Source organism: Acinetobacter sp. AND/436 (assembly GCF_049546925.1).
Taxonomy (GTDB): Bacteria; Pseudomonadota; Gammaproteobacteria; order Pseudomonadales; family Moraxellaceae; genus Acinetobacter; species Acinetobacter indicus.
Map to the genome: position 1 here is coordinate 230,687 of NZ_JBMXBO010000001.1, position 57,135 is coordinate 287,821.

60 protein-coding genes and 1 pseudogene (2 of these 61 only partly in view) are annotated in these 57,135 nt (G+C 44.4%); 31 read left to right on the plus strand and 30 right to left on the minus strand.

The genetic code is table 11. The annotated features are described in order from the left end of the window. Window positions 1-647 carry the start of a 1-deoxy-D-xylulose-5-phosphate synthase gene (gene dxs, locus ACPEPR_RS01125; RefSeq protein WP_005180334.1) on the minus strand. The gene continues 1,264 nt to the left of window position 1, outside the view, so 647 of the gene's 1,911 nt are visible here — the first part of the coding sequence; it begins with the start codon at window positions 645-647; the stop codon falls past the left edge of the window. A 310-nt stretch (window positions 648-957) separates the two neighbouring features. Here dxs and ribA point away from each other — a divergent pair, with 310 nt between their 5' ends. Beyond that, window positions 958-1,560, plus strand: a complete 603-nt coding sequence (gene ribA / locus ACPEPR_RS01130; protein WP_034598236.1) for a GTP cyclohydrolase II — start codon at window positions 958-960, stop codon at window positions 1,558-1,560. A 320-nt stretch (window positions 1,561-1,880) separates the two neighbouring features. On the opposite strand, the gene hemN is transcribed toward ribA, so the two are convergent. Beyond that, on the minus strand, window positions 1,881-3,254 hold the full coding sequence (hemN, locus tag ACPEPR_RS01135) for an oxygen-independent coproporphyrinogen III oxidase (protein ID WP_168382145.1): 1,374 nt from the start codon (window positions 3,252-3,254) through the stop codon (window positions 1,881-1,883). A 235-nt stretch (window positions 3,255-3,489) separates the two neighbouring features. Between hemN and hemF the strand changes: the two genes are divergently transcribed. The 4 genes from hemF to ACPEPR_RS01155 all read left to right on the plus strand — a co-directional run bounded on the left by hemF (window position 3,490) and on the right by ACPEPR_RS01155 (window position 8,082). Then, window positions 3,490-4,431: an oxygen-dependent coproporphyrinogen oxidase gene (hemF, locus tag ACPEPR_RS01140; protein ID WP_180182055.1), complete on the plus strand. Its 942-nt coding sequence runs from the start codon at window positions 3,490-3,492 to the stop codon at window positions 4,429-4,431. A 204-nt stretch (window positions 4,432-4,635) separates the two neighbouring features. Beyond that, window positions 4,636-4,845, plus strand: a complete 210-nt coding sequence (locus tag ACPEPR_RS01145) for a hypothetical protein (protein ID WP_104473167.1) — start codon at window positions 4,636-4,638, stop codon at window positions 4,843-4,845. A gap of 216 nt (window positions 4,846-5,061) precedes the next feature. Then, complete coding sequence (gene aroE, locus ACPEPR_RS01150) at window positions 5,062-5,850, plus strand: shikimate dehydrogenase (protein ID WP_104513552.1); 789 nt, start codon at window positions 5,062-5,064, stop codon at window positions 5,848-5,850. A gap of 408 nt (window positions 5,851-6,258) precedes the next feature. Beyond that, window positions 6,259-8,082, plus strand: coding sequence for an acyl-CoA dehydrogenase C-terminal domain-containing protein (locus ACPEPR_RS01155; RefSeq protein WP_423561815.1), 1,824 nt, complete (start codon window positions 6,259-6,261; stop codon window positions 8,080-8,082). A gap of 91 nt (window positions 8,083-8,173) precedes the next feature. On the opposite strand, the gene hemW is transcribed toward ACPEPR_RS01155, so the two are convergent. Then, the gene (gene hemW, locus ACPEPR_RS01160) at window positions 8,174-9,328 is read right to left on the minus strand and encodes a radical SAM family heme chaperone HemW (RefSeq protein WP_168416610.1); all 1,155 of its coding nucleotides are present in this window, start codon (window positions 9,326-9,328) and stop codon (window positions 8,174-8,176) included. Window positions 9,329-9,455: 127 nt separating this feature from the next. Between hemW and ACPEPR_RS01165 the strand changes: the two genes are divergently transcribed. The 4 genes from ACPEPR_RS01165 (at window position 9,456) to ACPEPR_RS01180 (ending at window position 13,125) form a co-directional block, all read left to right on the plus strand. Next, window positions 9,456-9,914, plus strand: coding sequence for a DMT family transporter (locus ACPEPR_RS01165; protein WP_016658510.1), 459 nt, complete (start codon window positions 9,456-9,458; stop codon window positions 9,912-9,914). Between the two features lie 91 nt (window positions 9,915-10,005). Next, the gene (locus ACPEPR_RS01170) at window positions 10,006-11,304 is read left to right on the plus strand and encodes an MATE family efflux transporter (RefSeq protein WP_075168245.1); all 1,299 of its coding nucleotides are present in this window, start codon (window positions 10,006-10,008) and stop codon (window positions 11,302-11,304) included. A gap of 156 nt (window positions 11,305-11,460) precedes the next feature. Further along, entirely contained in the window at window positions 11,461-12,759 is a 1,299-nt protein-coding gene (locus ACPEPR_RS01175; protein ID WP_016658508.1) for an ABC1 kinase family protein, read from the plus strand. A 108-nt stretch (window positions 12,760-12,867) separates the two neighbouring features. Next, the gene (locus tag ACPEPR_RS01180; protein ID WP_016658507.1) at window positions 12,868-13,125 is read left to right on the plus strand and encodes a type B 50S ribosomal protein L31; all 258 of its coding nucleotides are present in this window, start codon (window positions 12,868-12,870) and stop codon (window positions 13,123-13,125) included. A 106-nt stretch (window positions 13,126-13,231) separates the two neighbouring features. Here ACPEPR_RS01180 and crcB read toward each other — a convergent pair whose 3' ends face one another. Continuing rightward, window positions 13,232-13,612, minus strand: a complete 381-nt coding sequence (gene crcB, locus ACPEPR_RS01185; protein ID WP_423561816.1) for a fluoride efflux transporter CrcB — start codon at window positions 13,610-13,612, stop codon at window positions 13,232-13,234. A 173-nt stretch (window positions 13,613-13,785) separates the two neighbouring features. Here crcB and ACPEPR_RS01190 point away from each other — a divergent pair, with 173 nt between their 5' ends. Beyond that, complete coding sequence (locus tag ACPEPR_RS01190) at window positions 13,786-14,118, plus strand: HopJ type III effector protein (RefSeq protein WP_035363454.1); 333 nt, start codon at window positions 13,786-13,788, stop codon at window positions 14,116-14,118. Between the two features lie 57 nt (window positions 14,119-14,175). Here the strand turns inward: ACPEPR_RS01190 and ACPEPR_RS01195 are convergent, their stop codons facing one another. Together ACPEPR_RS01195 and ACPEPR_RS01200 are read right to left on the minus strand one after the other, a co-directional pair. Next, window positions 14,176-14,595 (minus strand): protease inhibitor I42 family protein, encoded by a 420-nt coding sequence (locus tag ACPEPR_RS01195; RefSeq protein ID WP_423561817.1) that lies wholly within the window; start codon window positions 14,593-14,595, stop codon window positions 14,176-14,178. Window positions 14,596-14,650: 55 nt separating this feature from the next. Beyond that, window positions 14,651-15,184 (minus strand): hypothetical protein, encoded by a 534-nt coding sequence (locus ACPEPR_RS01200; protein WP_370459245.1) that lies wholly within the window; start codon window positions 15,182-15,184, stop codon window positions 14,651-14,653. A 200-nt stretch (window positions 15,185-15,384) separates the two neighbouring features. On the opposite strand from ACPEPR_RS01200, the gene ACPEPR_RS01205 reads away from it, so the two are divergent. Continuing rightward, window positions 15,385-16,011, plus strand: coding sequence for a class I SAM-dependent methyltransferase (locus ACPEPR_RS01205; protein WP_168384184.1), 627 nt, complete (start codon window positions 15,385-15,387; stop codon window positions 16,009-16,011). Between the two features lie 6 nt (window positions 16,012-16,017). Here the strand turns inward: ACPEPR_RS01205 and ACPEPR_RS01210 are convergent, their stop codons facing one another. Further along, entirely contained in the window at window positions 16,018-16,608 is a 591-nt protein-coding gene (locus tag ACPEPR_RS01210) for a hypothetical protein (RefSeq protein ID WP_323126853.1), read from the minus strand. Between the two features lie 25 nt (window positions 16,609-16,633). Beyond that, the gene (locus tag ACPEPR_RS01215; RefSeq protein WP_005180383.1) at window positions 16,634-17,101 is read right to left on the minus strand and encodes a Holliday junction resolvase-like protein; all 468 of its coding nucleotides are present in this window, start codon (window positions 17,099-17,101) and stop codon (window positions 16,634-16,636) included. A gap of 119 nt (window positions 17,102-17,220) precedes the next feature. Here ACPEPR_RS01215 and ACPEPR_RS01220 point away from each other — a divergent pair, with 119 nt between their 5' ends. The 4 genes from ACPEPR_RS01220 to ACPEPR_RS01235 all read left to right on the plus strand — a co-directional run bounded on the left by ACPEPR_RS01220 (window position 17,221) and on the right by ACPEPR_RS01235 (window position 20,366). After that, a complete protein-coding gene (locus ACPEPR_RS01220) occupies window positions 17,221-17,865 on the plus strand; it encodes a ParA family protein (RefSeq protein ID WP_005180385.1) in 645 nt (214 codons plus the stop codon). A gap of 136 nt (window positions 17,866-18,001) precedes the next feature. Further along, window positions 18,002-19,129, plus strand: coding sequence for an AI-2E family transporter (locus tag ACPEPR_RS01225; protein WP_162182848.1), 1,128 nt, complete (start codon window positions 18,002-18,004; stop codon window positions 19,127-19,129). Between the two features lie 105 nt (window positions 19,130-19,234). After that, entirely contained in the window at window positions 19,235-19,780 is a 546-nt protein-coding gene (sodC, locus tag ACPEPR_RS01230) for a superoxide dismutase family protein (protein WP_104471529.1), read from the plus strand. A gap of 286 nt (window positions 19,781-20,066) precedes the next feature. Then, window positions 20,067-20,366 (plus strand): DUF3817 domain-containing protein, encoded by a 300-nt coding sequence (locus tag ACPEPR_RS01235; RefSeq protein ID WP_045795347.1) that lies wholly within the window; start codon window positions 20,067-20,069, stop codon window positions 20,364-20,366. Between the two features lie 114 nt (window positions 20,367-20,480). On the opposite strand, the gene ACPEPR_RS01240 is transcribed toward ACPEPR_RS01235, so the two are convergent. From ACPEPR_RS01240 to ACPEPR_RS01250, 3 genes are all read right to left on the minus strand, one after another. Then, window positions 20,481-21,710, minus strand: coding sequence for an MFS transporter (locus tag ACPEPR_RS01240; protein ID WP_104500020.1), 1,230 nt, complete (start codon window positions 21,708-21,710; stop codon window positions 20,481-20,483). A 232-nt stretch (window positions 21,711-21,942) separates the two neighbouring features. Continuing rightward, window positions 21,943-22,314 carry a hypothetical protein gene (locus tag ACPEPR_RS01245; RefSeq protein ID WP_016658494.1) on the minus strand — a complete coding sequence of 124 codons (372 nt, stop codon included), beginning with the start codon at window positions 22,312-22,314 and terminating at the stop codon, window positions 21,943-21,945. Window positions 22,315-22,466: 152 nt separating this feature from the next. Next, window positions 22,467-23,876 (minus strand): FAD-binding oxidoreductase, encoded by a 1,410-nt coding sequence (locus ACPEPR_RS01250; protein WP_045795292.1) that lies wholly within the window; start codon window positions 23,874-23,876, stop codon window positions 22,467-22,469. A 354-nt stretch (window positions 23,877-24,230) separates the two neighbouring features. Between ACPEPR_RS01250 and serA the strand changes: the two genes are divergently transcribed. The 3 genes from serA to ACPEPR_RS01265 all read left to right on the plus strand — a co-directional run bounded on the left by serA (window position 24,231) and on the right by ACPEPR_RS01265 (window position 27,594). After that, window positions 24,231-25,463, plus strand: a complete 1,233-nt coding sequence (gene serA, locus ACPEPR_RS01255) for a phosphoglycerate dehydrogenase (protein ID WP_005180397.1) — start codon at window positions 24,231-24,233, stop codon at window positions 25,461-25,463. A 236-nt stretch (window positions 25,464-25,699) separates the two neighbouring features. Further along, window positions 25,700-26,575 (plus strand): EamA family transporter, encoded by an 876-nt coding sequence (locus tag ACPEPR_RS01260; protein ID WP_005180400.1) that lies wholly within the window; start codon window positions 25,700-25,702, stop codon window positions 26,573-26,575. 146 nt (window positions 26,576-26,721) lie between these two features. Continuing rightward, window positions 26,722-27,594: an EamA family transporter gene (locus ACPEPR_RS01265; RefSeq protein WP_423561818.1), complete on the plus strand. Its 873-nt coding sequence runs from the start codon at window positions 26,722-26,724 to the stop codon at window positions 27,592-27,594. A 69-nt stretch (window positions 27,595-27,663) separates the two neighbouring features. Here the strand turns inward: ACPEPR_RS01265 and ACPEPR_RS01270 are convergent, their stop codons facing one another. From ACPEPR_RS01270 to truB, 3 genes are all read right to left on the minus strand, one after another. Further along, complete coding sequence (locus ACPEPR_RS01270) at window positions 27,664-28,122, minus strand: hemerythrin domain-containing protein (protein WP_075168265.1); 459 nt, start codon at window positions 28,120-28,122, stop codon at window positions 27,664-27,666. 159 nt (window positions 28,123-28,281) lie between these two features. After that, window positions 28,282-29,049: a sulfite exporter TauE/SafE family protein gene (locus tag ACPEPR_RS01275; RefSeq protein WP_423561819.1), complete on the minus strand. Its 768-nt coding sequence runs from the start codon at window positions 29,047-29,049 to the stop codon at window positions 28,282-28,284. A 36-nt stretch (window positions 29,050-29,085) separates the two neighbouring features. Continuing rightward, window positions 29,086-29,991 carry a tRNA pseudouridine(55) synthase TruB gene (gene truB / locus ACPEPR_RS01280; RefSeq protein ID WP_104473448.1) on the minus strand — a complete coding sequence of 302 codons (906 nt, stop codon included), beginning with the start codon at window positions 29,989-29,991 and terminating at the stop codon, window positions 29,086-29,088. Window positions 29,992-30,278: 287 nt separating this feature from the next. On the opposite strand from truB, the gene ACPEPR_RS01285 reads away from it, so the two are divergent. The 5 genes and pseudogenes from ACPEPR_RS01285 to ACPEPR_RS01305 all read left to right on the plus strand — a co-directional run bounded on the left by ACPEPR_RS01285 (window position 30,279) and on the right by ACPEPR_RS01305 (window position 35,400). Beyond that, entirely contained in the window at window positions 30,279-31,304 is a 1,026-nt protein-coding gene (locus ACPEPR_RS01285; RefSeq protein ID WP_104505666.1) for a lipase secretion chaperone, read from the plus strand. Window positions 31,305-31,617: 313 nt separating this feature from the next. Then, complete coding sequence (locus ACPEPR_RS01290; protein ID WP_160240921.1) at window positions 31,618-32,619, plus strand: esterase/lipase family protein; 1,002 nt, start codon at window positions 31,618-31,620, stop codon at window positions 32,617-32,619. A 68-nt stretch (window positions 32,620-32,687) separates the two neighbouring features. Beyond that, window positions 32,688-33,296, plus strand: a complete 609-nt coding sequence (locus ACPEPR_RS01295; protein WP_227554602.1) for a hypothetical protein — start codon at window positions 32,688-32,690, stop codon at window positions 33,294-33,296. A gap of 92 nt (window positions 33,297-33,388) precedes the next feature. Beyond that, window positions 33,389-34,360, plus strand: a complete 972-nt coding sequence (locus ACPEPR_RS01300) for an esterase/lipase family protein (protein ID WP_160240920.1) — start codon at window positions 33,389-33,391, stop codon at window positions 34,358-34,360. A 63-nt stretch (window positions 34,361-34,423) separates the two neighbouring features. Further along, window positions 34,424-35,400: pseudogene (locus ACPEPR_RS01305) on the plus strand (esterase/lipase family protein). A 60-nt stretch (window positions 35,401-35,460) separates the two neighbouring features. Here ACPEPR_RS01305 and rplS read toward each other — a convergent pair. From rplS to ispH, 12 genes are all read right to left on the minus strand, one after another. Continuing rightward, on the minus strand, window positions 35,461-35,829 hold the full coding sequence (gene rplS / locus ACPEPR_RS01310; RefSeq protein WP_104500703.1) for a 50S ribosomal protein L19: 369 nt from the start codon (window positions 35,827-35,829) through the stop codon (window positions 35,461-35,463). A gap of 173 nt (window positions 35,830-36,002) precedes the next feature. Beyond that, window positions 36,003-36,752 carry a tRNA (guanosine(37)-N1)-methyltransferase TrmD gene (gene trmD / locus ACPEPR_RS01315; protein WP_180057383.1) on the minus strand — a complete coding sequence of 250 codons (750 nt, stop codon included), beginning with the start codon at window positions 36,750-36,752 and terminating at the stop codon, window positions 36,003-36,005. A gap of 26 nt (window positions 36,753-36,778) precedes the next feature. Further along, window positions 36,779-37,327 (minus strand): ribosome maturation factor RimM, encoded by a 549-nt coding sequence (gene rimM / locus ACPEPR_RS01320; RefSeq protein ID WP_075167879.1) that lies wholly within the window; start codon window positions 37,325-37,327, stop codon window positions 36,779-36,781. Window positions 37,328-37,355: 28 nt separating this feature from the next. Beyond that, a complete protein-coding gene (gene rpsP / locus ACPEPR_RS01325; RefSeq protein ID WP_004809941.1) occupies window positions 37,356-37,613 on the minus strand; it encodes a 30S ribosomal protein S16 in 258 nt (85 codons plus the stop codon). A 138-nt stretch (window positions 37,614-37,751) separates the two neighbouring features. Further along, window positions 37,752-38,222 (minus strand): type IV pilin protein, encoded by a 471-nt coding sequence (locus tag ACPEPR_RS01330; RefSeq protein ID WP_180036921.1) that lies wholly within the window; start codon window positions 38,220-38,222, stop codon window positions 37,752-37,754. Next, complete coding sequence (locus ACPEPR_RS01335; RefSeq protein WP_423561820.1) at window positions 38,213-38,683, minus strand: type IV pilin protein; 471 nt, start codon at window positions 38,681-38,683, stop codon at window positions 38,213-38,215. Before ACPEPR_RS01335 ends, ACPEPR_RS01330 begins: the two co-directional genes overlap by 10 nt. A 15-nt stretch (window positions 38,684-38,698) precedes the next feature. After that, on the minus strand, window positions 38,699-42,331 hold the full coding sequence (locus ACPEPR_RS01340; protein ID WP_423561821.1) for a PilC/PilY family type IV pilus protein: 3,633 nt from the start codon (window positions 42,329-42,331) through the stop codon (window positions 38,699-38,701). A gap of 22 nt (window positions 42,332-42,353) precedes the next feature. Further along, the gene (locus ACPEPR_RS01345) at window positions 42,354-43,184 is read right to left on the minus strand and encodes a pilus assembly PilX family protein (RefSeq protein ID WP_423561822.1); all 831 of its coding nucleotides are present in this window, start codon (window positions 43,182-43,184) and stop codon (window positions 42,354-42,356) included. After that, entirely contained in the window at window positions 43,181-44,140 is a 960-nt protein-coding gene (locus tag ACPEPR_RS01350; RefSeq protein ID WP_423561823.1) for a PilW family protein, read from the minus strand. The genes ACPEPR_RS01345 and ACPEPR_RS01350 overlap by 4 nt, the downstream gene beginning before the upstream one ends. After that, on the minus strand, window positions 44,141-44,662 hold the full coding sequence (pilV, locus tag ACPEPR_RS01355) for a type IV pilus modification protein PilV (protein WP_423561824.1): 522 nt from the start codon (window positions 44,660-44,662) through the stop codon (window positions 44,141-44,143). Beyond that, window positions 44,659-45,090 carry a GspH/FimT family pseudopilin gene (locus ACPEPR_RS01360; RefSeq protein WP_423561825.1) on the minus strand — a complete coding sequence of 144 codons (432 nt, stop codon included), beginning with the start codon at window positions 45,088-45,090 and terminating at the stop codon, window positions 44,659-44,661. The genes pilV and ACPEPR_RS01360 overlap by 4 nt, the downstream gene beginning before the upstream one ends. A gap of 163 nt (window positions 45,091-45,253) precedes the next feature. Continuing rightward, window positions 45,254-46,204 (minus strand): 4-hydroxy-3-methylbut-2-enyl diphosphate reductase, encoded by a 951-nt coding sequence (ispH, locus tag ACPEPR_RS01365; protein WP_104500732.1) that lies wholly within the window; start codon window positions 46,202-46,204, stop codon window positions 45,254-45,256. Window positions 46,205-46,339: 135 nt separating this feature from the next. Here ispH and gmk point away from each other — a divergent pair, with 135 nt between their 5' ends. The 6 genes from gmk (at window position 46,340) to bfr (ending at window position 51,139) form a co-directional block, all read left to right on the plus strand. Next, window positions 46,340-46,963, plus strand: a complete 624-nt coding sequence (gmk, locus tag ACPEPR_RS01370; RefSeq protein ID WP_045795273.1) for a guanylate kinase — start codon at window positions 46,340-46,342, stop codon at window positions 46,961-46,963. Between the two features lie 76 nt (window positions 46,964-47,039). Further along, a complete protein-coding gene (rpoZ, locus tag ACPEPR_RS01375; RefSeq protein WP_005013174.1) occupies window positions 47,040-47,321 on the plus strand; it encodes a DNA-directed RNA polymerase subunit omega in 282 nt (93 codons plus the stop codon). A 223-nt stretch (window positions 47,322-47,544) separates the two neighbouring features. Beyond that, entirely contained in the window at window positions 47,545-49,644 is a 2,100-nt protein-coding gene (locus ACPEPR_RS01380; protein WP_423561826.1) for a RelA/SpoT family protein, read from the plus strand. 71 nt (window positions 49,645-49,715) lie between these two features. Continuing rightward, complete coding sequence (locus tag ACPEPR_RS01385) at window positions 49,716-50,099, plus strand: RidA family protein (RefSeq protein WP_423561827.1); 384 nt, start codon at window positions 49,716-49,718, stop codon at window positions 50,097-50,099. Between the two features lie 154 nt (window positions 50,100-50,253). After that, window positions 50,254-50,448 carry a bacterioferritin-associated ferredoxin gene (locus ACPEPR_RS01390; RefSeq protein WP_034597991.1) on the plus strand — a complete coding sequence of 65 codons (195 nt, stop codon included), beginning with the start codon at window positions 50,254-50,256 and terminating at the stop codon, window positions 50,446-50,448. 226 nt (window positions 50,449-50,674) lie between these two features. Next, entirely contained in the window at window positions 50,675-51,139 is a 465-nt protein-coding gene (gene bfr / locus ACPEPR_RS01395) for a heteropolymeric bacterioferritin subunit Bfr (protein ID WP_005180468.1), read from the plus strand. Between the two features lie 111 nt (window positions 51,140-51,250). Here the strand turns inward: bfr and ACPEPR_RS01400 are convergent, their stop codons facing one another. Further along, a complete protein-coding gene (locus ACPEPR_RS01400) occupies window positions 51,251-52,891 on the minus strand; it encodes a Wzy polymerase domain-containing protein (RefSeq protein ID WP_423561828.1) in 1,641 nt (546 codons plus the stop codon). A gap of 190 nt (window positions 52,892-53,081) precedes the next feature. Between ACPEPR_RS01400 and ACPEPR_RS01405 the strand changes: the two genes are divergently transcribed. Next, entirely contained in the window at window positions 53,082-54,170 is a 1,089-nt protein-coding gene (locus ACPEPR_RS01405; protein WP_423561829.1) for a glycosyltransferase family 4 protein, read from the plus strand. Next, entirely contained in the window at window positions 54,167-55,234 is a 1,068-nt protein-coding gene (locus ACPEPR_RS01410) for a glycosyltransferase (RefSeq protein WP_423561830.1), read from the plus strand. Before ACPEPR_RS01405 ends, ACPEPR_RS01410 begins: the two co-directional genes overlap by 4 nt. Here ACPEPR_RS01410 and ACPEPR_RS01415 read toward each other — a convergent pair. The 3 genes in view from ACPEPR_RS01415 to ACPEPR_RS01425 are tightly spaced (at most 25 nt apart) and all read right to left on the minus strand, a layout consistent with a single transcriptional unit that may run on beyond the window. Continuing rightward, window positions 55,214-55,966, minus strand: coding sequence for a glycosyltransferase family 25 protein (locus tag ACPEPR_RS01415; protein ID WP_423561831.1), 753 nt, complete (start codon window positions 55,964-55,966; stop codon window positions 55,214-55,216). The two genes, ACPEPR_RS01410 and ACPEPR_RS01415, sit on opposite strands and share 21 nt — an antisense overlap. Next, entirely contained in the window at window positions 55,966-56,754 is a 789-nt protein-coding gene (locus ACPEPR_RS01420; protein WP_423561832.1) for a GT-D fold domain-containing glycosyltransferase, read from the minus strand. Before ACPEPR_RS01420 ends, ACPEPR_RS01415 begins: the two co-directional genes overlap by 1 nt. A 25-nt stretch (window positions 56,755-56,779) precedes the next feature. Next, a protein-coding gene (locus ACPEPR_RS01425; RefSeq protein ID WP_423561833.1) for a polysaccharide pyruvyl transferase family protein crosses the window boundary here: on the minus strand, window positions 56,780-57,135 show its 3' portion. It continues 538 nt past the right edge of the window; the window shows 356 of its 894 coding nt (coding positions 539-894); its start codon lies beyond the right edge, outside the window — the gene reads right to left on this strand; its stop codon occupies window positions 56,780-56,782.

The window sequence follows — 57,135 nt, forward strand, 5'->3', positions numbered from 1 at the left end:
GCAGCATCAATATGCACGCTTTCGCCGCGCTGCCACAGCGCCGCCAGATGTTTGGCAAAACCACCGGTGCTGCAGGAAATTGACATATCATTGTCGTTTAAAATGACCATTAAATCGGCCTGATGCGCCACCGCATCATTCATGGCTTCAAAGGCCATGCCGGCGGTCATGGCGCCGTCACCAATAATTGCCACCACTTCACGCTGCTGCTGCTGATAACGGCTAGCCAGCGCCATGCCCAAACCGGCAGAAATCGCGGTGGAGGAATGTCCGACGCCAAAGGTATCAAATTCAGATTCTTCACGGGCCGGAAACGCGGCCAGACCATCTTTGGCTCGAATGGTGGTCAGCTGTTCACGGCGTCCAGTTAAGGCTTTATGCGGATAAGCCTGATGACCGACATCCCAGATCAGACGGTCATGTGGCGTATTAAACGCATAATGCAAGGCCACAGTCAGTTCGATGACCCCTAAATTGGCACCGAAATGCCCGCCACTTTGCCCTGCTGCATACAAAATGAATTGACGTAACTCATCTGCCACTTGTGCTAACTGGCTTTGCGCGAGTAAACGTAATTGTTGTGGATGATCTATGCTATCCAGCAACGGTGTTACAGGGCGTTGAGTCGGTATTTCTGTATACAACATATGTGGCAAAGCCTTCTAAAGCCTGGCAAAACCTAAGCTAGGTCAAGGGGGAGTTACTCGATCATATAGTCGAATTGTACCATCTTCAATCAGCCACATTTCTAGCGATGTAGTTTTGAGCAATGATTTCAGTCGGGCAGTGTTTAGGTGGCGTAGATTATCCTGAATAACCTTGCTATTTATCAACTATTATCGTTCGCTTTCTACAAAAAAGAAAATCTTCTGCAGAAATTCAGCAATCCTATTCTACTAATGTCTGAGCATTAGGCTATACTTTAACGCATTCATGAACAATTTAACGGGTAAAACTGTGCCTATAGAATTTGTCGCAACGTCAAGACTACCAACCGCTTTTGGTGAATTTAAAATTACTGTATTTCAAGATCCGAAAACTGGCGAAGAGCATGTTGCACTGTCTAAAGGTCTGGAACAGGCCCCGACCGAACCGGTACTGGTTCGTGTCCATTCCGAGTGCTTAACCGGGGATGCCTTTGCTTCATTAAAATGTGATTGCGGCCCGCAATTACAGGCCACCCAGCGTCTGATTAATGAAGCCGGACAAGGGGTGATTTTATATTTGCGTCAGGAAGGACGCGGCATTGGCCTGACCAACAAGATTCGCGCCTATGCCCTGCAAGATCAGGGACATGACACGGTAGATGCCAATTTAATGCTGAATCTGCCAGCCGATGCCCGTCAATATGATATGTGCAGCATTATGCTGGATCATCTGCAAGTCAAAGCGGTGCGGTTAATTACCAATAACCCGCTAAAGATTGAAGCGCTCCGTGAGCAAGGGATTAATGTGGTGGATCGCGTGCCGTTAACGGTGGGTTTAAACCCGTTTAATGAGCAGTATTTAAAGACCAAACATGAGCGTATGGCACATATGTACCAAAAAGATGACTTCTAAGTCATCTTTTTAGTTTTAAAACAATTCTTCTCAGATCTAAGGAATCCCATACCCGATATTGATTTAGATGACCGGCGACAGGGAGGTCGCCTTTCCGCTTATCTCGATTAAATGGCTTCTTTTTAAACTATTTCAAATTGGCAGACTACCTGTATCAATAACATTTCATTCTGCATGAAGGCTTTTTCTTTGTTACTTTGACGGGGCAAAGTAACCAAACCCCTTTACTTCACTGATATGGCATCCCTGCCATACAGTGAAATGGCGACCTCCCTGTCGCCGGGTCATGTGATTGAATGCTGAATTGGATAAGATAAAAATTAAATCGTCATTGAGAAAATACGGGTACTCGGTACTTTACGTTTTAAACGCAAATCAAACGCCATACAGATATTACGTACAAACGGTTTGCCCTGCTCCGTAACCTGTAAATGATCCTCAAACAGCGTTAACAAGCCATCTTCCTGCATTTCTTCCAGCTGCTTGAGCACCTCAGGCAATTCCGGGAACTGCATCTCTGGTTCGGCCCAAGAGGTCTGGAAACTGCACATCAAATTCAGGATATGCCGGCGAATCATCAGGTCCTCAGCGGTCAATACATGCCCGCGAAATACCGGAATTTCATTCTGTTCCAGTCGCGCATAATAATCTTCCAGGGTCTTTTCATTTTGCGCAAAGCTGTACCAGCTATCACTGATGGAAGATAACCCAAGCCCAATCATCAGCTGGGTTTTGGAAGCGGTATAGCCCATAAAGTTACGGTGCAGACTGCCCTGCTGAAAAGCCTGATACATGGCATCGCTTTTCAGGGCAAAATGATCCATGCCAATTTCATGATAACCATGCGCCAGCAGTTTTTTCTTGCCCTCTTCATACAGGGTACGTTTCAGTTCATCTTTTGGCACATCATCATCTTTAAAACCGCGCTGGCCATTGCCTTTAATCCACGGCACATGCGCATAACTATAAAAGGCCAGACGGTCCGGATTTAACTGGGTGGTCTGCTGAATGGTATTTAGAACATCGTCCAGATTCTGAAAAGGCAGACCAAAAACCAGATCATGCGAAATTGACGTATAGCCAATGTCACGCGCCCATTCGGTCACACGCTGCACATGTTCATAAGGCTGAATCCGGTGGATGGCTTTCTGGACCTTTTCATTATAGTCCTGCACGCCATAGCTGACCCGGCGAAAGCCCAGATCATACAGCGCTTGCAAATGTTCACGAGTGGTATTGTTCGGATGGCCTTCAAAACTGAATTCATGCTCGGGCGCCACTGTGGCTTTGCCCAGAATGCCCTGAATCAGCTGCTGTAAATGGGCTACAGAAAAGAAAGTCGGCGTGCCGCCACCCAAATGGATTTCTTTAATCATCGGCCGGTCTGGCAGCAACTGGCAATATAAATCCCACTCTTTCAGCACCGCCTGAATATACGGTTGCTCCACTTCATGGCGTTTGGTCACGCGCTTATGGCAACCGCAAAAGGTACATAAACTTTCGCAGAAGGGCAGATGGATATACAGGCTGATGCCTTCGCTGGCATTGGATTCAGCAAACGCGCGTTGCAGACTTTGCTGCCAGGCCTCGCGAGAAAAACTGGCCTCTTCCCAATACGGTACGGTCGGATAACTGGTATAGCGGGGTCCTGGAACATTGTATTTTTGTACGAGAGAACTGGCCGGTTTCAACATCTACATTGCTCCACTGCAATTGACCCTATGAGGTGGGCACAAGGCCCGTATTCACTATTGTGCGGAGCTTAAAACAGGAATTCAACCTAGCCTTTTGGTCGGGAATCGGGAAGCTCATGCTGTTGCCTCTTCACTTAGATCAGCCATGCGCAGCGCACAGCAGCCCTTCCCCTCTTAATTTTTTTACCAATCTGTGCTTTGATGTGCTTATTGTTTTTTATTCATGAGTGTCATCATGCAGCATCCTACCTCCGCTGATATTCAACGCGTACGTGAATTTCTTCTCGATTTACAGGCGCGCATCTGTGCCGCGTTAGAACAACAGGAACAGGCCGGCGGCGGTACGGCTGAATTTGTGATTGATGACTGGCAGCGCCCTGAAGGGGGCGGTGGCCGTTCCCGGGTCTTACAAAATGGCAGCGTGATTGAAAAAGGCGGGGTGATGTTCTCGCATATCAATATTTCCAAACTACCTGCCTCAGCAACCGAACGCCATCCTGGCATTGCCGGTGCCAAAGCGCAGGCGATGGGCGTATCTCTGGTGATTCACCCGAAAAATCCAAATGTTCCAACCTCACATGCCAATGTGCGTTTATTTGTGGCCGAACCGGAAGGTCAGGACCCGATCTGGTGGTTTGGCGGCGGTTTTGACCTGACCCCGTTTTATCCGAATGATGAAGATGTCCTGTCCTGGCACCAGATTGCACATGACTTATGTGCGCCCTTTGGCGAGCAGGTCTATGCCGAACACAAACAGTGGTGTGATGACTATTTCTATCTGAAACATCGCGATGAACAGCGTGGAGTGGGCGGCCTGTTTTTTGATGATTTAAACCAGTGGGATTTTGACACCTGTTTTGAATATATTCAGGCGGTGGGCAATGGCTATCTGGAAGCGATTTTGCCGATTTTTAAACGCAATCAGGATAAACCTTATACCGAAGCGCAGCGTGAATTCCAGCTCTATCGTCGTGGTCGCTATGTGGAATATAACCTGGTCTATGACCGTGGTACGCTGTTCGGCCTGCAAACTGGCGGCCGGATTGAATCCATTTTGGTCAGCTTGCCCAATCTGGCCGGCTGGAGTTATCGCCCGGAATGGGATGCCGATTCCGCAGAGAAAAAACTCACCGACTATTATTTAAAGCCGCATGACTGGCTACGCGAACTACAATAAATGTCTAAAAAGCTACCGCAAATAGTGGTAGCTTTTTTCTTGCAACACACGCTTGCAAGGTGCATACATTTAAATATATTTGCATACACTTTTTCGCCAACTCTTCATAAGACTTTCATTTAAAGCGAGTAGACTCTATAGTCTTGGTTTAATGCGTCTGGCGAAAGATGGAATTAAGCCAGTATCGATTTAAGGAACGCTCCCATGCTGCAAAATTTCATTGCTCAACACAAAGGCCTGCTGTTCTGGCTGATTCTCAGTATTCTAGTCTGCTCTCTCAGCATTACCTTTATTTTCGAACATCCTTTAAGTGACAGTCTGTCGATTGTGGCCAGTGTTTTTGCCCTGATTGCTCTGGTTTTTACTTCGGTCTTGCTGGTTTTAGATACCATCTTGGATATCTGTAATCCTTAAGCCGTCACAGGTTTACAGATCAGACTGTTTTTCATCTTTTTATTTTTCTCTATTCGATTTTCTCTCCTTTTACCTTATCCCTCTCTTCCCTGCCCGACACCCGATTGTGTCGTTTTGCTTATTGGATTTATTCCAATTGTTCATCATTTGTAGACTTTAGCCCCTGCCCGATTTGGCGTATATTGATGGGCATTTCAGCACATGGATCATGTGAAAATGCGCAAACAATTTGCCGTTGTGGGCAACCCGATTGAACAGTCCCGCTCTCCAGAACTGCATCATGCCTTTGCCGAAAAAACCGGGGTTGATCTGGTCTATCGCAAACGCCTGGCACCGCTGGATGGTTTTGAAGCCAATATTCGTGAATTCTTTGCCGAAGGTGGGGTGGGCATGAATGTCACCGTGCCGTTTAAAGAACAGGCCTTTGCCTTGTGTGATGTACTCAGCGAACGGGCCAAAACCGCCAAAGCTGTAAATACCTTGTGGATGCAAGATGGCCAGCTGCATGGGGACAATACCGATGGTCAAGGGCTGGTCGATGCCATTCGTGCGCTGAACTGGAATTTGGACAATACCGAAATTCTGATTATTGGTGCCGGCGGCGCCACCCGTGGCGTGATTTATCCGCTGGTTCAGGCCGGCGTCAAAAAAGTGGTGATTGCCAACCGTACTCTGGCGCGCGCCGAACAGCTGGTGGCTGATTTGCAGCAAGCCATACCACAGGCCGAACTGTCTGCCATTGGTCTGGATGCCCTGGCTGGCGAGTTTGACATTGTCATTAACGCGACATCGGCCAGCTTGAGTGGTGATGCCTTAATCCTGCCGGACGCGCTGCAATTTCAACATGCCTATGAAATGGCTTATGGCAAGCCCTCCAGTTTTCTGGAACAGGCCAAGGCCCGTCAGATTCCAACCTCGGAAGGCTTTGGCATGCTGGTCGGACAGGCAATTGAATCGTTTTCAATCTGGAATGGGGTCAAACCCGATTTAAAAGATTTTCTTTAAAATCTGCGATTTTTCCCGGAAAAAGAACCGATCTTGCACGGTTCTTTTTTATGGCTGAGATTTAGGCTGCACAATTAACCCGCATTATGATTGGATTTAATGACACAAATATGGCAACCGTTTTGCCCAGATTTAAACACCTTGCCGGCCATTAGGCTTTGGTCCTAGATCATGCTCACTTATGTTTTATTTTGTTATAATTTAAATAAATAGAATACAAAAAACAGTGGTGACAAGGGCAGGATTTTCTCCTAAATTAGAACTGATCCCACGTCTATAAGATTCTATTGATTCGCTTTTCTGACATTTTTAACTGAATTCAACATCAATGTATTTTGATGCGCAGTGTGAATAATCAAACTATCCGATCAGATAATCCAAAACTATTTTTAAATCAGGATTAATGTTATGCCAGCATATAAAGCGCCTTTACACGACATTCGTTTCTTAATGAATGAAGTGTTTGACTATCCAGCACATTATCAAACTTTGTCTAACGGTGAAGCAGCAGATCCAGAAACAGTCGACATGATTCTCGAAGGGGCGGCTGATTTTTGTGAAAATGTCCTCTCTCCTTTGAACCAGACCGGCGACCAGGAAGGCTGTCATTTTGAAAATGGCGAAGTGAAAACGCCAAAAGGCTTTAAAGAAGCCTATGACCAATTTGTGCAAAGCGGCTGGCAAGGTCTGTCTTATCCAGAACAGTACGGCGGTCAAAACCTGCCAATGTCGTTAAACCTGATCAAATCTGAAATGATGGGCACAGCCAACTGGTCATTCCAGATGTATCCGGGTTTAAGTGTGGGCTGTATCAACACCATTATCCAGTACGGCACAGAGGAACAAAAAGATACTTATCTGCCGCATTTGGTGGCAGGCACCTGGTCAGGAACCATGTGTTTGACCGAGCCACAATGTGGTACTGACTTAGGTCAGGTGAAAACCAAAGCAGAACCGCAAGCCGACGGCACTTATGCCATTTCAGGCACCAAAATCTTTATTTCTGCCGGTGAACATGACCTGACCGAAAATATTGTACATATTGTACTGGCACGTTTACCGGATGCTCCGGCTGGCACCAAAGGCATTTCCCTGTTTATCGTACCGAAATTCCTGCCATCTGTAGACGGTGGCGTGGGTGAGCGTAACCCGGTGACCTGTGGTTCAATTGAACACAAAATGGGGATTCGCGCGTCAGCAACCGCAGTGCTGAACTTTGACAATGCGGTGGGTTATTTAATTGGCGAGCCGAACAAAGGCCTGCATGCCATGTTTACCTTTATGAATACTGCCCGTATTGGTACCGCGATTCAGGGGATCTGTCATGCGGAACTGGCCTTCCAGGGCGCTTTACCGTATGCCAAAGAACGGATGTCAATGCGTGCCCTGTCTGGTAAAAAAGATCCGGAAAAAGTGGCCGATGCCATTATTCACCATGCCGATGTGCGCCGTATGCTGCTGACGCAAAAAGCTATTGCTGAAGGTGGTCGTGCCATGATTTATCATGCCGCACAAATTGCCGACAAAATGACCGATGCACTGGAGCGTGGCGATACCGCTGCCTTTGAACAGCATGATGATCACCTCGGTTTCTATACTCCAATTCTAAAAGGCTTCCTGACTGAAATGGGCTATGAAGCCGCCAACCATGGCATGCAGGTTTATGGCGGTCATGGCTATATCAAAGAATGGGGCATGGAACAGATTGTACGTGACTCGCGTATCTCGACCCTGTATGAAGGCACCACCGGTGTACAGGCGCTTGACCTGATTGGCCGTAAAGTACTGCTGACCTCAAAAGGTAAAGTGATTCGTGACTATACCGCAGAAATTCTGAAATTCTGTGGTCAGCATGCCCGCAATAAATACATGCGCCGTTTTGCCTGGGACTTAACCAAGCTATGCGCGCAGTGGAATGCCCTGACGGTACGCATCATGCTGGCGGCACGTAAAGACCGCGATATCGTCTCAAGTGCCTCTGTCGACTTCCTGATGTTCTCGGGTTATGTGATGATGGCTTACTTCTGGGCACAGCAGGCGGCCGTTGCATCGGCCAAACTGGCATCGAATGATGGCGCAGAAACCCCAGAATTCTACAAAGCGAAAATCAAAGTGGCAGATTTCTACTTTGAACGCTTATTGCCACGTACCCAAGGTCATGCCGAAGCGATGGTCAATCCATCTAAAACCATGACTGCATTAGCACCAGAACATTTTAGCTTCGACTACTAAGTCAAAGCCCCAAAAAGAAAAGACCGCGCAAGCGGTCTTTTTTATGGATGCTGTAAAAACAGTGAATATCCTAAGCGAAGGTTTTGGATTGTTATAAAAACTCTTCCAGTACTGAATTTAAAAACACATGCCCCTGTTCAGTACAGGCCAGCCGGCTGGCATCTTCCACCAGCAACTTGCGCTGACGTAGTGAGGTTAATACCGGTGCCAAATCATCCAGACTTAAACCTGTACGTGCTGTATAAAGATGAGCATCCACACCTTTATTTAAACGTAGTGCATTCATCATAAACTCAAACGGCATCTCCTCAGCGGTAATCCGTTTGAACTGTCCATGCTCGGCCGGCACCTTGGCCAGATAATCTTTTGGCAGGCGGGTTTTCTGGAAACGGTATACCCCATCTGGTCGGGTGACTTTGCCATGCGCACCAGCGCCAATCGCCAGATAATCGCCAAATTGCCAGTAATTCAAATTATGTGCCGAAGGTCGCTCCTTCCGCCACGCTGACACTTCATAATTGATAAAACCATTGGCCTTTAAATAGGCCTCACCCTGTTCCTGAATCGCTTCCAGCACCTCATCGACCGGTAACACCGGCTGGGTGCGGAAAAACACGGTATTCGGTTCAATGGTCAGCTGATACCAGGAAATATGGGTTGCGCCCTGCTCGACCGCCAGTTTTAAATCATTTAAGGCCTGTTCTAAAGTCTGCTCCGGCAAACCATGCATCAAATCGACGTTAATGCGCTGAAAGCCGGCCTCACGCGCCAAGTGAATCGCTGAAAGCGCATCGCTCTGACTATGAATCCGGCCCAGTTTTTGCAGATGATCGCTATTAAAACTTTGCACGCCAATTGACAGGCGGTTAATTCCCGCCGCCAGATAACCGGCAAAAGGATCATGTTCAATGGTGCCCGGATTGGCCTCTAAGGTAATTTCGCACTCGTCTTGAAACGGCAACAGCGCTTTAAGCTGTGTAAACAGCCATTGATAACCGACTGCTGAAATCAGCGATGGGGTCCCACCGCCAATAAACACACTGTGAATTTCACGGCCCTGGGCAAATTCCAGCTGCGTATTAAAATCGGCGACCAAAGCCTGTAAATATTGCTGCTCCAAATCTAGTGACAGTTTGCCATCCGGGACGGCATGCGAGTTAAAGTCGCAATACGGACACTTGCGCACACACCACGGCATGTGAATATAGAGGGACAAGGGAACAGACGCAGGATTCAATTCAGCCAAGGAACAAGCTCAAAAACAGCAAAGGAAGATGCATATTTTAACATGACTGCATCAGGACACCGATAAAATCTCACAGCGAATACCGCTACACTAGAAAAAATTACAGAAGAATTAGCGTGTTAGAATGATGAAAATATCTTCGCAATTACTGCTTTTAATGCCACTGGCCATGGGGATCGGGATTGCCATGACCCTGCAAACCGCCATCAATACCCAGCTACGCGAATATTTATATTCTCCTTTGCAGGCTGCCCTTTTCTCGTTTTTGGTTGGTACAATAGTGCTGGCTATTTTGGTGTTTTTTCAACAGGTTCCCAAACCCAATCTGCACGAGATCGTCCATTTGCCCTGGTATATGTGGCTGGGCGGCGTGTTAGGGGTTTATGCCATCAGCTTAAGTATTTATGCAGCACCGAAACTCGGCTATCTCACCCTGACCGGTTTAATCCTGTTTGGCCAGATTGCCATGTCGATGCTGGTCGATCATTTTGGTGTCCTGGGCACAGAAAAAGCACCCATCAACTGGCAACGTCTTCTGGGTGGCGTGGTGATTTTTATAGGTGTGCTTCTCACTTTACAACGCTAATCGCTCTGTTCTAAGCACATGATGAATATGGGTAATAACTGTGGCTACGCTTGGCAGCACACGTTTTGAATTAAAACAACTGTTCCGTTTAATGATTCCGATTCTGGTGACGCAATTTGCCCAGGCCGGTCTGGGGCTAATTGATACCATTATGGCCGGTCAGTTTTCACCGACCGATTTAGCCGCAATTGCAGTCGGTGTGGGGCTGTGGCTTCCGGTGATGCTGCTGTTTAGCGGCATCATGATTGCCACCACGCCGCTGGTGGCCGAGGCTAATGGTGCGCGTACACCGGAAAAAATTGCCACCATTGCCCGGCAATCGTTATGGGTGGCGTTTATTTTGGGCTGGATTGCCTGCCTGATTTTACAGCTGGCACCGCTGTTATTGCCGCTGCTTGGAGTACCAGAAAGCCTGCAACCGAAAGCTGGACTGTTTCTGCATGCCATTGGGTTTGGTATGCCGGCGGTGACCATGTATGCTGCGCTACGTGGCTATTCCGAGGCGCTGGGTTATCCACGGCCGGTAACGGTCATCAGTCTGCTGGCGCTGGTAGTACTGGTGCCGTTGAACCTGATCTTTATGTATGGTTTAGGGCCGCTGCCTGAACTGGGCAGTGCCGGCTGCGGCTTTGCCACGGCCATTTTACAGTGGCTGATGTTTATTACCCTGGCGCTGTACATTTCCAAAAGCAGCGCCTACCAAAGCACCCAGATTTTCACCCGCTGGGAACCCATCGACCGTTACTGGATGAAACGGATTTTAATGCTCGGCCTGCCGATTGGTTTGGCAATTTTCTTTGAAGTCAGTATTTTCAGTACCGCAGCCATCGTGATTAGCCCCTTAGGGGAAACGCTGGTAGCAGCACACCAGATTGCCATGTCGGTGACCTCACAGCTGTTTATGATTCCGATGTCTCTAGCCATTGCACTGACCATCCGCATTGGCACCTATTATGGTGAAAAAAACTGGGCTGCCATGCGCCGCGTGCAGTATTTGGGGCTGATTACCGCAACCCTGCTGGCCTTTATGACCATGAGTTTTATGTGGCTGTTCCGTCCGGAAATTATTTCGATTTATACCTCGGATGTCGATGTGGCACAGGTGGCAATGTATCTGCTGCTGTTTGCAATTGCCTACCAGCTAATGGATGCCTGGCAAATTAGTGCAGCCGGCTGTTTGCGCGGTATGCAGGACACCAAAGGCCCAATGTGGATTACCATGCTGGCCTACTGGGTCATTGCCTTTCCGGTCGGGGTATACTTTTCCCGCTTTGGCAGCATGGGCGCCGCCGGGGTCTGGGTCGGCCTGATTGTCGGCTTGAGCGTGGCCTGTGTACTGTTGCTGATCCGGTTGTATATGAACAACCAGCGCCTGAGTCAAAGCAGCTAAGCGATTCGCCTCTCATCATCTTTAGCCGGCCATTACCGCCGGCTTTTTGATGTGCAACATGTAGTGAATTTGCTTATTAACAATTTAAAGTAGGCTTTTCACCCAACTGTCGGTATGCTCAAGGCAGATAGTCAAGATGATCTTAAGGAACCTCGCATGGCAAAAACGGCTAGTACACCGGGTCGTCGCTTTATGAAACTGGCCAGTATGACCGCCAGTATCGCCACCAAAACCGTTTCCAATTCAATTAAAAACTTTTCTGCCGATGACGAGCAGAAGAATGCCGCACGCAGCAAACTGTTTCAGGATATTGGTATCCAGATTGCCGATACCTTGGGAGAAATGAAAGGTGCGGTCATGAAAGTGGGGCAAATTGCCTCGCAATATAAAGATATTTTCCCACCAGAAGTGGCGCGGGCCATCAGCAAATTACAACGTCAGGCACCGCCCATGCCTTTTGCCGAAATTCAGGCACAAATCGAAAAAGAACTGGGCAAGCCCCTCGCGCAGATTTTCCAGCATTTTGATGAAACCCCATTTGCCGCCGCGTCCATTGGCCAGGTACATAAGGCAATTTTGCCGACGGGTGAACAGGTGGTAGTGAAAATCCAGTATCCGGGTGTCGATGAAGCCTGTGAAAGTGACCTGAAACAGGTGCGTCTGGCCTTGCGTTTAATGGGTGTGTTAAAAATTGACCGCAAATTGCAGGACAAACTGTTTCAGGAAATTCAGGACAGTCTGGACAATGAGCTGAACTACCAGATTGAAGCACAAAACCTGGAAGTGGCGCGTACCTTCCATCAGGCGCTGGACAGTAAAATTATTATTCCGCAGGTCTTTAAGGACTATTCGACCCGGCATATTTTAACGTTAAGTCTGGAACAGGGTGACAGTATTGAAACCGCCAGCCAGTGGCCACTGGCGACCCGGAATGAACTGGGACGCCGGCTGTTTCGCGCTATTGGTCAGGAAATTTTCTATCTCAAGCGTTTCCACTGTGACCCGCATCCGGGTAACTTTGCCTTCCGTGAAGATGGCAGCGTGATTATTTATGATTACGGCGGTGTGAAGACCTTGTCCAATGACATTGTGCAGCATTTTAAAGCGCTGATTCAGGCCGGCCGTGCCCAGAATATTGCCTTAATGGAACAGGAACTGACTGCCCTGCACTCCCTGTCCGAGCAAGGCAAATTCCCGCCAGAACTGTATCAGGCCTGGCTGGAAGTGCTGATGCGCCCTTTGACCACCGATTATGATTTTGCCGAAAACTCGGCCCATCATGATGGTATGGAACTGATGAAACCCTCGTTAAAATATTGGGATGTATTCAAGCCATCACCCGATACCTTAATGGTCAACCGTACGGTATCGGGTCATTACTGGAATCTGATTCATTTAAAAGTGCATGACAATTTAAATGATCTGTTTGAAGAACTGGTTCCACCACACGCTTAAACTATATATTAAAAACCACGCTGAGCCCGAATGACCCATTCGGGCTGACTTTACTTTTTATTTGTTACGTTATAACATTACACAATTCAACAAACATGAGGAATTGTTATGCGTCCAGAGATCCATCCCGAATATCAGGAAGTGCTGTTTCACGACACCAATGCCGATGCCTATTTTATTATTGGCAGCACCCTGAAGCCGCAGCAGACCAAGGAATATCAGGGCAAAATCTATCCCTATATGACTTTAGATATTTCCAGTGCTTCGCATCCGTTTTATACCGGTGAGCAGCGTCAGGCCAGCAATGAAGGCCGTGTCGCCAGCTTCAATAAACGCTTTGCCCGTTTTAAACGCAGCAAGGACTAAGCCGCGCAGTAGAAAAAAATTGGCATACACATCCTTTATGAAGTCTAGACCTTTATCTCCAGCTAGGCTTCATTTTTTTATTTTATGCAGTTGATTTTCCTGTTTTTTATTTCGTATTTAATAGCACCTGAAACTGATAAAAACCCACCGCCAGACAGAGCACACCCAAAATCACACTTGAGATCACATACATTAACGCCACGCTGGTGTGTCCCTGTTTCAGCAATTGAAAGGTTTCCAGCCCAAAACTGGAAAAGGTGGTAAAGCCGCCTAAAATACCCACCATTAGAAACAGTCGAAGCTCCTGTTGTAGTACCGGGAACTTTTGGCTGAAGGCAAAGAATATTCCGGCAGCAAAACAGCCGAGCAGATTCACCGACCAGGTCGGCCAGGGAAATAACACACCGGGCTTAAATAGCCACAGACTCAGGCCATAGCGTAGACTTGCCCCGATTGCTCCACCCAATGCCACCCAAAGCCAATTCATGTCGTGTTGATTCCCATGTGTATAACTGCCATTTTATCCACAAGTTGGGCCAAAGCGCAGATTTTTTCATCTAATGGGTGCAAAAATTGAGGCCGAAATAGGCTAAACCCCTGCGAAAAAACATGCTATTGTCGCAGGGCTTTTACCAATTTTTTCTATGGACTGAGAACATGATGGCTCAAGATTTATTGGCCCAGCTGCATGCAGGCAAAGCGAACTTTGCCGATGTGATTGCCTATATTGATGCACGTTATACCCACACGCCAACTGCGTTTAGCAATGGCCAGCAACACAATGCCGCCACCGAAAACCAGGGCAGCGCCAAAGTACTGAGTTTTGCCAAATTAAATGGCTTAGACCACGCGCAAACCTTAAGCCTGTTTGCTGAACACTATGCGGCGGTACTGGCTACGCCTGAAGCCACCGATCACCAGAATATCCGCCAGTTTATGCAGCAAGGTTGGGCTGGTGTACAGTTTGAAGGCGAAGCGCTGACGGCCAAATAAGCCTTTAAAACGAAAAACCTCTAAAACAGAGGTTTTTTTATGTCTGATGTTCAGGTCTTAAGCCACGCGCACCCGGCATTTCCATTCTGCCAAGGGAAGCGGTTCTCCCGCCCTGGCCTGTTTTAAATGAATCAGTCCTTCACCGACCTGAACCGCACGAAAACGGAAAGTTTTTTCTCCAGCCGCATGTAACTGCGCGGAGTCATGCTGAGTATTTTCTGCATCCGCCTGTAGATACAAGGTTTCCAGCTTAAAGATGGACGGATGTTGCATCACCGACCAGTGATAGCCGGTGGCTGGATTTTCTGCCAGACGCAATTCCAGAGTTTCCCCGATCTTTAAATTTAACAGTGCCGGACATTGCTGATCGGCATGATAAACATGAGTACCATCGACCGGGGTACTGACACTGCCACAACCGCTGAGGGTCAACAGCCCCAGCCAGCTACAGAGAATGAGCGTCTTGCTATGATTCATCCACCTATGATTCATCGACATTCCCCTGCCGCTACATTTTACCCATCAGGCCACATTAACTACGTTTTACTTTTTCAATCCACTGGATTGAACTGACCCGAAACACTTCACAGGCACCATCGCCGGTATCGGTCGGGGTGAGTGATGACGTCCAGACCATATCTTTGTCTTTAACTTCCACCAGTTCCCCGCTTAAACGCACCAGATCACCACGTTTGACCTGCTTGATCTGTTTGGCAATGTTCGGATTGGCTGGAATGATGTGCATATTGGAAACCATCTGCATGGCCTGCTCTGCCGGCACCGGCAAACGATCCATCTTCCAGTTTAAATAGCGGTCGTACTGATTTACCGTAATATGCCGGGCAATTTCCGGCTCTGCAAACAGGCCCCAGCTCACGGCATAATCAATCGGAGAAAACTTGGCCTGCTCATCATCGGTATAGGTTTTTGAACCTAAAATCCGGAAATCGCCACGAAAGGACTGCAAGACCGAAATCGACTGATCGGCAGATGCCGGCGCTAACCCTTTGGCAATATTATAGTCGACCGATGCCATGGCACTGGTCTGTAATAGGGCGGCCGTCATAAGCGAAATAAGTCCAAAGCGCAGCTTCATGAGATTCTCAGATCCTTCAGTCAGAACAGATATATCTTTGATATTAATTGATGTTGATCAGCAGAAAATAAAGAAATGGTAAGAAAATAGTTACCTTTGGTCTCATTTTTGTCTTTGCCTGCGCGGCTCAGTTAAAATAAACATAGATTAAATAAAAATATGTGATTTCAATGCTTTATAAATTCTATCAACAGCATATTTTCCCACACCTGCTGAATCAGGTGATGCAGACGCCGAGCCTGATGGATTTACGCCGTGAATTGCTGCTGCCAATTGAGGGTGAGGTACTGGAGATTGGCTTTGGCACCGGGCTGAATTTACCCTTTTACCAAAATGTCGATGTAGTCTATGCGCTGGAGCCAAACCTGGAGATTTTCCAGCTGGCCGAAACACGGATTCGTGACAGTGCCATTCTGGTGGAGCATCTGGCTGGCAAAGCTGAGCAGCTGGATTTTGCCGATAATCGTCTGGAGCATGTAGTATCAACCTGGACCTTATGCAGCGTGCAACAGATTGAACAGTGTCTGGCCGAAATTTATCGGGTACTGAAACCGGGTGGTTGCCTGCATCTGGTCGAGCATGTGCTGCATCCTGAAAATTTATATATTCAACGCTTGCAGCATCTACTCACGCCGCTACAAAAACGGCTGGCGGATGGCTGTCATCTCAACCGCGATCTGGCGCTGCTGTTACAGCAGGCCGGTTTTGAATTTCAGGAAAAATACGAGATAGATGCGGCCGGTATTCCGAAAATTGGCCAGCGGATGCTGCTGGCCCGTGTGCGTAAACCGGCTTAAACGCGGTTAATCCAGTACTTGAAGCTGCTGCACCCGTACTATCCGGCAATTGTTCGCTGGTAGCGGGTAATGGTTGATCTGAAAATACTGCCCCGTGCTGACTGAACGCACCTTGACCCACTCGCCGCGCAGCACAATACGCTGCCCGGCTTTAACACGGCGTAAGCGCTGGGCAATCTGTTCACTGGCAGCAATGGCGCTAATATTGAGCGTGTTGGCAATCACCTGTTGTGCTGCAAGCGGGCTAGTGGACACCAACTGAAACTGATAGCAGCGCTGGGTCTGTTCAAAATCGACTGTTTGGGCCTGATCTGATGCGCTAAAATCTTCTTTGGCCAGCAGCAGATCAATATTGCTGACATAGGCCAAATCATTAAAATGTCCCACCACCGGTGCAGCCGGATGAATCACCCGGCGATCCGGACTGTAGTAACGTTTTGCCACGACCTGATACTGCCCGGAAAAATGTCCTTCAGTTTCCAGTGCAAAGTTCTTTAACACCCCCGACTGCTGTAGATGCGGGATGGCACGAAAATATTCCGACCACAGCCAGATCATCAGGGCTAGTCCCACCAGGCTGAGCAGTATTTTATTCACAAGAAAGTTCAGTCATCAAAAAAGGTTAATCCTCGAAATCAATACGGATGGTTTCAAAACGCAGTCGCCCTTGCTGAATGGCTTCGGCAATGGCCTGCTGGCCTTTGGTCAGACGTGCGCCGCCACTTTTAATATCAATTAACACCACCTGAATATCCTCAGCCCGACCATCGCCATCCCGAAAGTCGGTATAGCCATCAAATACGATATAATCGACCGGATCGCCCAGAAATTTGGCATCGCTGGGCAAGTATTCAAATTGCGGCATAATTGGTGCCATCTGCTCGGCCATTTTCCCTTTGAGCACCGCGCGGCTGGTATTGACGCTGCGCTTTTGGGCCTGCGCCAGTGCCTGCTGATGTTCCAGCTCCAGCTCGGCAATATACTGTTCATATTCGGCCTTAATCCGGCCATTGCGGCTATGACTTAAAATGATGGTGGTCAGCACCACTCCTATTGCAGCGCCTATAAGCATTGCCATCCATATCGACATGGGGTTTTCCTGATTTTTTAAAATTTGCAAGCAGCGCTACGACTTTTGTCAACGGTCATCTCCAGCACATCAAACAATGATATGCTAGGGATGAGCAGAATAAAATCTTTAGTAGGGTCATGAAAACAATCTTAGTCGCCAATCAAAAAGGTGGATGTGGAAAAACCATTACCGCCATCAGTTTAGCTTCCGCCTTAGCCCAAAAAGGATATAAAGTCGCCCTGGCCGATGCCGATAACCAGAAATCTGCACGACAATGGTTAAAACAGCGTCCAGAAAGCGCCGCTCCCATTCAGAGTCTGGACTGGCGTCATGAAAAATCGGTCGGTGATGCGCCTAAAAATATCGAATACCTGATTATTGATGCGCCGGGGGCATTATCTGGTGATCAGGCCGAGCAGCTGATTAGTGAAGCACATGCGATTATTACCCCGCTGCAGCCCTCCTTCTTCGATATTGATTCGACCCGTCGCTTTTTAAAGCATTTGCAGGAAATTAAACGGATTCGTAAAGGCAAGGTTCAGATTTTACTGCTGGCCAACCGGGTCAAGGCCAACAGTGCCAGCTCCAAAGAAATTCGTGATTTCTTTGAAAAAATTGAACAGGAACCGGTGGCCTGGATTTCTGAACGTGCTGCCTATGGTCAACTGGCGATGCAGGGCTTAAGCGTATTTGATAAAACCCAGAAAAATTACCTGACCATTCAAAATCAGTGGCAACCTGTCCTGAATGCGATTATTGATGATCCGGCCCAATGGTTCTAAGCGCCTAAGCGATTAAACGGCTTTTGCCTTTCCACTCCCGCTTCAATATTTAACAGAACTTACGCAGCGTTCATTTGCGAGCGCTGGGTTTTCAGTTAATATGCTTCAAGACCTTAGGAATGAGCCAGTGAACTCAGTGCAACAATACGCGCCCACTTTACAAAAAGTCTTGCTATTTGGACTATTTTTTGTCCTGATTTTTTTGAGCTTTCATGTCCTCAAATACTTTATTGTTCCTGTAGTTTGGGCCACTATTATTGCCTATATGACTTGGCCGCTGTATCAGTCGGTACAGCGTATGTGCGGTCCACGGCCGACCTTAAGTGCCACAATTATGATGATTCTGGTGACACTGGTAGTCGGTATTCCATTGACCTTTGCCATTTTTATCTTGCAGCATGAAGGTCGTAACCTGTATTACGAATTACAGAAACAGGTCTTTTCTGGGCATTTGAATGTGCCGGATTTTATCCGCGATCTGCCCTTTGTCGGCAAAGAAATTAGCCGTTCCTTACGTGAAATTAATGAAGATCCGAACAGTATCATTAATTCCATTTCGGTCTGGATTCAAGGCCATCTGAATTATGGCCGTTTCCTGCTCAGTGAAATTAGCCGCAATTTAATTAAACTCGGCTTTGCCATGCTGTCGCTGTTCTTCTTCTATCGTGATGGCCAGACCATTTTAAATCAGGTCAGTAAAGCGCTGGAAATGGTGATCGGACCACGTGTACACCATTATTTAGATACCATTTCTGAAACCACCCGTGCGGTGGTTTACGGGGTTGGCTTGACTGCAATTGCCCAGGCACTTTTGGCCGGGGTCAGCTACTTTGTGGCCGGGGTGCCAAACCCGATGGTATTGACCATTGTCACTTTCCTGTTTGCCCTGATTCCGTTTGGCCCACCGCTGGCCTATGGCTCGGTGGCACTGTGGCTGTTCTCGCAGGGGCAAACCATTGAAGCAATTGGGGTGATGGCCTGGGGCGTGTGTGTGGTTAGTACCGCAGATAACGTAATTCGCCCGCTGGTGATTTCTGGCGCCACCCAGATTCCATTCCTGCTGATCATGTTCGGGGTTCTGGGCGGCATTGCCAGCTTTGGCCTGATTGGCCTGTTTATTGGTCCGGTGATTCTGGCAGTCTTGCTGGCAATCTGGCGTGAATGGCTGCATGAAACCAATGAAGCCGAGGCCATGATGATGCCAAAAACCACCATGGCCTATGACCTGCCCGATGATCAGGGACCGGCTGCACCAAAAGGCTAAATTTCATTAAGAAACTTATACACGCCTGTACGCAAACTGCATTGTGTTGCCTCCTGAGCCTTGTTTGAATGAAGCCACATATTCGAATAAGACAGGATGCAAACCATGACCCCACTTTTTAAACTCGGTGCTTTATGTGCGTTTACCGCGCTGGTCGGAGTCGGCTGTACCACCACACCCGATACTATGATTGGCGCCAGTAAAAACGTTGCCGTTAATGCGGTCTCTGCCCAAGGCATTGGCGCCCAGCTCGGTGAAGTCCAACTGACCGATAGTGCTGCAGGTCTGGTTATCCGTACCAATCTGACCCAGTTACCACCAGGTCCACATGGTTTCCATATTCATGAAAACGGCTCCTGCGCCCCAGCAGAAAAAGATGGTAAAATGCAGGCTGCGCTAGCCGCAGGTGGTCACTTTAACCCGAATCAGGCACCCAACCATGGCAATCCATTAAGCGGCCATCTTGGTGATTTACCGGTCCTGAATGTGGCAGCCGATGGCACGGCACGTGTCACCCTACTGGCGCCGCGTCTGAAATTACAGGATGTACAAGGTCTGGCGCTCATGATTCATGCCGGTGGCGATAACTATGCCGATACGCCAAAACCGTTAGGCGGTGGTGGTGACCGAATTGCCTGTGGCGTGATCTAAACCTTGTGCGGATAAATCCCGACTTATCCACAGTTTTCTGATTTTTAAGGCACTTATCCATAGCGATGAGTGCCTTTTTCTATGCCTAGATTAAATAGCAATCTGAGGCTACAAGATTAATTATCAGGCTTTTATTTCAACATCAACAGCTTAGCAAAAACCAAGTCCTACAGTCTGATTTATATTAAAAAACAAAAACTTAAAACCGGGCCGTGCACTAAAAAGCATGGCCCTCTGCGCCAATATTCGCTACACTGCAACTAGATCTATGGGGAAATTGCAGAGTATGAACATCCAAAGCTTGCGCGTGGTGGGTTTTTTAGAAGGTTTATCTTTTCTGGCCTTGCTGTTTATTGCCATGCCACTGAAATATATATGGGGTAACCCAATTCTGGTGAAATACGTCGGCATGGGCCACGGTGTGCTGTTTATTGCCTTTCTGGTGGTGCTGTTCGTGGTCTGTGAAAAACAGAAATGGTCAATTCAGGTGTTTTTAATGGGCGTGATTGCTTCAATTTTACCGTTTGGCCCGTTTATTTTTGATGCCAAACTGAAGAAAATGGCACAGCCGCAGGTCGAAGTGTAACTCCAGACTCATCGATCAATCAGGCATTCACCAGATTACTATCTGCTGGATGCCTTTGTTTTTTGGCCTTTTAACCCCATTATCCTATTGATAAATGCCAGATGATCAGCCCGCTTAAAACTGACCGCTTTCGGCACGTTCGCGCATAATCTGTTTCAGACTCAGCCGCGGATAAGCAAACCACAAGGCGATTAAGGCAAAACAAGACAGGCTATAAGCCCACAGTTCAAAATGACTGTAGAGCATGCGCACCAGTTCAATCACCACAAAAAAGCTCAGCATCATTAGCACAGAAGCAGTTGCGGCCACCGTCCCTTTAGACACTTCGGACGACATCAGGGCAAAACGGTAAATAATTGAAAAACTGATACCCTCGCCAAAGCTGATTAAAGTCATGCCCAGAATCAGACACCAGATCAAATAGTCCGGTATGAGCAGACCAAGAATTAACAGCAAGGTACCGACCAACATGAGTGGCAAGCCCATCAGCACAGTCTGTCCCAAAGCAAAACGGTCAATGATTTTCAGCAGCAATAGATTCCCGGCAATCAGCCCGCCCAACACCGGAAATTGGGCCAGACCATATTGCAGACTGCTCAGACCGAGCTGTTCCACCAGCATCACCGGCGACAAGGCAATCCATAACATCAGCGGCATGCTTAAGAGCGGCAAGGCAAAGGTCATGGTCAGAAAACGGCGGTTTTTCAGTACCTGTTTAAAATCATCCCAGATATAGCCAATCGGCTGTTTTGGAATACTAAGCTGCTGCTCCGGCATTTTGGCTTTCAGTCCGAGCCAGCTTACAGCCGCCAAAGCTGCAATCCCAATAAAGCCCCAATGCCAGGACACATGCTCGATCATAAACGCACCCAACACTGGCCCCAGTAGCGGCGCCAGCAGCGATACATTGGCCATGAGTGCCATGACTTTAATTGCATCGCGTTCGGCAAAACTTTCCTGAATGGCGGCATAGCCCACCGCAGTTATTACCGACAGGCCAAAGCCCTGCAAAAAGCGCAGCAATAAAAAGCTTTCGATGTTCTGGGTCAATAAAATCAGCAGGCAGGTCACCACAAAAAACAGTACCCCACCCAGCAGGACTTTTTTACGGCCTAAACGGTCCGATAAAGGGCCTAAAATGGCCGCGACACAGGCACCGCCGAGCAGATAAAACGACATCGAAGAGGCTGCCCAGGAACTGCTGACGCCAAAATCCTGGGTAATGGCGAGCATGGCCGGCTGTACCAGATCATTGCCGATATAGACAGAAAATTCGAACAGCACCAAAGCCAGCGGAAACATTAAGGTGGCGCGGGAGAGCGTTGTAGTTGGAGTGGTTTGCATAGCGCTCAAAAGCCTGCCAGATCAGCAGGCTGCAATCATAACAACGGGCGCAGTGTAGCAGAGTTTATTTTTAAAATCTGTGACTTTTCTGATGGGGAAATGCTGAACTTCCGGCAGCAACACTTAGCTAAAGCAGCTGAACGAAACCAGTATAAATCCCCGGTTTTAAAAACAGAAAAGCGTAGGGTTTAGCTACGCTTTTCAATCAAAATCATTAAAAGATTCAAGCGGATTAAGGACATACAGCCTTCTGGAAAGTCTTGGTATTTTTGCCGCGCAGACATTGATAGCTCTTTTCAGTTTTCACTTTTTCCCAGTCGCCATTGACCAGTTTAAAACTGTAAATGGTACGAATCGAGCGTACCGAATCATCCATTAAACCGGTTTCAGTCACTTTAACCTGGGCCGCAGTCGGTGACTCGACATTATTAAAGAATTGACGCAGCTCGACTGTCGCCAGCTGTTTACGTAAATCTGGACGCTCTTTTAACACCTGTGCCAACGGTGTTTCGGCAGATGGTGTCACTTTAGACACAATATTCTGGGTGGTGGCACATCCTGTAACAGCAATCGCCAGTCCTGCCATTGCAGCGAAACGAAACATAACTCTATCCAAACTGATTCAACACTGTAAAAATGATGCCGGCTTTTTGCGCTTAACACTATGCACAGAATGTAATTTGAACGAGATTGCACATGATAAGTGCCATAAAAAAAGCGCATCCGGAGATGCGCTTTTTCGTTCTATTGGCCTGATTACAGGTCGAATAATTTACCCGGGTTCATAATCCCATTCGGGTCAAAGACCTGTTTCAAGGCTTTCATATATTCGATTTCTTCAGCAGAACGCGAGTATTCCAGATATGGCTTTTTGGTCATGCCAACACCGTGCTCTGCAGAAATTGAACCGTCATATTTTTTCACGGTATCAAACACATACTTGTTCACCACCTGACATTTGGCAAAGAATTCATCTTTGCTTAAATCGGCAGGTTTCAGGATGTTCAGGTGCAGGTTACCGTCACCAATATGACCGAACCAGCAGATTTCAAAGTCCGGATAGTTCTCAGCCACAATCGCATCAATTTCTTTAATGAATGCCGGCACGTGGGTAATCAGCACTGAAATATCGTTTTTGTATGGAATAAACGGCGCAATCGATTCCGAAATATCTTCACGTAAACGCCATAAGCTTTCGACCTGATCCAGGCTTTGGCTGAGTACGCCGTCCAGCACCCAGCCCTGTTCCATACAGTGCTCAAAAATTTCCATTGCCTTGTCCATAATCGGTTCAAATGGCGCTTCAAATTCAAGCAATACATAGAATGGACATTCAGTTTCAAACGGACGCTGTACATGACCATTGGCCAGTACTTTCTGCATTGCCAGTTCACCAAAGAACTCAAATGCGGTTAAATCAATTTTGGCCTGGAAAGCATGCAGCACAGGCATCACTGCATCAAAATCCGGTACACCCAGCACCATCACCTGCAGGTCTTGTGGTTGACGTTCCAGCTTGATTTCCGCTTCAGTGACTAGGCCTAAAGTCCCTTCACCACCAATGAATAAGTGTTGCAGTGCATAACCGGTGGCGTTTTTGATCATACCTTTGTTTAAACGCAGCACATCCCCTTTACCGGTCACCACGGTTAAGCCCAGCACCCAGTTACGGGTCATGCCATATTTAATGACTTTAATGCCGCCGGCATTGGTACCAATATTACCGCCAATTTGTGATGAACCGGCAGAGGCGAAATCGACCGGGTAATACATGCCCTGCTCTTCGGCATAGTTTTGCAGCTGTTCAGTCACCACACCGGCCTGTACGCGCACCATGCGGTCTGCCGGGAAGAATTCCAGAATCTGGTTCATCTTGTCCATACTGACCACGATTTCACCGTTGGCCGCTACCGCACCCGCAGAAAGACCGGTACGACCGCCCGATGGGGTCACTGCGACATTGAACTGATTGGCAAGTTTCACAATCGCTTGCACCTGCTCAGTGCTCGATGGAAAAACGATGACGGATGGGTTTGGATCAAAGTGCTTGGTATGATCTCGACCCCAATTCTGGAGGCTGTCCGCATCAGTTTTAATACGGTTTTCACCTACAATTGCAGTCAATTGGGTCAATAACTCTGGGGTTAAAGCGACTGGAGCATTCATCGTTTGCAGACCTGGCAAGAATTAAACAAGAAGAGATTTATCCGGACTGGCGCTGTACATTTTAAAGTCATGCCAAAGCACAGTAAAAGATAAAAAACGGGCAAGAAACCAACAGCCTGAGGCTGGTTTTTGCCGTCTGGGGCTATTATAAGCGATTTTTCTGTAAAACCTGAGAAAAACCATCATTTTGATAATATAGCTTTGAAAATACAGAGTTAATTCAACCAAAAATGAATCCTGCGTTTATATTTTCTACAGAAATAGCAGACCGATCAGCCATAAATGGAATGTATCTCCTGCCCGCTCCTATGATATGATACTGCCACTAAATTTGGCCTTTGTAGCGGAGCCGTAATGAGCCAACATCTTTCACTACCTAAAGATAAAATTCGTTTCCTGTTGTTAGAGGGCGTTCACCAAAATGCCATCGACACGTTAAATGCTGCCGGATATACCAACATCGACTACCGTAAAACTGCGCTTGAGGGTGAAGCGCTGAAAGAAGCGGTCAAAGATGCACACTTCATTGGTATTCGTTCACGTACGCAATTAACTGAAGAAATCTTTGAAGCTGCGAACAAGCTGATCGCGGTTGGCTGTTTCTGTATCGGAACCAACCAAGTCGATTTAAATGCAGCCATGGTACGTGGTATTCCAGTATTTAACGCACCATATTCAAATACCCGTTCTGTTGCGGAACTGGTCCTTGCTGAACTGATTCTGCTACTTCGTGGCGTACCAGCCAAATCGGCATCATGTCACCGCGGTGGCTGGGAAAAATCTGCAGCGGGTTCTTTTGAAACACGCGGTAAGACTTTAGGTATTGTGGGTTACGGTTCAATTGGTTCGCAACTGTCTGTGCTTGCTGAAAGCCTGGGTATGCATGTGATCTATTATGATGCAGTGACCAAACTGCCAATGGGTAATGCGCGCCAGGTCGGTTCTTTGGCTGAATTGCTGGCCAATGCAGACGTGGTATCGCTACACGTGCCAGACGTTCCATCAACCCGTAACTTTATGGGCAAAGAACAGTTTGCACAAATGAAAGAAGGCGCGATCTTCCTGAATGCGGCACGTGGTACCTGTGTCATTATTGAAGATCTGGCAGATGCAATTAAATCAGGTCATCTGGCTGGTGCTGCGGTTGACGTATTCCCGAAAGAGCCGAAAGCCAATGGTGAAGAATTCGTTTCTCCACTGCGCGGTCTGGACAATGTGATCCTGACTCCACACGTGGGCGGTTCAACCATGGAAGCGCAAGCCAACATTGGTCTGGAAGTGGCTGAGAAATTTGTGGCTTATTCTGACAAGGGTATGACCCTGTCTGCAGTGAACTTCCCTGAAATTGCCTTGCCATTGACTGAAGGTAAACACCGTTTACTGCACATTCATAAAAACATTCCAGGCGTATTGTCTAAAATCAACAACCTGTTTGCTGAGCAAGGCATCAACATTTCGGGTCAATCTTTAATGACTAAAGGTGATGTCGGTTATCTGGTGATGGATGTGGATGCAACTGCATCTCAAGAAGCACTGGATATGCTGCATGATGTTGAAGGCACTATCCGTGTACGTGTTCTGTTCTAATTTCAATTAGACAGTAACACCCAAAACCACAGCCCTTGCGCTGTGGTTTTTTATTTCCCGCTTCTAAAACAATACGCAATCCTTATTTTATGTTCTTTTGAAATCGTGAATGAGCCTTGTTTTATCTGCTGGCCACTTACGCAGCCACGACATGGAAGCGTCATCTGTTCATGCTATGCTAGCGGCTATTGATCTGTTGATGATCGCCCTACTCTCCCAACCAGCCCATTCCAGTTATGTCGATACTTCAAAATGCGCCGCATCTCCGCGCTGTGCTGTTGTTGCTGATTGCCATGCTCAGCCTGCAAAGCAGCGGCTCGATGGCCAAACTGCTGTTTGATCAGTTTCCGATTCTGACCGTTTCTGCCATGCGGCTGCTGCTGAGCGCGCTGGTGCTGATGCTGATTTTTCAGCTCTGGAACATTCAGCCCAAAGCTATACGCTGGCCAGCGATTTTCAGTTACGGTGCCGCACTGGCCGGCATGAACATGCTGTTTTATCTGGCGATTGACCGCCTGCCACTGGGGATTGCGGTATCGTTTGAGTTTATCGGGCCATTAAGCGTGGCGCTGTTTTATGCCCGGCGCAAATTCGACTTTATTTGGGTCGGCCTCGCCATTGTTGGGCTGGTGCTGTTGTTTCCTTTTGATCAGACCGCGCAGCCGCTCGATGGTCTGGGCGTGTTGTTTGCCTTAGGCGCCGGTGCCTGCTGGGCCTTATATATTGTGGCCGGACAGAAACCATCGGGTGTATCCGGGAATCATACGGTCTGTCTGGGTATGCTAGTCGGTACCCTGATTTTATTACCCATTGCCTTATGGGATGGTCTGCCTGTTAGCGTATTTGAACCAGGCAATTTCATCTATTTTATTGCCTTGGCAGTTCTGGCCAGTGCCTTGCCCTTTAGTCTGGAAATGATTGCACTTCGCAACCTGACTGCACTCAGTTTCGGTACACTGATGAGCATGGAACCGGCCATTGCCGCGCTCTCCGGTTTTGTCTTTTTGGGCGAACAGTTGCTCTGGAATCAATGGCTGGCCTTAAGCACCATTATTGCCGCCTCCATTGGTTGTACCTATACCGTGCAGCAGCGCAAACAGCAGTCCAGTTAAACGGTGTGGATCTGGCCAGACTGAGCCTCCTGCTGTGTAGTGCTGGAATTTATTTTGACCGGCTACTCATCAAAATTTAAGCAAATTGCTATAATCAGCAGCATCTCCCCAATGTGCTGACACCCTCCGGTGTTGGTGGTGCGCTTATGCAAAATGCTCAAATGCTGTCGGTGCTGTTCATGGTGCTGTCCATGACCTCGTACCAGATTAGTGCCTCCTTTGCCAAACAACTGTTTGAGGTGCTCGATCCGCTTACCGTGACCATTTTACGGTTGTGCTTTGCCGCCATTATTATCTGCCTGATGTTCCGTTCCTGGAAGATTATTTCCCGGCTGTCCTTTTTAAAATGGCGTGATCTGCTCTGCTATAGCGCCGCCCTGTGTCTGATGAATGTACTGTTCTATATGTCACTGGGCAAATTGCCGCAAGGGATTGCGGTTGGTCTGGAATTTATTGGTCCGCTAGGGCTGGCTTTATTGTCGATTAAACAGCGCAGTGATTATATCTGGGTGCTTTTAGCCATTTTGGGAATTGCGCTGATGGTGCCTTGGGGACAGGCCAACAGTGACAATTTTTCAGTCTTTGGTGCCCTCTGTGCGCTGGGCGCCGGCTTTTGCTGGGCCCTCTATATTTATTTCGGGCAGCGCGTGGTACAGCAGAATATTGGCATGCATGCCCTCACCATTGCCATTAGTCTGGCTGCGCTGACCCTGTTACCCATTGGTCTGTATCACAATGCCGCGGCCCTGGTCGATACCCAATACTGGGGCAAAGCCATCGCCATTGCCATTTTGGCCACCGCCATTCCGTATGCACTGGACCTGAAAGCCTTACAGCATTTAAGCAAGCTCAGTTATGGCACCCTGTCCAGTTTATCGCCGGCACTGGCCGCGCTAACCGGTCTGGTGTTACTCGGTGAACAGATCAGCCTGTTGCAATGGGTCGCTTTATTCTGCGTGATGCTGGCCTCCGTGGGCGTGACTCTAAGAGCCAGCCGTAAGAAAGCTGTCAGCCCTTAAGCAAAAAGAGAGATCAAACAAGATGAATAAAAAGATGGCCAAGAGAGCCATCTTTTTTAAGTCCTGAATTTAGACCAGACTGTCTTTTTGAATGGCTTTATATTTGCCGTATTCATTTAAATACTGTTTGGCCAGCTCGGTTTTCTGGCGTTCTTCCAAAATTTTCCCAGCCTGCTGGAAAAAGCCATGTTCTTCTTCCTGCAAATGATGATGCACTTTTTCAGACAGCTGCTTGGCAATCGCCAGCCAGCCCGGATTGCTAAATTCGGTTTCGGTCAGTTTTTCCAGCAGTTCATCCATTTCATGATGTTCTGCCAGCGCATGCCGGGTAATGTTCAGCCCGGAATCGGTCATCATTAGTGGAATATAAAAATAACGGTCTTCGGCCACAGCATGGGCGAATAATTCATTTTTCAGTTGATCAAACAGCTCGCGGCGTTCTGGTGTATCCCCCGAGGTCTGGATTAAACGCTCGGCCAGATCACGCTGTATTTCATGGCTTTCACGCAGTGCTTCAAAAATATTCATGTTGTTATTACCCTTTCAAATGCCAAAATTTAAACACCCGACAACGGGTTGCATCATTATTGTTAAGCAGACAGGTCAGGCTAAGCATTCACTATACGCCAAGCCCGTGCGACGGTTCCTGCAGCAATTTGTATGGGAAATTTTAATAATGAGAATGATTTACAACCAGAACATCTGATAGGCCATGCGTACAATCAGCACACTAACCAGGACCAGAAATACAATCCGGATAAAGCCGCTGCCATATTTAAAGGCCAGACGTACCCCGACCAGAGAACCGGTAATATTAGCCAGTGCCATCATCGCCCCGACCATAAACAGCACATGACCCGTGGGAATAAAGAAACTCAGCGCTGCCAGATTGGTCATAAAATTGGCAATTTTCGACAAGGCCGAGGCATGCAAAAAATCGACCTGTAAATAACGAATAAAATAGAAAATAAAAAAGCTGCCCGTGCCGGGGCCAAAAATACCATCATAAAAACCAATCAGCACACTGCCCAACGCCGCCAAGAGCAACATTTTGCGGTTTAAAGTCTGCTGCACATGCAGCTGGCCAAACTGCTTTTTCATGAAGGTGTAGATGGCAATCACGATCAGCATCAGCAGCACAAAGGGCCGCAAAATATCGGTCGGAATCATTGACACGCAGGCTGCGCCAACGAAAGAGCTGAGAAAGGCACATAGCCCGATCACGCCCAGCAATTTCCAGGACAGCTGCACTTTGCGTAAAAAAGAAAAGGCCGCCGAAGCAGTGCCACAAATGGAAGCCAGTTTGTTGGTGCCAAACACCGTGGCCGGCGCCAGTTGCGGCATTGCGCCCATAATCGCCAGAATCTGGATCAGGCCGCCACCACCAACCGCGGCATCAATTGCACCGGCACAGAAGGCAAAAATCACGAGGCTGATGACGATTTCAATATCCATATCGGGGCAATCCTGTGGCCTCAGTGCAGATGAAAATTAGAGATTCAAGACCCGTTTTGGTACCAGACGTTTTTTATCGGTAATTTCCGCCAGCCCTAAACATTTCTCGCCCTCAAATACCAATACCTGAGTTGCCGCCGCATGGTCAATATTACTTTCCATGCCGCGACAAAAATATTCGGCCCGGCCTTCTGGCACCTGTACCTGTGGAAAATGCTCAATCGGGGCATAAACCGGCAGCAACAGCGCTTCACGCTCGGCTTCGCTCAGGCTTTCCAGATAATCCAGGGTGTAGCTTGGGATCAGATCAAAATGCCCGGTCTGAATACGGTGCAAATAGGTCAGATGCCCATAGCTGCCGAGCGCCTTGGCAATATCTTCACCGAGTACACGAATATAGGTGCCTTTGGAACAAGTCACATCCAGGGTGATACTATTGTCAGTAAACCCTAGCAGCTCCAGCGCATAAATACTGATGGGACGCGCATCCCGTTCAATTTCAATGCCTTTACGGGCCAGCTCGTATAAGGGACGGCCTTCTTTTTTCAGCGCTGAATACATCGGTGGCACCTGCTGAATATCGCCAGTAAATTGCGTCAGGACGGTTAAAATATTTTCTTCAGTCAATGCCGGTACCGCAGCCTCTAACAGCACTTCACCTTCAACATCACCGGTGGTGGTGCTGTGTCCCAATTGAATGGTGGTCTGGTAACGCTTGGTTGAATCCAGAAGAAAATGCGAAAACTTGGTCGCCTCGCCCAGACAGATTGGTAATAAACCAGAGGCCAACGGATCTAAAGCACCGGTATGTCCGGCTTTTTGCGCACGATACAGCCAGCGCACCTTTTGCAGTGCAGCATTCGAGCTGATACCCAGGGGTTTATTCAATAAAAATACGCCATGCACAGGACGACGCTGAATTTTAGGAGAAGATGCTTTCATGGCAAAAATCGGACAATTCTAAACTGCGCCATGGTAAAACCCTGTGAAAGTATTTACAACGTTTGTGACAGTGAAATCTATTAATGACGCTTCGCTGTGACCTCATCTTGTACAAAAAATCTATTTTATTGTTGAGATTCAGTCGTTACCATGCACTTTAACGCAGTATAAAAATGACCTGTTTGGCTATGTTTTTTTTACTGAAATTCACGCATGATGCTGCGTTTTTAGAACTAGATATTTTTTCATTATAACGAATAACATCACCCCATTTAGGTGCATAGGATATGCAAAAAAATAAATTATGGATGCTCTTGGCAATCATCATTGTGGTGATTGTCAGTCTAATTCTTTGGTTACGCCCAACACAAAGCACACAGTCCAGCAGCTCCACTGAACAGCAAAACAATGCTACACATCACGGTACAAGCGAGGCTAATTTTCAAGCTGGTTTGCCAAGCTATGCCAGTCATAGCCAACAAGACACTGAAATTAACTGTCAAATGCAGCTCGATGCCAGCAATCGCCTGATCGTCAATGAACAAACCCGCAACTGTTTTGAATATTTTATTACCCAGTTTGGTGAAAAGACCTTAGAACAAATCAAACAAGACTTTAAAGGCTATGTTAGCCAAAACCATCAAGAACCAGCACTATCACAAATTTTAGACTTATGGACACGTTATCTCGACTATCGCCAAGCTTTAGGGGAGCTGACACCACCTACAGGGATTGATCAAGAAGACCCTGCTTACTACCGCAGCATTTACACCAATACGCAAAATCTGCGCAAAAAATACTTTTCTAATTATGAAATTGAAGGATTATTTGGCACAGAAGATACGTACCACGAATACACACTTGATCGCATGCAAGTTCTTGCTGACAAGAAATTGAGCGAAGCTGAAAAAGCACAACGGCTAAAAGATTTATTTGAACAACTACCCGAAGATTGGCAAGAAAATCTAGAACAACTGAATAAATTGGATGATTTGCGTAAACTCACTGCAGACATTAAAGCCCGTGGTGGTTCAAGTGAAGAAATTCGCCAAATGCGTCTGAATCTGGTAGGTCCTGAAGCTACACAACGTTTAGAAAACCTAGATAGCGAACGTGCCAACTGGAAGTCTAGTGTTAATAACTACTTAACGGAACGAGATGGTATTATGAAAAGCGGCATGAGTGATGCAGCCAAACAGCAAGCCGTACAAAAGCTACGCCAACAACACTTTAAATCACCAGAAGAACGCTTACGTGCTGAAACGTTTGAGCAAGTACATGATCAAGGAGGCAAACTGCCCTTTGCAGATTAATTCATAACTTTAAAAAAGGGACATAAATTGTCCCTTTTTTGTATGCAAATTTTTCTCAATTCAAGTGCAGTTTTTCAAATTCATTAAAAATCAAAGCGTTAAATATTTATATACATTTGTATATAAAACAATATTTTAGTATTCATCGAAATGCTCGTTACTGTCCCAAAATGACATGGTTTTTAAGCCCTAGCATGAAAAAATAACTGCTCCAAAAACAAGCACTTTTTATTTGTAATAAGTGGCTTAAATAACATGCCCTTGCGGATGAGCATCGGCTAGAAAACAAGAATATAAAACATAGGAATTGTTTATGAAAACCTTCATAAGAACAACACAGGCACTTGCTTTGTCGACTCTAGCGATTGGGCTCAGCATGCATACTCAAGCAGCAGGTAGTGCAAGCCAAGTAACAGCAAAAGTCACTTCAAATTATGCGAAAACCAAATACCCAATTTTAATGGTTCATGGCTGGCTCGGTTGGGAACGCATTGGTACCAATACCATTGGTTTAGATTATTGGTATCAAATTCTGCCAGATATGGCACGCAATGGTTCTACTGTATTTGCAGCTCAGCTTTCACCTGCCAATACTACTGCACATCGTGGTGAAGCCCTCATTGCCCAAGTTGAAGATGTCATGGCAATCACAGGTCAGCCAAAAGTGAATCTGATTGGTCACTCGCATGGCGGCCCTACAGTCCTTTATGCAGCACAAGTAAAACCAAATGCAATTGCTTCAATCACTGGGGTTGCAGGAACTTATCATGGCTCTAAAGTTGCAGATGACATCCAAAATAATACGCTGACCCGTACAGCATTTAATATTCTAGGTGATTATATTATTGGACCATTAATTGCCTTAGGTCAGCTCAAACCTGAACTGGAAATTGACTTTGATGCATCGATGAAGTCCCTCACACAAACAGGTTCAAAAACCTTTAATGCAACGGTTGCACAAAATGCCGTGAAAGATGGCGTTTTAGCAGCGACTGAAAACTGTAATAAAAACCTAAAACCACGTGACAGTAAAGGCATCTATTACTATTCATGGACAGGTGTGGCGCAAGCGACCAACGCCTTAGACATTGATACGATTTTAATGCAACTTGGGCCATTGTCGTATGGCAGCAAAGACAATGACGGCATGGTGGCACGTTGCAGCGCCTTCATTGGTAAAGTCATTAAAGATGACTACAAACTTAATCACACCGATCTTGCCAACATGATGTTTGGCTTAAAAGGTCTATTCGCACCAGATCCTGTCGCGATGTATCGCCAACATGCCAACCGCTTAAAACTACAAGGTTTATAAGCAAAATGCCTTTATATTACGCGATATAAAGGCATTGTTTTTTTATTGCGCTCGCCTCAGGATGAACAATGAAAATATTTCCATTCTTGGCATTGGCTTTAGGGGTGGGTGCAATCTCATCCACAAAAGCCAGCACTGCCTTACAAGCCTATCAAGCATCTTTTGTACTCTCTAGCTATGCGAAAACGAAGTATCCCATTGTCTTTGCACATGGCTTTGGTAGTTTGCTCGGGCATAGCATGAATGTTCTTACTCAGAATCAATATCCTGTTGAGATCACCGCGGCTTTAGATGCAATGCATCCAGAAAAAATACAACGCTTTAATGCGCTGTATGGTTCGAGTGCTATTCCGAAAGATTGCAACAGCCAAGGGACTAAAATCACATCGAATGGGATTCATCATTACTCATGGATGGGCAATCGCCAAGTCACCAATGCAGTCGATGTCATTGAATCCACCGTCGTTACCTTGGGTGGTAGTTTCTTGAAAGGCAGCCCCAATGATGGTGCATTGCCTCTTTGCAGCGGACGCTATGGACAAATTATCCGTCAAGATTATCAACATAATCATTTTGATGAAGTGAATCAGTTCTTCGGCATTATTGGCACTTTTGCACAAGATCCTGTGGCCTTGTATCGCCAACATGCCAACCGTCTTAAATTACAAGGTTTATAAACAAGCATTACATATATCCAACCATAAACCTACGTGGATTGTTTAGATTGAAATCAGGCTGGGACTGCCTAAAACAACAAGAGGAAACAACAATGAAATATGGATTAATCACTGCTGCTTGTATCGCAGCCATGACCATGACGACGGCTCAAGCCAACAGTACGCAAGCCAAACAATATACTGCCAAAGCATCGACACAGTATGCCAAAACCAAATATCCAATAGTATTTGGTCATGGTATGGCAGGTTTTATTCAAATTGGTAGCGATCCTTTCGGTTTAGATTATTGGTATCAAATTCTGCCAGATTTAGCGCGTAATGGTGCCAATGTTTGGGCAACACGTGTTTCGCCATTTAACTCTTCAGAAGTTCGTGGTGAGCAGTTGAAACAACAAGTGGAAGAAATTTTGGCGATTACCGGCGCACAGAAAGTCAACTTAATCGGCCATTCACATGGTGGACCAACGATTCGCTATGTGGCAGGTGTCATCCCAAATAAAGTTGCATCTTTAACTTCTATCGGTGGACCACATAAAGGCTCACCCGTTGCCGATTTAATTTTAAAAGCTGAAGGCACTGTTGTTGAGGGTCCATTGGTAGGTGGCGTGAACCTTGTATCCAAAGCCATCACATGGGCACAAGGCTTAGATCCAAATAGTTTCCCTCACAATTCACTTGAAGGTGGACGCAGTTTAACTGCTGCGGGTTCCGCAGCCTTTAACCAAAAATTCCCAATTGGTATGCCAACAACGAGTTGTGGTGAAGGTAGCTATCAAGAAAAAGGCATTTATAACTATTCGTTCACAGGCGTAGGTCAAGTGACGAATCTACTAGATCCTGACTCTGCGCTCAAAGTGACTGCACTACTGATTGATGGTGGCAAAAACAATGATGGCTTAGTGTCGCGTTGCAGTGCCAAATTCGGTAAAACCATTCGTGATAACTACAACTGGAACCACCTAGACGAAGTCAATATGGTCTTTGGCTTAAAAGCCATGTTTGCTCCAGACCCTGTGGATGTTTATCGTCAACATGCGAATCGTTTAAAACTACAAGGGCTATAAAGCTCAACTCATTAAAGCCCTGCATTGCAGGGCTTTTCTTTGCATTCATGATTGGGATATTGCATGAAAATTAAAACAATATACTTCACCATAGCTGCCCTACTCTTTAGCTCATTCGGTACTGCTTCAAATTTACAAAAAGCACAAAGTAAAAACGTGATCCCTAACTATGCCAAAATGCAATACCCCCTCGTATTTGCACATGGCATGATGGGCTTTAATCGCATTGCTATGGATGTTTTGGGCATGGATTATTGGTATCAAATTTTGCCTGATTTAGCACGTAATGGTTCAACCGCTTTTGCTGCCCGCATGTCCCCTTTTAATTCATCAGAAGTTCGTGGCGAACAATATGTCGAACAGCTCTAAGAAGTCATGGCAATTATGGGTGCTAAAAAACTCAATTTAATTGGACATAGCCACGGTGCCCATGCAGTGCGCTATGCAGCAGGAGTCATGCCACAACATGTCGCTTCTGTTATGACAGTCGGTGGCGCCAATCAAGGCTCAATCGCGGCATCGGATGTGATGAAATTTGCCAGTCAAACTGGTACCTCTGATTTACTAAATACCCTGTTTAGTAGTTTTGGCGCTGTGATTATGTGGGCACAGGGTTTGGATGCACATGCTTTTCCGCATAACGCTTTAGCTGCAGGTCATAGCACTTCTATTGAAGGCACCGCTGAATTTAATCAACGTTTTACGCTTGGGCTATCTTTAAAGCATTGTGGTGAAGGCAAATATAACGATCAAGGCATTGCGCTATATTCAATAATGGGCACAAACAAATGACCAATGCATTAGATTTCAGTGATGCCGCGATGAAGGCACTGGATTTGATCTCTGCTTCTAAAGCAAGTGCAAATGATGGCATTGTCTCGGTCTGTAGCGCTAAATTTGGTAGAACGATTCGAGATGATTTTCCATGGAATCACTTAGATGAGGTGAATTTATTGTTTGGTATCACGGGTATCTTTGCGCCAAACCCTGTCGATGTCTACCGTCAACATGCCAACCGTCTCAAGTTGCAAGGTTTATAAAATTTAGACATAAAAAAATGCGCCAAAAGGCGCATTTTTTCAATTCGATAAAACGTAAAATTACGCTTTACGAGCTGGTAACTTTTCACGGATACGTGCAGCTTTACCAGAAAGTTCACGTAGGTAGTAAAGTTTAGCACGACGAACGTCACCACGACGTTTCACTTCGATTTTAGCAACGATTGGAGAGTGAGTTTGGAATACACGCTCAACGCCAACACCGCTAGAAATTTTACGTACAGTGAACGCAGAGTTCAGACCACGGTTTTTCTTCGCAATAACAACGCCTTCGAACGCTTGTAGACGCTCACGGTCACCTTCTTTAACTTTTACTTGAACAACTACTGTGTCACCTGGTGCAAAAGCTGGGATGTCTTGTTTAAGCTGAGCATTTTCAACAGCTTGAACTAAAGGATGCTTACCACTCATGGGGTATCTCCAATATGTGTGGGTCAGAAGAGGTCTGAGATCCACTGGGGCTAGAGGCTAAAGCGCATAGACCCGATTAACTTTCCCTTTATGCTTGACCGCTTCAAGACATAAAGAGCCTATTTAAATACTCAGTCTAAAGACCAAGCTTTTCATTGCGCCCGAAGCATAAATTAAGATTTATGTTCTGGCAAATCTTTGAGCCATTTCTTTTGCTGCTTGGTCAGTTCCGCCTGTTCAACCAGTTCAGGTCGACGCTCAAGTGTACGCTGATAACGCTGCAAAAAACGCCATTTTTCAATATTGGCATGATGACCTGATTTCAATACCTCAGGCACATCCAAACCTTCAAAATGGTCAGGCTTTGTGTATTGTGGGCAGTCTAACAGACCATCCACAAATGAGTCTTGCACATGGGATTGCTCATCAGACATGGCACCCGGAAGTCTCCGGATAATACTGTCCAACAACACCATCGCAGGCAGTTCACCGCCCGATAACACGTAATCTCCAATCGACCATTCCTGATCGACATATTTCTGGATTAAACGTTCATCGACACCTTCATAACGGCCACACAGCACAATTAATCCGTCATATTGAACAAATTCTTGTACAGCGGGTTCATTTAAGGTTTTACCTTGTGGTGACATATACACCACCGGTACGTTGACCGCACCTGCTTCATGAGCAAGTTCTTTGGCACGGCGGATTGCTTTTGCCAGTGGCTCAGCCATCATCACCATACCGGGACCACCACCAAATGGACGTTCATCCACCCGTTTGTAGTTACCCTCAGCATAATCGCGAGGATTGATACAATGAATTTGCATCAAATCACGTTGTGCTGCGCGCCCGCTAATACCGAAACGTGTAATCGCTTCAAACATTTCAGGAAAAAGCGTAATGACTGCAAAAAACATCGCAGACTCCCGTATTTCCAAAAATATTAGTAATCTACGCCCCAATTGACGTAAATACGACCCGCTTCGAGATCAACGCGTTGTACCACATCTTTATGCCATGGAATCATACGCTCTTCACCATCAATGCTGTCAGCAGTTGCGCGAACCACCATCACATCGTTAGCGCCTGTTTCAAACAGTTCGTGGATTTGACCGAGATTGACTTCCTGTTCCTCATCATCCAGACCTAACACGGTTAGACCTTTTAAATCAGACCAGTAATACTCATCCACACCTGCTTGCGGCAGTTGCGATTTTGAAATCCAGATATTTGCACCAACCAGACCGTCTGCTGCGGTGCGATCGCTCACACCTTTTAAGCTGACAACCAGGCCTTTGCCATGTGGTTTCCAACGTTTTACATCGACAGTTTGCCAACCTGCTTTGGTCTCAATGTACCAAGGCAGGTAGTCAAACATGTTGCTCATAGGTTCTGTATTGGAATAGACCCAGAGCCACCCATTTAATCCATATGCTGAACGTAGCTGTCCAATCTGAATACGATCTTCGGGTACATTCTGTGTTGGTGTCATGGGCTACCTACTACTTAATTCTTTAAAATTATGCAGCAGCTGCAGCTTTCTTCGCTTGAGCAGCTAAAGAAGCAACACGTTCAGAAGGTTGAGCACCTTGTGCTACCCAGTGAGCAAAACGGTCAGCATCTAAACGAAGTTTTTCTGCTTTACCTTGCGCTGTAGGGTTGAAGAAACCGATACGTTCGATGAAACGACCGTCACGTGGATTGCGGCTATCAGTTACAACGATTTGATAGAATGGACGCTTTTTAGCACCACCGCGAGTAAGACGAATAACTACCATGATACAACCTTATAGTTTTTACGGATTATCCCTGTACCGACCATCGATACATTTCAAACCCCTTTCATAGAGGGCAGTATTTTACGCGAAGTTTGCCCTGAATGAAAGATCAAAAAGTGTTTATCCGCAGTTTTGAATTTATTTTCCGTCCCAAGGTAGACAGATATCTGATCCTTTAGTGAATGTATCTTTATCTTTATACCAGCAGCGTTGACCTGCATGGTCCACTGTTAGAGCCCCCGTCCCTGCCAGCTGACCGCCTACGATTGGTGTTGCAGTGAGTGTCCACTCCGTTGCAGTCGAGTTAAAGCTTAAACCATACTGATAGCTGCCATTGTTAGATTTAGGAGTTGCACTTGCAAAACCTACATTTTGAAGGTCGATTGGCGTCACAATTGAACCACTTCTACTCTTTACATAGTGAAAATTTGCCATTTTATATTTTTGTAAGCTGGCTGCTATATCCACCATCTCTGCTTGGGCTTCCATACGCTTAGTTTTACGTACAGAATCTTGGTACGATGGAACTGCAAATGCCATGACTACACCTATGATAGCAATAACAATAATCAGCTCAACTAAGGTAAATCCTTTTGATGTTATTTCCATTCTTCAGCACCTGTCCCGCATGTAGTCATAGTCACATTGTTAGCAGTTTTATTACGACACTGCGTACCTTTACTATTAATCAAATAACTATATAAACGTCCATCAGAAGCTTTTGCTCGAATGACCCAGTTTAATCCTTTAGGTGGAGTCGAAGTTTGACTTAACTTTTTAGTTGTATCATCTCCATCTGCAATTTCTATTGTGTATTTAGCTGTAGTCGCATTTGAACCCGCTGGTATATAAATTGGGTCTGATACCGGGGTATAACCCAAATAATTAAACTGGCGCGATTTATGTTTTTCCAAATCGATTACTAATTGATTTATCTCTTTTTGTATATTTTGATTAATTGATTTACGCACAAAAGATTGATATGCCGGTACAGCAATTGCAGTCAGAATACTGACCACAATTACTACAATCATCAGTTCAATCAATGTAAAACCCTGATAGTTTTTCATTTCAATATCCCCTGATTAATTTTTCTCATACCAACTTTGTGGTGTCAACTTAATAAGAGACTTATAGTTCTGCGACGTAATCTTATTACCCATTGTCGTGTTCAATGGCGCAATAATACGACGATCGCCAGTTGAGCTGCCAGGCCCTACAGTAATCCCTAATAAGCCTTTACCAAGTACTACTGTATTATCCGCCACAGTATCACCATTTGCACATTGACCATAAGGCATACAGAAACGATGAGCTCGACTATTCCCATAAATACCTGCACCACATGCTTCTGTAGTGCCCACACCTTCAGCATCAAAAGTACTGACATATAAGTCATTATCAATGGCAATGAGCTCACCTTGAACTTTTTCAACTGCTTTTCTAGTTCCTATATTTGCGCTAGAAGTAAATGGATAGTACCAACCTTTAAGAGTTGAACCTTCTTTCCAAGTTGCAAGATTGGATGGTGTTGGTGAAGTAGAACTTGTTGCTGCTAACTCTCTTTGTGCATTAGTTAAAGCATGTAAATCCGTTAATACAGGACTTGTTGATAGCGTCACATCATGCGGTTTTTCTTGGGTTACAACTTTGTCGTAAATATTATAAATTGCATCGTTAATGAAATTTGAATTGATAGGGTCATCAACATCTTCTGCTTCATTCTCAACGACATATTTACCATTGACCACTTTACCTAACAAAGGTGTACTTCGATTACCAGAACCAATACTCACAACAGCAAATAAATCATCACCACTTCCATACACTGTAAAAGTAGGCATTTCATAAAAGCGCGGGCTATACCCAGCAAATTTATCGTTATTTGTATTTCCATTATAAATGCGGGTAATTTGCTTCGCATAATCAGCATATGTTCCTGAACTAGGATGATCTTTATCCAAATCTACACGGAAGACTTGCCCACCTAAATCTCCAAAGTACAAATGATCAACATCTCCATCTCCATCTCTGTCTACTGTTTTAATTTGACTCACAACACTATATTTTAGATGATCACCATCACCAATTAATGTTTTTGTTGAACCTGTAGCAGTATCTTTAGCATCGTAGGTTGACCATAGGAACTCACCAGTGTCGGCGTCAAACATATAAACACCCGCACCCATGCCATTGGTTTGATCATAGTCAAAGTTCTCATAATCTGGGTCATAACCACCACCCACAAACATAACAAGTCGGCGCTTACCTTTCCACTGAACATTCGCAATGGTTGGTTTTGACCAACTTTGTCCCATCTTGCTTAAGTTAGCATAACGTGTGGATTCAGCACTTGGCGTTGTAAAACCATCAACTCGACTTTGATCTGGGTTAATTCTAAATTTAACTTTTGGTCCATTATCTTCAGCAGCAGTTAAACGTGTAAGGTCAAGGGCATAATAGCTTTTGCCACCCATGCGCATACCACCATACACCCACTGTTTACCATACTTGTTATCATCATGGTAAACCTTGAATTCTCCTTCTGGTTGGGTATCCGTTCCAGGTATATAGACATATTCTGTATGTGCGACCCATTGCCCATCCACACCATAGAATAAATTTTCCATACCTGCCGTTGGTGTTTCAGTTGGTGCAAGTAATGCTTCAGGCTGACTAGATAACATCTCCTCAGGTACAAAAGTAAAAACTTCTTCTCCTGCTGTATTATCTATAATAGAGGTCACTGCCGATTCTGAATGCGTACCAGCTTTAATTACATGCAATGCACCTTGTGTCGTACCTACTAAAATATAATCGTCACGATTGGTTGTATCTACAACATTATTTGTAAATGTGATTTTGCCAGACTGAGTCAAGAGTACTGGTGTCGAGTGTAATATCGCCCCCATTTGACGTAGCTCATCTTTTGGCGTCATGCCTGCAACAATATTTTCAACTTGTGCAGCAGTCAGCACATCAACTTCTGTTTTAGGTATTTGATAACCCAGTAGTCCAAGGAAATAGCCTCGACTCGTTGGTGCTTCTTCAATGTAGGCTTTGTTCACCTTCGACACATTTTGACCAGCATTTGTATATACTTTTCGATTAAATGCACCATCATCGGTCTTTAAATTTAAACGACCAAGCAATCCACCCAAGTTTTTTAACTTTTGCTGCGTTTCAGTTAAATTCGTGTTGGCAGCATAATTTTTTACCCATAAATCCTCAGCATTTAAATTCAACACACCCGCACTACTAAACACATCTCTGTCTGCTTTATCTTTCAATAAACCGTCAATAACTTTATATTTTTTTAAATTCCCCACCCAAGCTTGTGTCATCTCGGAAGGTGTCGGCTGAAATTGAGGAAAATATGCATAAGGTTGTACGACACTTGAGTTAAGGGTGTCTTGTGGAATAGCGGGAGTACCTGTTGTAATTGATGGAATTTCGATCTGAATAGATGTTACAAAATTTTGAACACTATTTACAATATCTTCACTATTATCAGCACTGAACCATCCACCTTTTCCTGCTGTAGCAGCACGTGCTGCAGCTTTTTGTATTGCACCACTGAATAAATTAGCAGCTTGAGTTTCAGTCATGGATGTTGTGAATTGAATAGGCTGACCTGATGAGTCTTTAAAACTAAAGTCGCCACCAAATCCAACCACTGCGGTTTTAATTTCTAGGGTGCGTGTATTGTGTTTTTCTTGTAATTTTTTTGCTATGGGTTCAACACAACTCCAACTCAATGCTTGCTTACTCTTATCACTTTCAGTCAAACCAATCGAACCACTACATTGACTAGTTGTAATCTGCTGATCTGACTTTAAGTATGAGTTAACTGTTGTACGAGCTGTACTACGATTATCATCTAAAGGCTCACCATCTGTTAAAAAGTACAGTCCAAATCCTGCACAAGCGGCAGCAGCATTATTATTTGAAGTAAAGTCTAAGAGGGTTTTTGTTGCATTTGCATAACCCTGCGAAATTGGCGTGCCACTTGCTGTAGTTAATCCATCAACGTGAGCTAAAACTATTTTTCTTCCCGCATCATCCAATAAAACAGGTGAAAGCGTATTACTATTTGGAAAAGTAGTAATACCAATGTAAGCAGTATCTGGTAGCCTTTCTACATCTGAAGTGCCAATAATTAAGTCAAAGATACTGTGCTTTAAAGAAGTTAAACGATCAGGGCATCGATAAAAATCTGTATTAGTCCCAGATGTTGTCGTATGCCTAAAGAGCGTACATGATTTAGTGATTAGATTTGCTTTGGCCTTATTACTAGCATTGCCATTAGCCAATATATTAACGTCGCTTTGTAAAATGTTACAGTAGCGACCCGTAAATGTATATTGATGAGAATCTGCAGGAGTCGCAGAATCTATAAATGTTCTTGTATCTGTTTTTTCATACGCAATACCTGCACGAGTTTCACCATAAGTTTTATTATTACCACCATTTCTACCAGTGGCACATGTGATCTGGAAATCTTTATTAATTGGATTTTGATACCCCCCTGAATTATTAACCGGAGTTTGCATAGACGATGACATATCTAAAATCAATTGAATAATTGCCCCTCCTTGGGTTGGAGCCTTATAAATTTCAATATCACTCGCATAGGTCGCCGTAGTCTGACATAGCATAGCAGTTGCTAATGCGGTTAAGCTCGTTGCTAAACCTTGATTAAATTTATTGCTTTTCATATTCATTACCTCAAGGTAGAAGTCACTTGGTCACGTAGTCCATTAATGCATAACGTGCTACTTGTGTATGTGTCGGAACACCTAAACTGCTTAAGCACCCCGACACTGTAATTTTTACGTTATTTAGGTCCGATAATTTTGCAGCTTTTTCTTCATTCGTTAATGTTGTACTAGCCGTTGTTTTTAAAATCTCCAGATCAAGTTCATCTTCTTTACTTTTTGGTAAGCCATTCATACGCTGACTAAAGCAGTCTTTAATCTTGTCATTTAAATTCGCCACCGACGAGTTTGCCAACCCAGGAAAAATAGAGGTTGCATAGACGGTATACATTTGTGCAGGATCTTTTTTAATACTGTCCGCATCCGTACCTTTCTGCATATGCTGAAAATCCGCAAGTTCTGATGTATCTACTGCTTTAATCGCTATTTGTGTGATGACTGTATTACGACCAGAAGTAAAGAATCCTGTATCTACTTTACAAAAGCCATTCGTACCTAGCCCACTATTAATGACATTGGCGCCATTCCAACTCAATAAACTAGCATTATGAAAATTAAAGAACTGTCCATTGCCAGATTTATAACAGAACACAAGCTCTTTACCCGAGTTAGCATCACCTTTCAAGTAGCCAAACATGCCATTTAATGCCATGCTACGTACCAATTGAGTAGGATCTTCAACATTAAACAGTGCTGCATCAGAGTTTTGAATTAAAAGCTGTTGTGCTTGGCTCACAGTTGCGATTTTTAATGACGAAATACTAGAACGCACAGCCAAACCACCAATTACTGTAATAGCTATTAACACCAGTAGAATTACAATTAGCGTTACACCTGCTTGAAACCTTTTCATGAACGATCTCCTAAAGCATTGCGAAGTGCAATGGTTTGCACAATTGGTGTACGGATATAGCGACTTGGAAAACCTTCTTTTTGTACAAAGGTTTGACCAAATAAGTTAAATTCTTGTGTAGTGGTAACTGAGCTTTCTGTGGTTGGGTCTACAGCACGAGCAATCACCCCTAATTGTATCGCCAAGATTCGAGGCGTATTACCCACGGGGGTCGTTGTTACAGCCGCGTCTGCTGCTGTTTTATACTCAGCGGCCGTCATATAACGATATGTATAAGGTGAGCTTGCAGTACCTGCACCAGATTGTGTTAGGAAGCGAACCTTGAATAAATCCACACGCTGCATTAGGATCTGACCCGAACCATAAATACCATTGGTTCCTGTTTCTAAATCCTGTGCAGCTGTAAGACTTCCAGAATAATGACTTGATGCACAAGCCAAAGCAGCACGCTCATCCGCACTACGTCCACCATTGGTATCCGTTCGCACGAAATAACGCTCAACAACATACGTCGTAGGCCCGATAACTTTACCTTCACAGTCATAACCCGCTTCTGCAGGGCGATACTGCACTACTAGTTGATCATTATTAGTGGCACTTGTCGTACCTTTAACTTTCATATTGCTCGCATTGCTAGCTTGCGTCACATACTTGGTTTTAAAGTCTGAGACTAACATTAAATTGCTATCTAAATTTTCCGCATTAAAAACGATCCCTGCATAGCGAGTTCCCGCTTTTACTTCTGCGGAAGGTGTAAATAAATTGGCCTGTCGAACATTTTTAGCAATATATGCCAGACCAAAATTTTGATCATCTTGCAAACTTGCTGAACTTTTTTGTAGTGCAACATTTTTTTGCCCACTAAAAAGCATCATTAAAGCAGCTGCAACAACTACCAATCCAAGCGCAATCGTAATCATCAGCTCGATCATGGTAAAACCGGTTTGCTTTTTCATTTAGTAAACCTCCATCATGATGCAAGTCGAATTGGTACGATAGGAAGGACCATTAGTACATGATGCTGTATTGGTAGTATGATCAAATGCTTTGGTGTCTCCCCATGCGACATATAAACAGCGTCGATTAGACGTACTTGGACAGTTCTGCATTCCCAAATTCATACCATACTGACTGGCATAGCTTGCTATCTCAGCAACATCAAAATCAGCCATTTGTGCTGCCGTGCACGCTGCTGTAGCACAATCAGGCGTTCCTGTTGCTTTTGCCACATTCTCAGCAATACCTGAAGACGCAACCATGAGCTCAGTTTGATAATTTATCCAACCTGCACGGTTTGAACGGACACGCTCAGCTAAATCTCTTCCAATATTAATAGCCTGAATACGTTGAGTACTTTCCATCGTTGCTTCTAAAGCCCGGACTTGCAACATGATATAGCCCAGCGCTCCGATTGCCAGAATCACTAAAGCAACTAATATCTCAAGCAAGCCACTTCCCTGCTGTGATACCATTTTCATGTACAGCTCCCCTCTTCAATTTTTTCAATTTGACCAAATGTCGTCAGTGTAATTTTTTTAGAAGCTGATCTACCTGCTGTCTTGCAAAGTTCTATTTCTTTAAAATTACTTGTGAGTACGCCACTGGGATTGAACGTCAATCGATTATTTGCAGGTGTTTTTAAGCGAACATCCCCAGCAGGTAACCAATTGACGTTGCCATATGTATTTGTCGTGGATGAATTAAGATTTAGGCTCACGGTCTGCCGGTTTAAAATCGCTTCTGTTCGTGCAACTTTTATTTCCTGTAATAATGTTTCTGTACTTCTCTGTAATTGCTGATTGCTCACAATCGCTTGAAAGGAAGGAGCTGCCATCATCGCCACAATCGCCAACACTGCAATCGTGACCATCAATTCAATTAAGGTAAATCCCTGACTTTTTCGCATGCTCTCCCCCTCGGCAAAAATGTTGGCCCAGTTAAAATCATACTTATTAAAGTTACAAAAACCACACAGAACAGATAAAAGGCACAAAAAAGCAGATGACTGTCATATCACAATCATCTGCTTATTTTTAAAAGAAAAATTAGATTGTTATCTATTTCTCAGTTTAAGCCTGAGTTACAGGAATACGTAACTCTTTCGGTAAACTAAAGGTAATGTTCTCTTCACGACCGGCAAGCTCGGCAGGGGCGGTTGCCCCCCAGTCCTGCAAGCGCTGAATCACCTGTTTAATTAAAATTTCCGGAGCAGACGCGCCAGCAGTGACACCAATTTTTGTTGCAGGATTAAACCAGGCCTGATCCAACTGATCAGCATTATCGACCAGATACGCCTGTTTACCCATGCGTTCGGCCAGTTCACGTAAACGGTTCGAATTCGACGAATTTGGCGAACCAACCACCAGCACCACATCACACTGACTGGCCAAGTCACGCACCGCATCCTGACGGTTTTGGGTGGCATAACAGATATCATCTTTACGCGGTCCCTGAATCTGCGGGAATTTCTGGCGCAAGGCATCAATCACTTTGGCGGTATCATCAATCGACAGCGTGGTCTGCGTAACAAACGCGACTTTTTCAGGATGACGCACGCTTAAAGCCGCGACATCTTCTTCATCTTCCACCAGATAAATTTCACCGCCATTTTTCTTGTCATATTGACCCATGGTGCCTTCCACTTCAGGATGGCCTTCATGTCCAATTAAAATCGCTTCAACCCCTTCGCGGGCATATTTGGTCACTTCAATATGTACCTTGGTCACCAGCGGACAGGTGGCATCAAACACTTTCAGGCCACGGCGTTCCGCTTCCTGCTGGACGGCTTTTGACACGCCATGGGCACTAAAAATCACGATATTATCGTCTGGCACTTCATCCAGCTCATCTACAAAAATCGCACCACGCTGACGTAAATCATCGACCACAAACTTGTTATGCACCACTTCATGACGCACATAAATTGGTGGATTAAAGCATTCAAGGGCACGATTCACAATCGCAATTGCACGGTCCACACCCGCACAAAAACCACGTGGATTAGCCAATACAATTTCCATAGAACCCTCGATATTCATTTCAACTTTTGCAGACAGATGCGAAATTAATGCAAACAAATAGATGCTTAACTATTTTGTTTAAGCCAGCTCTGCTCTAAAATAGAGAAGATATTTTATCATATCAGGAAAAATATCATGTCGGGTCTCTTGTTTGTCGTTTCTGCAGCTTCAGGAACAGGCAAAACATCCCTTGTTAAAGCCCTGCTTGAACGTGTTAACAATCTGCACGTTTCTGTTTCCCACACGACCCGTGGTCAACGTCCTGGCGAACTGGACGGCGTTCATTACCATTTCACCCAGAAACAGGATTTTATCGACCTGGTGCAACAAGGCGGTTTTATTGAATATGCCGAAGTCTTTGGCAATTATTATGGAACAGCCCAAGCCACAGTCAAAGAACAACTGGCCAAAGGTCACGATGTCCTGCTGGAAATTGACTGGCAAGGTGCGCAGCAGGTGCGCAAACTTTTTCCTGAATCGAAACAGATTTTTATTTTACCGCCAAGCCAGTTTGACTTGCGTCAGCGCCTGTCCAATCGCGGCACCGATGCTGTCGATGTGATTGAACATCGCTTAAGCTGTGCAGTGGAAGATATGCAGCAATATGTCAACTTTGACTATGTGATTATCAATGATGACTTCAATAAAGCGCTGCATGATTTAGAAGCCGTGATTATTGCCAACCGTCTGGTGTTAAGCCAGCAGGCCAACCGTCATCAGGAACTAATCCAGAAGCTGATTACCCCTACAGCACCCTGATTAAAACTTGAGTCTTCAGGCAAAGCACCTTATACTGCACAGTCTGTTTAAATTTACCATTCAAACGAGAACTCTTATGGCACGCGTCACCGTTGAAGATTGTTTAGACCATGTAGACAACCGCTTTGAGCTTGTACTAGTGGCAAGCAAACGCGCGCGTCAATTGGCACGTCAAGGAATTGAACCTACCGTTGAGTGGGACAACGACAAACCTACCGTTGTTGCTTTACGTGAAATTGCAGAAGGCCACGTTTCTAAAGACATTTTGAAACAACGCGATCAGGACTACCAAGCCTCTAGCCTTGACCTTGCACTTTCAGCAAATAACTTGAATTTAGATGGTTTTTCTTTCCAATAAGAAAATACATCCTGAAAAAGCCTAGTTTTTTACTAGGCTTTTTTATTATTTGAACTTTAATATTTGCGCAATAACCGTTATAACATAAGCATCGGAACTCGTAATTACAACGAGCTTTTATTTCGATATTTTCGGTGAAAAAAATTGACAAGTCATGCAATATGTTTTTCATTAGAAGATCAGTTTTTGTGATTGTTACGAGCATTGTAGTTAAAGGTGGTATATGCCAGGCGCAGAGGTCAGCCAAGCCAAACAGCAACTAAATATGATTATCGACGCTTACTTGAGTGAAAGCGATAGCGAGCGCGTGCTTGCGGCCTGTGACTATGCCGATCTGGCGCATGATGGCGTAACCCGTAAAAGCGGCGAGCCTTATATTCTGCATCCGATTGCGGTCAGCTGCATTCTGGCGCATATGCGTCTGGATGCCGAAACCCTGATGGCGGCACTGCTGCATGATGTGATTGAAGATACCGAATTTAGCAAAGAAGATATTACCGAAAAATTTGGCCGTACCGTGGCCGAACTGGTCGATGGCGTCACCAAACTCAGCCATTCCAGCGATAAAGAATACAATAAAGCCGCGTCCTTCCGTAAAATTCTGCAAGCGACCCTGCAAGACCCGCGTGTGATCATTATTAAACTGGCTGACCGCTATCACAATATGACCACGCTAGATGCCTTGCGTCCAGATAAACGCGCCCGCATTGCCCAGGAAACCTTTGATATTTTTGTGCCGATGGCGCGTATTGTCGGTATGAATGAAATGGCCGACAACCTGGAACATCTGTGCTACCAGAATCTTGATCTGGATATGTTCAATAATGTTCAGGCCGCCCTGCTAGAAACCAAGCCGAAACGCTGTGAATATCAGGCCAAATGGGAAAAGAACCTGGCCGAGCTGCTGCAATATCATCAAATTAGCGGCCGGATTAAAAAGAAAAATAACAATATCGAACTGCTCCGTTATTTCGTCAAAAACGACATCGATCTGCAAGAGCTGACTCACAGCCACGCCTTTGAAATTATTCTGCAAAGCATCGCCGACTGTGACCGCTTAGCCGATATTTTACGTGAACATTTTCAGGTACTGCATTTTGCCGATCATATTCGCCGGCCCTTACCGGGTGGCAACCAGTCGCTGATGCTGCGCCTGAAAGGTGAAGAAACCACCTTATCCTTAACCATTCAAACCGAGCTGATGCGTAAAGCGGCGCGTTTTGGCGTGGTTTTAGGTGAAAATGCACCGCAAGCCTGCCGCTCGGCGATTCAGGCGTCCATGCAAAACCTGAACGTGCTGATTGACGGCGCCTGTGCCAAAACCACCTTTAGCGAGCTGCTGGATTATCTGCATCAGGAAAAAATCTGGGTTTATACTCCGCATGGCCATCTGCATGAATTACCGCAAGGTGCCACCGCGGTTGATTTTGCCTATTCGGCCAGCCTGTTCCTGGGCAACCATGCGGTCGGTGCGAAAATTAATGGAGAAATCAAACCGCTATCGACCCCGCTGACCAGCGGTCAGGTGGTGGAAGTGATTACCGATGTTTTAGCGACACCAAACCCGGACTGGCTCAGCTTTATTAATACCCAAAAAGCGCGCCGTGCCCTGCAAAACATTCTGCGTGATCAGGATATTGACGAGCAGCGTCTGGTGGGTGAGCAGGCCCTTAACCGTGCCTTAAAACTGTTTAACTGTTCGATTAAAGATTTAACTGAAGACGACTGGATTAACCTGCTGCAATGGCGTCATATCGACAGCAAAGAACGCCTGTTCGAACAGATTGCAGTCGGTGACCTGTTACCCCAACTGGTGGCCAACCATCTTTATTCACAGGACAGCAACTCGGAAGTTTCGGATCGTCTGATTCAGGGCACTGAAGGCATTGATGTTAAATATGCGCATTGCTGTAATCCGGTACTGGGTGATCCGATTCAGGGCCATTTATCCCGTCGGGGTTTAATTGTGCATCGTGCGCGTTGCCACAACCTGCTGCATGAACAGCATCTGCATCCGGAAAATATCATGCCGCTACAGTGGAACTCGGATGATATCGATGACGTCAGCTTCACCGCCTATTTATGCATTGATATTGAAATGAATGATGAGCAGATTTCTGACCTGATCTATCAATGCCGTAAAGCCAAAACCGGGGTAGAAATGGTCCGTAGCCACGATGCCAAAACCTATGTCAATATTGTGGTAAATAACCGCAAGCAGATTGCCCAGATTATTCGTGACCTGCGTATGCATTTTGGCTTCCCGCGGATTATCCGTCTGGAACTGCCACCCAATATTGCCGAAACATCCAAGGCCTGTTAATCATGATACGATAGTCCCGGGCCTGCCCGGCTAATCGTTTATGCTGTCCATACTTATAAAAGGAGAAATCGATGTCCCACCAAGTGATCCATACTGAAAATGCGCCTGCTGCCATTGGTACATATTCTCAAGCCATTTTAGTTGGCAATACCTTGTACCTGTCAGGACAGATTGGCCTTGATCCTTACAGCATGGAACTGGTTGAAGGCATTGAAGCGCAAATCCGCCGTGTTTTTGACAACCTGAAAGCCGTCTGTGAAGCCGCAGGTGGCACGCTGGCTGATATTGCCAAACTCAATATCTACCTGACCGATTTATCCAATTTCCAGTTGGTGAACCAGATTATGGGTGAATATTTTGCCCAGCCCTATCCAGCACGTGCCGCTTTAGGTGTGGCCAGCCTGCCTAAAGGTGCACTGGTCGAAATGGATGGTGTGGTAATTATTAATCAATAACTTAGCTGTACAAAAAAGATACCATCGATAAGATGGTATTTTTTTATTCAAAAACCCAATCACAACAAATGAATTTTCAAATGATTTTTATTGACAAACGATAATAATTATCAATAATAACACTTATCTTATTTAATTCTTCATGGTTGTATCAATGTACGTTTGCTTGTGCCGTGGTATTACAGATCAAGACATTAAAGACGCCGTAGCGAACGGTGCTGAAAGCTATCGCGAAATTCGTGACCTGCTGGATCTGGGAACCTGCTGTGGCCGCTGTGCCCCTGAAGCACGTGCCATTATTAGCGATGAAGTGGCCGAACTTGCTGGCCGTCTCGCAGTTGCTGCCTAATTCCAATAAGAATAAATCCTTCGGTCCGTGGGCCGACTCTCCTCCCCCGCTTCTGACTCAGGCGGGTTTTTATTGCCCGACTGGGCCTTGCTGCCGAATCGCATTGATGACGATTTTCATTTGCTGTTCAATAAATTACTCGCCATCCTGCATCATCTTGTTTAAGATAAAGCTCTAGATTGCCTTAAAACTGTTTAGGGCAGAAATTGTGAGATGGAGTAGTGCAATGAAAGGCAATCGTGAGGTGATTAATCAGCTGAATCAGGTGCTGTATCATCATTTAACCGCTATTAACCAGTATTTTTTACATTCGCGCATGTTTAATGACTGGGGCATTGAGCAACTCGGTTCGGCGGAATATAAAGAATCAATTCGTCAGATGAAACATGCCGATAAAATTATCGAGCGGATTTTATTTCTAGAAGGTCTGCCAAATCTGCAACATCTGGGCAAACTGTATATTGGTCAGCACACGGTTGAAGTGCTGAACTGTGATGTCCGTAAAGTCAAAGAAAATATTGAAGCCATTCAGAAAGCCGTCGTTTTGGCTGAACAGGAAATGGATTATGTGACCCGTGATCTGGTTCAGGAAATTCTGGAAAAAGAAGAAGAATATCTGGACTGGGCAACCACACAACTGGATTTAACTGAATCTGTCGGTATTGAAAACTATATTCAGAGCCAGCTCTAAGTTTACTTACAAAGATTAACTGCATAAAAAAGACCGGGGTTCCGGTCTTTTTTATGGATTGAGCAATGTGCTTCAAATTCCAAACAGCAACCTTAAAAATCAGAAGATAATTTATGATTCTGGTCTGATTTCTACTCCATCCAGCAAGCTATCATAATCCACCTCGACCTTTCGCACGATCTTTAACAGCTCCAGCTGCTGTTTGGCTTCGGCTTCATAGCCATTAAATGCCAGCACCCGGGCATATTTAAGTAGGTCATACTGGGTTGGATAATTCAATACAATCTCATGAATCTGCTGTAATTGCTCCGGGCTTTGCTGGCTATACGGATTCAGACGAATCCAGGCAATGCGGCGGTTAAACTCCTCGAGCAGATAAATCTGATCCTGATTGGTGATTTTTTCCGGTGTTTTTTCATAACGCACCGATTGATTCAGCTTTGGCACCATCACTTCATAATCACGATAAATTAGCAATAACAGGACTAAACCCACGCCAAAGCTAACGCGCATGAATATTGGCGATAACTGCACGCCAGCATTTGGACGTTGCGACTGCACAACCCCCAAGATAAAACCGGCGGGGAGCAGAAAATAGGCATAGTTCTGCGGGAATTCCAGCATGGCATGAATCAGGAAGGCACCCAGCATCAACAGGCCAATCACCGAAATGGTTGAATTCACCTGCCGATGCAGCTGATAGCCCCAATAGGCCAGATAAGCCAACAATGGCAAGCCAATCAGCAGACCATTCCAGAGCAGAAGATCGAGCACGACGTTGTGAGCGCTACGAATCCATACTGGTCCCTGGAAAAATTCACTAATCGTCGTGTACGCAACGCTGGTCTGATGCCAGCCATAGCCAAACCAGGGTTGATGGGCAATTGCGTGCAGCATTTGCTCCCAGATTGCCAGTCGTGACATATCACCGGTAGCGCGCTGTACCACATCACGAGACTGTACCGCTATATCTGCGCTTTGAGAGAGTAGCTGACTTACGGAAGGTGCAATAAAGATTAAACCGACAAAAGTGGCAAACCAGAGCGCGCTATAGAACCATTTCAGGCGGATATAGCCTTGGTATTGCTGATAACCGAGATAAGCCAGAATACACAGTGAGGCGACCCAAGAGGTACGCGATTGACTCAGCACCACCCCGCTTAAGATGACCAAACCAGTTGCAACCAAAAGTGCTGTTTTCAGTTTTTGTTTTTCATACAGATATAAATAGGCCATTAAGGACATGACCAGAAAGGTTGCCATATTGTTCGGCTGAGCAAAGTTGGCATAAGGACGCTGGCCAGTGCGGATGTCTACCATAAACGGGAAATACTGGTCGATGGTGAGCCATTGGCAAATAGCCATGAGACCGGTTAGGGTGCCAACGCCTAAAAAGACAAAACTGAAACCTGTAAATATTTTTTCTCGCTGCGCGGCATCTACAGTCAGGTTATAGCCCAATACAATCGCTAGCCAAAAACCAAAGATATACAGACTGCTAAATAAGGCTTTATCGAAAAAGAACAGCAACCCACAGGCCCATTGGATAAATGGAACTGCGGCCAAGGCCAGTAAAGGCAGGCTGATTTTTGGGATAAGCAGTTTTTCTTTTAGGAAAATAGCAGCCAAAGCGAATAGCGCAAAGAAGGCATACAGCTCGCCGGTATAGGTGACCCAGGGACGGTAATGGATGGGGAGGAGCCAGGCGAGGGAGATAAAGATACTGGCTAGAAGCAAGAGGAAAAATTTCATGCTGCAAGAGTTGAGAAAAAGATGAGCTATGATAATCAAAATTAAACTTTGATGTAAAAAATGCTCTCAAAAATTTATAAATCAAGTATGATAGTTAAAGAGATTAAAACGGCTATTTTATTTTTACAACCTCATGAATTCAAAAAAAATTCTAATCGTGACTCGAAACCTTCCTCCTCTAATAGGAGGCATGGAAAGATTAAATTGGCATATTGCGGATGAGCTGAGTTATGAGCATGAGGTTTTTCTGCTTAGTCATAAAGAAGCCCAAAAGCAAGCACCGCAAAAATGTAAGTTTTTTGGGATACCTTTGAGTCCTCTGCCTTTATTTTTAATTTTAGCTTTTTTCCATACTTTTATAATTTGTCTACGTTACAAACCGGAGGTATTATTTGCAGGAAGTGGTTTAACTGCACCTATTGTAGTTTTTTGGGCAAAAGTATTTAGAAAAAAAAGTATTATTTACATTCATGGTTTAGATATTGCAACCAATCATTGGATTTATAATCAGATATGGATTCCCATGATTCGTAGTGCCCGTAACGTTATTGCTAACAGCACACCAACACATGAGATCTGCTTAAAAAAAGGAGTATCGCAGGAAAAATTAACGATTATTTATCCAGGAGTGACTTATCCTCCTCTACCAAGAAATGAAAATCTAATTCAATCCCTTAAAGAAAAACATCGATTGCATGATAAAAAAATATTAATATCTGTCGGAAGATTAACACAGCGTAAAGGTCTGAATGAGTTTGTCAATTTTTCATTACCTGAAATTGTGGCCAAACACCCCAATACTGTTTTAGTGATTATTGGCGATACACCAAGTCAATCTCTTAATAAAAATCTACAGAGTAAAGAATTAATTATTGAAACGGCTCAACAGCATGGCATATCGGATCATATTCTTTTTGTAGGTAATATTAGTGATGATACGATCCTCTCATGTTGGTACTATCTTGCGGATATTCACGTATTCCCAGTAAAACATATCCCTGAAGATCCTGAAGGCTTTGGAATGGTAGCGATTGAGGCTGCAGCACATGGGACGCCAACGGTAGCTTTTGCTACGGGTGGGATTGTTGATGCTGTACATGATGGTAAAACCGGCTTATTAATCGAACATGATCAATATACCAAGTTAACAGAAAACACTATTGATATTCTTAATGATAAAATATTATTAGATAAATTTGAATGTCAAAATTTCGCAAATAATTTTTCATGGTCGAAATTAAAGATAAAATTTAGATCAAATATAGAGCATCTTAAATGAGCATATTATTTATTGGAAAACGTTTTTATACCAATCGTGATGCTTATACAGAAAAATTTGGTCGAATTTACCAACTTCCATATTATTGGTCTAAAGAAATAGAAACCAGTTTATGGTTAGTTGATTACCACAGTAAAGACAAAATTAAAGACAAACATAATTCTTTAAATATTTTATCTACCCCTCTTTTTAGCCTAATATTTTTATTTAATATATTAAAAACAATATTCATTTATAGACCAAAAACTATTGTAGCAAGCGGTGATTGTTATATCGGCTTATTTGCTTATATTCTAGCAAAACTTTGTCGTTCAAAATTTATCTTTGATGTTTATGATAAATATGATGCTTTCTCTGGATACAGAAATTTAGGCTTTAACAATTTATTTGTTTTTTTACTAAAACATGCTGATACTTGTTTTTTTGCAAGCAAAAAACTTAAGAGTAACAGTGAACAACTTTGTAAAAAAACAATATTAGTACCAAATGGTGTAGATACCAATCACTTTTATCCTAGAGATAAAACTCAATCTAGGAAGTATTTTAATTTAGATCAAAATAAAATTTATGTTGGTTACTTTGGTAGTATGGAGATAGAACGCGGTATCGATGATTTAATTACCGCTGTAAAATTATTACGTAAAGATAATAAAAATATTTATCTATTACTAGGTGGAAAAAAACGTGATGATTTAAATCTAGAACATGAATTCATAAATTATTTAGGAAATGTACCATTTAAAAATATACCCATTGCAATGGCGTGTTGTGATATTTTAACATTACCTTATAGAACTTCCGAATTTTTAGATAATGCTTCTTCATGTAAAATTAGTGAATACATTGAAATGGGAATTCCCATCGTCGCAACGAAGTCCGAAAATAATTTAAATCACTTACCATCAATGATAAATCATAAAGCAATTTTTTGTTCTACAGAAAACCCTACTCAATTAGCAGACTCTATTCAAAAACAATTTACACATCTAAACAATATTTTCACAAAAAATCAAAAAAACACATGGGAAACCATTTCAATAGCATTATTTAAAAACAGCTTTTAAGCCTTTAAATTTGGCATATAGTTTTAGCATATTACGCTTTAACATTTTATAACCAGTAAAGAAAAAACCCTCTTTAAATAATCGTTTAAAAACACCATTCAATTCCTTTCTACGGGAAATCTCTATATGACTATGTTTAAGGTCTAATGGATGGTGAAATATTGGGGAAAAATAAACATTATTCTCATTCTTTAAAAATTTACCCCACTCATCTGCTCGAATAATACTTTTTTCCTGAATCGCTAATATTTTTGCTGCAATACTTTTAGGAATAACATAACAGCATGCTCTAACCAAGAATTGATAATAAGCGGGATGTATTCGATAAACATGAGAGTAAACTAATTCTCCATACAAATAGTTCATCGACTTCATTCCATCCATTCCTCCTGCAAGCAAAATACTATTCTTAGGAAGCTTTCTATAAATTTCTACTACTTTATCAATATCTTGATCTGAACCAATAATATCATCTTCCAATATAAGACAACTATCCAGATCATTTAACACAATTTTTTTGTATATTGAAGAATGACTTAAGGCGCATGCTATCTCAACTTGTGAAATTGGAACTTTTAAAGATTTAACATTAATATGATCTATCAATAAATCAACTTGATTCTTATCTACCGCATTCACAAAATTAAAAGTACTGTACATTTTGGGAAAACACATTTTTAAATTTTCCCGTCTTACTTCATCTGAAATTAATGAAATTACAAATATTTTCATTATTTATAACTAACTTTTTCTGGAGATTTACCATTTCTAAATACGTAATCATATGATCTATCTATATGACCTATATCTAAAGAACGATATCCTAAATGATTTAAATGATAGGCTAAGACCGTACCAGTTTGACCTAAAGCTATAAGGAATAGCTTTTCTTTATTATTTTCATTATCTAATATTTTCAAAAGCCTATTCAAATCAGAAAAAGCATTTTTACTCTTAGAAAATAGTGTCTCATATGACCTTACATTTGAAAATAAATTATGAGTGTAATTAAATCTACTCCCTTCACCTGTTATAAATATGACATCTTTATTCTCCCAAATACGCTTCCATAAATTTACACCTTCATGCTTGTATGCTAGAAAGAACTCAGGACGGGTAATAAATGAATTACCATATTTTTTTCTTAAATTAATCTTTGTCTTAAATGGATACCAGTTATTTATCCAGTACCTTTTCCACCATCTGCTAAATGAGTTTGCTGCTGGAATACAAATCAATAATTTTTCATTTTCATCAACGAGAATAGAAGACAATTCATTCGACAACTCAATAGAGCATTCTTGCCAATCGCTTGAAACATGCGGATACAAGCAATGATTTATCTCCCCATCACCAAATCGAACTAAACTAAGCTCATTTTGATATACTAAATCTAATGTCTTTTTTAAATCATGAATATTATTATTTTCAAAAGTAGATATTTCTTCTGAAATAAATATATAAGATCCTACATTAATATAATCAATAATATTCAATAGTTTTTTTAATAATTTATTCAAACACCTCTCCTAATAGTAACTCAGCTTAGTTAATAGTGTTATAAGGGAACACTGACACTAAGTCATCCAAGGAAATATTCAAAGTCAATAATCTACTCTTTTTAGATAGCTCTAATAAATTTTCAGATGTAATATCCTTAGTATCAATAATAGAGGATGGAATATTCTCTTCTTTTAGCACGGAAAAGAAATCGAGAAATTTAAATTCTCCTCCGATCAATTCATTATTTCTGATATTTAGCCACAACCAAGGCACACCGTATGCTTGAGCCACAATAATTCCATGTAATGAAGTTGAAATACAGCATGAAGAATTAACTATTTTACTTACTACTTTTTGTGGATGTTCACAAACATCCAAAACATTCCACATCTCACTAT

Coding starts and splice junctions, on each gene's coding strand:
- ACPEPR_RS01385 (WP_423561827.1), top strand. CDS start 49,716: ATGTCCCACCAAGTGATCCATACTGAAAATGCGCCTGCTGCCATTGGT.
- ACPEPR_RS01205 (WP_168384184.1), top strand. CDS start 15,385: ATGCTTTATAAATTCTATCAACAGCATATTTTCCCACACCTGCTGAAT.
- ACPEPR_RS01260 (WP_005180400.1), top strand. CDS start 25,700: ATGTCGATACTTCAAAATGCGCCGCATCTCCGCGCTGTGCTGTTGTTG.
- ACPEPR_RS01415 (WP_423561831.1), bottom strand. CDS start 55,966: ATGAAAATATTTGTAATTTCATTAATTTCAGATGAAGTAAGACGGGAA.
- ACPEPR_RS01235 (WP_045795347.1), top strand. CDS start 20,067: ATGAACATCCAAAGCTTGCGCGTGGTGGGTTTTTTAGAAGGTTTATCT.
- rpsP (WP_004809941.1), bottom strand. CDS start 37,613: ATGGTAGTTATTCGTCTTACTCGCGGTGGTGCTAAAAAGCGTCCATTC.
- pilV (WP_423561824.1), bottom strand. CDS start 44,662: ATGAAAATGGTATCACAGCAGGGAAGTGGCTTGCTTGAGATATTAGTT.
- ACPEPR_RS01380 (WP_423561826.1), top strand. CDS start 47,545: ATGCCAGGCGCAGAGGTCAGCCAAGCCAAACAGCAACTAAATATGATT.
- ACPEPR_RS01270 (WP_075168265.1), bottom strand. CDS start 28,122: ATGAATATTTTTGAAGCACTGCGTGAAAGCCATGAAATACAGCGTGAT.
- gmk (WP_045795273.1), top strand. CDS start 46,340: ATGTCGGGTCTCTTGTTTGTCGTTTCTGCAGCTTCAGGAACAGGCAAA.
- ACPEPR_RS01215 (WP_005180383.1), bottom strand. CDS start 17,101: ATGTCGATATGGATGGCAATGCTTATAGGCGCTGCAATAGGAGTGGTG.
- ACPEPR_RS01240 (WP_104500020.1), bottom strand. CDS start 21,710: ATGCAAACCACTCCAACTACAACGCTCTCCCGCGCCACCTTAATGTTT.
- serA (WP_005180397.1), top strand. CDS start 24,231: ATGAGCCAACATCTTTCACTACCTAAAGATAAAATTCGTTTCCTGTTG.
- ACPEPR_RS01250 (WP_045795292.1), bottom strand. CDS start 23,876: ATGAATGCTCCAGTCGCTTTAACCCCAGAGTTATTGACCCAATTGACT.
- ACPEPR_RS01265 (WP_423561818.1), top strand. CDS start 26,722: ATGCAAAATGCTCAAATGCTGTCGGTGCTGTTCATGGTGCTGTCCATG.
- truB (WP_104473448.1), bottom strand. CDS start 29,991: ATGAAAGCATCTTCTCCTAAAATTCAGCGTCGTCCTGTGCATGGCGTA.
- sodC (WP_104471529.1), top strand. CDS start 19,235: ATGACCCCACTTTTTAAACTCGGTGCTTTATGTGCGTTTACCGCGCTG.
- ACPEPR_RS01350 (WP_423561823.1), bottom strand. CDS start 44,140: ATGAAAAAGCAAACCGGTTTTACCATGATCGAGCTGATGATTACGATT.
- ACPEPR_RS01410 (WP_423561830.1), top strand. CDS start 54,167: ATGAGCATATTATTTATTGGAAAACGTTTTTATACCAATCGTGATGCT.
- crcB (WP_423561816.1), bottom strand. CDS start 13,612: ATGAATTGGCTTTGGGTGGCATTGGGTGGAGCAATCGGGGCAAGTCTA.
- ACPEPR_RS01155 (WP_423561815.1), top strand. CDS start 6,259: ATGCCAGCATATAAAGCGCCTTTACACGACATTCGTTTCTTAATGAAT.
- trmD (WP_180057383.1), bottom strand. CDS start 36,752: ATGTTTTTTGCAGTCATTACGCTTTTTCCTGAAATGTTTGAAGCGATT.
- rpoZ (WP_005013174.1), top strand. CDS start 47,040: ATGGCACGCGTCACCGTTGAAGATTGTTTAGACCATGTAGACAACCGC.
- hemF (WP_180182055.1), top strand. CDS start 3,490: ATGCAGCATCCTACCTCCGCTGATATTCAACGCGTACGTGAATTTCTT.
- hemN (WP_168382145.1), bottom strand. CDS start 3,254: ATGTTGAAACCGGCCAGTTCTCTCGTACAAAAATACAATGTTCCAGGA.
- ACPEPR_RS01190 (WP_035363454.1), top strand. CDS start 13,786: ATGGCTCAAGATTTATTGGCCCAGCTGCATGCAGGCAAAGCGAACTTT.
- ACPEPR_RS01330 (WP_180036921.1), bottom strand. CDS start 38,222: ATGGAAATAACATCAAAAGGATTTACCTTAGTTGAGCTGATTATTGTT.
- ACPEPR_RS01170 (WP_075168245.1), top strand. CDS start 10,006: ATGATTCCGATTCTGGTGACGCAATTTGCCCAGGCCGGTCTGGGGCTA.
- rplS (WP_104500703.1), bottom strand. CDS start 35,829: ATGAGTGGTAAGCATCCTTTAGTTCAAGCTGTTGAAAATGCTCAGCTT.
- ACPEPR_RS01360 (WP_423561825.1), bottom strand. CDS start 45,090: ATGCGAAAAAGTCAGGGATTTACCTTAATTGAATTGATGGTCACGATT.
- ACPEPR_RS01340 (WP_423561821.1), bottom strand. CDS start 42,331: ATGAAAAGCAATAAATTTAATCAAGGTTTAGCAACGAGCTTAACCGCA.
- ACPEPR_RS01200 (WP_370459245.1), bottom strand. CDS start 15,184: ATGACGGCCGCCCTATTACAGACCAGTGCCATGGCATCGGTCGACTAT.
- bfr (WP_005180468.1), top strand. CDS start 50,675: ATGAAAGGCAATCGTGAGGTGATTAATCAGCTGAATCAGGTGCTGTAT.
- ACPEPR_RS01195 (WP_423561817.1), bottom strand. CDS start 14,595: ATGAATCATAGCAAGACGCTCATTCTCTGTAGCTGGCTGGGGCTGTTG.
- ACPEPR_RS01175 (WP_016658508.1), top strand. CDS start 11,461: ATGGCAAAAACGGCTAGTACACCGGGTCGTCGCTTTATGAAACTGGCC.
- ACPEPR_RS01295 (WP_227554602.1), top strand. CDS start 32,688: ATGAAAATATTTCCATTCTTGGCATTGGCTTTAGGGGTGGGTGCAATC.
- rimM (WP_075167879.1), bottom strand. CDS start 37,327: ATGACACCAACACAGAATGTACCCGAAGATCGTATTCAGATTGGACAG.
- ACPEPR_RS01145 (WP_104473167.1), top strand. CDS start 4,636: ATGCTGCAAAATTTCATTGCTCAACACAAAGGCCTGCTGTTCTGGCTG.
- ACPEPR_RS01335 (WP_423561820.1), bottom strand. CDS start 38,683: ATGAAAAACTATCAGGGTTTTACATTGATTGAACTGATGATTGTAGTA.
- ACPEPR_RS01300 (WP_160240920.1), top strand. CDS start 33,389: ATGAAATATGGATTAATCACTGCTGCTTGTATCGCAGCCATGACCATG.
- ACPEPR_RS01180 (WP_016658507.1), top strand. CDS start 12,868: ATGCGTCCAGAGATCCATCCCGAATATCAGGAAGTGCTGTTTCACGAC.
- ACPEPR_RS01220 (WP_005180385.1), top strand. CDS start 17,221: ATGAAAACAATCTTAGTCGCCAATCAAAAAGGTGGATGTGGAAAAACC.
- ACPEPR_RS01405 (WP_423561829.1), top strand. CDS start 53,082: ATGGAAAGATTAAATTGGCATATTGCGGATGAGCTGAGTTATGAGCAT.
- ACPEPR_RS01390 (WP_034597991.1), top strand. CDS start 50,254: ATGTACGTTTGCTTGTGCCGTGGTATTACAGATCAAGACATTAAAGAC.
- ACPEPR_RS01275 (WP_423561819.1), bottom strand. CDS start 29,049: ATGGATATTGAAATCGTCATCAGCCTCGTGATTTTTGCCTTCTGTGCC.
- ispH (WP_104500732.1), bottom strand. CDS start 46,204: ATGGAAATTGTATTGGCTAATCCACGTGGTTTTTGTGCGGGTGTGGAC.
- ACPEPR_RS01345 (WP_423561822.1), bottom strand. CDS start 43,184: ATGAAAAGGTTTCAAGCAGGTGTAACGCTAATTGTAATTCTACTGGTG.
- aroE (WP_104513552.1), top strand. CDS start 5,062: ATGCGCAAACAATTTGCCGTTGTGGGCAACCCGATTGAACAGTCCCGC.
- ACPEPR_RS01285 (WP_104505666.1), top strand. CDS start 30,279: ATGCAAAAAAATAAATTATGGATGCTCTTGGCAATCATCATTGTGGTG.
- ACPEPR_RS01245 (WP_016658494.1), bottom strand. CDS start 22,314: ATGTTTCGTTTCGCTGCAATGGCAGGACTGGCGATTGCTGTTACAGGA.
- ACPEPR_RS01165 (WP_016658510.1), top strand. CDS start 9,456: ATGAAAATATCTTCGCAATTACTGCTTTTAATGCCACTGGCCATGGGG.
- ACPEPR_RS01400 (WP_423561828.1), bottom strand. CDS start 52,891: ATGAAATTTTTCCTCTTGCTTCTAGCCAGTATCTTTATCTCCCTCGCC.
- ACPEPR_RS01290 (WP_160240921.1), top strand. CDS start 31,618: ATGAAAACCTTCATAAGAACAACACAGGCACTTGCTTTGTCGACTCTA.